This is a genomic window from Planococcus sp. TJ-302 (assembly GCF_058268455.1).
The window spans coordinates 1-56,477 of sequence record NZ_JBZDOI010000006.1 but is presented as its reverse complement, the minus strand read 5'-3'; the positions used below and the strand labels follow the sequence as shown (position 1 = coordinate 56,477).

At 46.4% G+C, this 56,477-nt stretch carries 64 protein-coding genes, 1 rRNA gene, 1 pseudogene and 2 other annotated features; all 66 genes and pseudogenes read right to left on the bottom strand.

Features of this window, described 5'->3' with window-relative positions; all coding sequences use genetic code 11:
* Positions 1–31: 31 nt before the first annotated feature.
* A complete protein-coding gene (infA, locus tag AC4EHB_RS16625) occupies positions 32–250 on the bottom strand; it encodes a translation initiation factor IF-1 (RefSeq protein WP_006828950.1) in 219 nt (72 codons plus the stop codon).
* Between the two features lie 403 nt (positions 251–653).
* The gene (locus AC4EHB_RS16620) at positions 654–1,307 is read right to left on the bottom strand and encodes an adenylate kinase (protein WP_490976690.1); all 654 of its coding nucleotides are present in this window, start codon (positions 1,305–1,307) and stop codon (positions 654–656) included.
* A gap of 60 nt (positions 1,308–1,367) precedes the next feature.
* On the bottom strand, positions 1,368–2,663 hold the full coding sequence (secY, locus tag AC4EHB_RS16615; protein WP_490976689.1) for a preprotein translocase subunit SecY: 1,296 nt from the start codon (positions 2,661–2,663) through the stop codon (positions 1,368–1,370).
* Positions 2,663–3,103 carry a 50S ribosomal protein L15 gene (rplO, locus tag AC4EHB_RS16610; protein WP_490976688.1) on the bottom strand — a complete coding sequence of 147 codons (441 nt, stop codon included), beginning with the start codon at positions 3,101–3,103 and terminating at the stop codon, positions 2,663–2,665. The genes secY and rplO overlap by 1 nt, the downstream gene beginning before the upstream one ends.
* A 34-nt stretch (positions 3,104–3,137) precedes the next feature.
* On the bottom strand, positions 3,138–3,320 hold the full coding sequence (gene rpmD / locus AC4EHB_RS16605; protein ID WP_135500643.1) for a 50S ribosomal protein L30: 183 nt from the start codon (positions 3,318–3,320) through the stop codon (positions 3,138–3,140).
* A 14-nt stretch (positions 3,321–3,334) separates the two neighbouring features.
* Positions 3,335–3,835 (bottom strand): 30S ribosomal protein S5, encoded by a 501-nt coding sequence (gene rpsE / locus AC4EHB_RS16600; RefSeq protein ID WP_135500642.1) that lies wholly within the window; start codon positions 3,833–3,835, stop codon positions 3,335–3,337.
* 20 nt (positions 3,836–3,855) lie between these two features.
* Positions 3,856–4,218: a 50S ribosomal protein L18 gene (rplR, locus tag AC4EHB_RS16595; protein ID WP_490976687.1), complete on the bottom strand. Its 363-nt coding sequence runs from the start codon at positions 4,216–4,218 to the stop codon at positions 3,856–3,858.
* 33 nt (positions 4,219–4,251) lie between these two features.
* The gene (gene rplF / locus AC4EHB_RS16590) at positions 4,252–4,791 is read right to left on the bottom strand and encodes a 50S ribosomal protein L6 (RefSeq protein ID WP_490976686.1); all 540 of its coding nucleotides are present in this window, start codon (positions 4,789–4,791) and stop codon (positions 4,252–4,254) included.
* Between the two features lie 30 nt (positions 4,792–4,821).
* On the bottom strand, positions 4,822–5,220 hold the full coding sequence (gene rpsH, locus AC4EHB_RS16585) for a 30S ribosomal protein S8 (protein WP_006828942.1): 399 nt from the start codon (positions 5,218–5,220) through the stop codon (positions 4,822–4,824).
* A gap of 29 nt (positions 5,221–5,249) precedes the next feature.
* Positions 5,250–5,435, bottom strand: a complete 186-nt coding sequence (rpsN, locus tag AC4EHB_RS16580) for a 30S ribosomal protein S14 (protein WP_006828941.1) — start codon at positions 5,433–5,435, stop codon at positions 5,250–5,252.
* Between the two features lie 19 nt (positions 5,436–5,454).
* Complete coding sequence (gene rplE, locus AC4EHB_RS16575; protein WP_135500640.1) at positions 5,455–5,994, bottom strand: 50S ribosomal protein L5; 540 nt, start codon at positions 5,992–5,994, stop codon at positions 5,455–5,457.
* 27 nt (positions 5,995–6,021) lie between these two features.
* Positions 6,022–6,333 carry a 50S ribosomal protein L24 gene (gene rplX / locus AC4EHB_RS16570; RefSeq protein WP_183736526.1) on the bottom strand — a complete coding sequence of 104 codons (312 nt, stop codon included), beginning with the start codon at positions 6,331–6,333 and terminating at the stop codon, positions 6,022–6,024.
* 35 nt (positions 6,334–6,368) lie between these two features.
* Positions 6,369–6,737, bottom strand: coding sequence for a 50S ribosomal protein L14 (gene rplN, locus AC4EHB_RS16565; protein WP_135500639.1), 369 nt, complete (start codon positions 6,735–6,737; stop codon positions 6,369–6,371).
* Between the two features lie 47 nt (positions 6,738–6,784).
* Positions 6,785–7,048: a 30S ribosomal protein S17 gene (rpsQ, locus tag AC4EHB_RS16560; RefSeq protein WP_490976685.1), complete on the bottom strand. Its 264-nt coding sequence runs from the start codon at positions 7,046–7,048 to the stop codon at positions 6,785–6,787.
* Positions 7,049–7,072: 24 nt separating this feature from the next.
* A complete protein-coding gene (gene rpmC, locus AC4EHB_RS16555; protein ID WP_135500637.1) occupies positions 7,073–7,273 on the bottom strand; it encodes a 50S ribosomal protein L29 in 201 nt (66 codons plus the stop codon).
* Positions 7,263–7,697, bottom strand: coding sequence for a 50S ribosomal protein L16 (gene rplP / locus AC4EHB_RS16550; RefSeq protein ID WP_036803910.1), 435 nt, complete (start codon positions 7,695–7,697; stop codon positions 7,263–7,265). The genes rpmC and rplP overlap by 11 nt, the downstream gene beginning before the upstream one ends.
* 1 nt (position 7,698) lies before the next feature.
* A complete protein-coding gene (gene rpsC, locus AC4EHB_RS16545) occupies positions 7,699–8,355 on the bottom strand; it encodes a 30S ribosomal protein S3 (protein ID WP_135500636.1) in 657 nt (218 codons plus the stop codon).
* A gap of 3 nt (positions 8,356–8,358) precedes the next feature.
* Positions 8,359–8,700 carry a 50S ribosomal protein L22 gene (gene rplV, locus AC4EHB_RS16540; RefSeq protein WP_135500635.1) on the bottom strand — a complete coding sequence of 114 codons (342 nt, stop codon included), beginning with the start codon at positions 8,698–8,700 and terminating at the stop codon, positions 8,359–8,361.
* A gap of 19 nt (positions 8,701–8,719) precedes the next feature.
* Positions 8,720–8,998 carry a 30S ribosomal protein S19 gene (rpsS, locus tag AC4EHB_RS16535; RefSeq protein ID WP_135500634.1) on the bottom strand — a complete coding sequence of 93 codons (279 nt, stop codon included), beginning with the start codon at positions 8,996–8,998 and terminating at the stop codon, positions 8,720–8,722.
* 60 nt (positions 8,999–9,058) lie between these two features.
* Positions 9,059–9,889 (bottom strand): 50S ribosomal protein L2, encoded by an 831-nt coding sequence (gene rplB, locus AC4EHB_RS16530; protein WP_490976684.1) that lies wholly within the window; start codon positions 9,887–9,889, stop codon positions 9,059–9,061.
* 46 nt (positions 9,890–9,935) lie between these two features.
* Complete coding sequence (rplW, locus tag AC4EHB_RS16525; protein WP_135500632.1) at positions 9,936–10,220, bottom strand: 50S ribosomal protein L23; 285 nt, start codon at positions 10,218–10,220, stop codon at positions 9,936–9,938.
* Positions 10,220–10,843, bottom strand: a complete 624-nt coding sequence (gene rplD / locus AC4EHB_RS16520; RefSeq protein WP_490976683.1) for a 50S ribosomal protein L4 — start codon at positions 10,841–10,843, stop codon at positions 10,220–10,222. Before rplD ends, rplW begins: the two co-directional genes overlap by 1 nt.
* A gap of 29 nt (positions 10,844–10,872) precedes the next feature.
* Positions 10,873–11,502, bottom strand: a complete 630-nt coding sequence (rplC, locus tag AC4EHB_RS16515) for a 50S ribosomal protein L3 (RefSeq protein ID WP_490976682.1) — start codon at positions 11,500–11,502, stop codon at positions 10,873–10,875.
* Between the two features lie 49 nt (positions 11,503–11,551).
* Positions 11,552–11,860 (bottom strand): 30S ribosomal protein S10, encoded by a 309-nt coding sequence (rpsJ, locus tag AC4EHB_RS16510; RefSeq protein WP_066790933.1) that lies wholly within the window; start codon positions 11,858–11,860, stop codon positions 11,552–11,554.
* A 253-nt stretch (positions 11,861–12,113) separates the two neighbouring features.
* On the bottom strand, positions 12,114–13,436 hold the full coding sequence (locus tag AC4EHB_RS16505; RefSeq protein WP_490982076.1) for a Na+/H+ antiporter family protein: 1,323 nt from the start codon (positions 13,434–13,436) through the stop codon (positions 12,114–12,116).
* Between the two features lie 166 nt (positions 13,437–13,602).
* On the bottom strand, positions 13,603–14,538 hold the full coding sequence (locus tag AC4EHB_RS16500; RefSeq protein ID WP_490976700.1) for a threonine ammonia-lyase: 936 nt from the start codon (positions 14,536–14,538) through the stop codon (positions 13,603–13,605).
* A gap of 87 nt (positions 14,539–14,625) precedes the next feature.
* Positions 14,626–15,213: a 3-isopropylmalate dehydratase small subunit gene (leuD, locus tag AC4EHB_RS16495; RefSeq protein WP_490976680.1), complete on the bottom strand. Its 588-nt coding sequence runs from the start codon at positions 15,211–15,213 to the stop codon at positions 14,626–14,628.
* A gap of 27 nt (positions 15,214–15,240) precedes the next feature.
* Positions 15,241–16,659, bottom strand: coding sequence for a 3-isopropylmalate dehydratase large subunit (leuC, locus tag AC4EHB_RS16490; protein ID WP_490976679.1), 1,419 nt, complete (start codon positions 16,657–16,659; stop codon positions 15,241–15,243).
* A 19-nt stretch (positions 16,660–16,678) separates the two neighbouring features.
* Positions 16,679–17,779, bottom strand: a complete 1,101-nt coding sequence (gene leuB, locus AC4EHB_RS16485) for a 3-isopropylmalate dehydrogenase (RefSeq protein ID WP_490976678.1) — start codon at positions 17,777–17,779, stop codon at positions 16,679–16,681.
* 32 nt (positions 17,780–17,811) lie between these two features.
* Positions 17,812–19,353, bottom strand: coding sequence for a 2-isopropylmalate synthase (locus tag AC4EHB_RS16480; RefSeq protein WP_490982075.1), 1,542 nt, complete (start codon positions 19,351–19,353; stop codon positions 17,812–17,814).
* Positions 19,340–20,374 carry a ketol-acid reductoisomerase gene (gene ilvC, locus AC4EHB_RS16475; protein WP_490976676.1) on the bottom strand — a complete coding sequence of 345 codons (1,035 nt, stop codon included), beginning with the start codon at positions 20,372–20,374 and terminating at the stop codon, positions 19,340–19,342. Before ilvC ends, AC4EHB_RS16480 begins: the two co-directional genes overlap by 14 nt.
* Before the next feature lie 26 nt (positions 20,375–20,400).
* Complete coding sequence (ilvN, locus tag AC4EHB_RS16470) at positions 20,401–20,913, bottom strand: acetolactate synthase small subunit (RefSeq protein WP_135500622.1); 513 nt, start codon at positions 20,911–20,913, stop codon at positions 20,401–20,403.
* Positions 20,910–22,634 (bottom strand): biosynthetic-type acetolactate synthase large subunit, encoded by a 1,725-nt coding sequence (ilvB, locus tag AC4EHB_RS16465; protein WP_490976675.1) that lies wholly within the window; start codon positions 22,632–22,634, stop codon positions 20,910–20,912. Before ilvB ends, ilvN begins: the two co-directional genes overlap by 4 nt.
* A gap of 346 nt (positions 22,635–22,980) precedes the next feature.
* Positions 22,981–23,880, bottom strand: a complete 900-nt coding sequence (gene ilvE, locus AC4EHB_RS16460) for a branched-chain-amino-acid transaminase (protein WP_490976674.1) — start codon at positions 23,878–23,880, stop codon at positions 22,981–22,983.
* A 323-nt stretch (positions 23,881–24,203) separates the two neighbouring features.
* The gene (tuf, locus tag AC4EHB_RS16455; protein ID WP_490976673.1) at positions 24,204–25,391 is read right to left on the bottom strand and encodes an elongation factor Tu; all 1,188 of its coding nucleotides are present in this window, start codon (positions 25,389–25,391) and stop codon (positions 24,204–24,206) included.
* A gap of 115 nt (positions 25,392–25,506) precedes the next feature.
* Positions 25,507–27,585, bottom strand: a complete 2,079-nt coding sequence (fusA, locus tag AC4EHB_RS16450; protein WP_490976672.1) for an elongation factor G — start codon at positions 27,583–27,585, stop codon at positions 25,507–25,509.
* Positions 27,586–27,636: 51 nt separating this feature from the next.
* Complete coding sequence (gene rpsG, locus AC4EHB_RS16445; protein ID WP_008432480.1) at positions 27,637–28,107, bottom strand: 30S ribosomal protein S7; 471 nt, start codon at positions 28,105–28,107, stop codon at positions 27,637–27,639.
* A 44-nt stretch (positions 28,108–28,151) separates the two neighbouring features.
* Positions 28,152–28,571, bottom strand: coding sequence for a 30S ribosomal protein S12 (gene rpsL, locus AC4EHB_RS16440; protein WP_135500617.1), 420 nt, complete (start codon positions 28,569–28,571; stop codon positions 28,152–28,154).
* A gap of 28 nt (positions 28,572–28,599) precedes the next feature.
* On the bottom strand, positions 28,600–28,905 hold the full coding sequence (locus AC4EHB_RS16435; RefSeq protein WP_490976671.1) for a ribosomal L7Ae/L30e/S12e/Gadd45 family protein: 306 nt from the start codon (positions 28,903–28,905) through the stop codon (positions 28,600–28,602).
* Between the two features lie 146 nt (positions 28,906–29,051).
* Entirely contained in the window at positions 29,052–32,657 is a 3,606-nt protein-coding gene (gene rpoC / locus AC4EHB_RS16430) for a DNA-directed RNA polymerase subunit beta' (RefSeq protein ID WP_490976670.1), read from the bottom strand.
* 107 nt (positions 32,658–32,764) lie between these two features.
* Positions 32,765–36,319 carry a DNA-directed RNA polymerase subunit beta gene (gene rpoB / locus AC4EHB_RS16425; RefSeq protein WP_490976669.1) on the bottom strand — a complete coding sequence of 1,185 codons (3,555 nt, stop codon included), beginning with the start codon at positions 36,317–36,319 and terminating at the stop codon, positions 32,765–32,767.
* A 215-nt stretch (positions 36,320–36,534) separates the two neighbouring features.
* Positions 36,535–37,137, bottom strand: a complete 603-nt coding sequence (locus AC4EHB_RS16420; RefSeq protein WP_490982074.1) for a class I SAM-dependent methyltransferase — start codon at positions 37,135–37,137, stop codon at positions 36,535–36,537.
* Between the two features lie 124 nt (positions 37,138–37,261).
* Complete coding sequence (rplL, locus tag AC4EHB_RS16415) at positions 37,262–37,621, bottom strand: 50S ribosomal protein L7/L12 (protein ID WP_490976667.1); 360 nt, start codon at positions 37,619–37,621, stop codon at positions 37,262–37,264.
* Positions 37,622–37,677: 56 nt separating this feature from the next.
* Positions 37,678–38,178 carry a 50S ribosomal protein L10 gene (gene rplJ / locus AC4EHB_RS16410; RefSeq protein WP_490976666.1) on the bottom strand — a complete coding sequence of 167 codons (501 nt, stop codon included), beginning with the start codon at positions 38,176–38,178 and terminating at the stop codon, positions 37,678–37,680.
* 36 nt (positions 38,179–38,214) lie between these two features.
* Positions 38,215–38,362 (bottom strand) — a sequence feature (ribosomal protein L10 leader region).
* A gap of 42 nt (positions 38,363–38,404) precedes the next feature.
* Positions 38,405–39,100: a 50S ribosomal protein L1 gene (rplA, locus tag AC4EHB_RS16405; protein ID WP_490976665.1), complete on the bottom strand. Its 696-nt coding sequence runs from the start codon at positions 39,098–39,100 to the stop codon at positions 38,405–38,407.
* A 105-nt stretch (positions 39,101–39,205) separates the two neighbouring features.
* Positions 39,206–39,631, bottom strand: a complete 426-nt coding sequence (gene rplK, locus AC4EHB_RS16400) for a 50S ribosomal protein L11 (protein WP_033542812.1) — start codon at positions 39,629–39,631, stop codon at positions 39,206–39,208.
* Between the two features lie 162 nt (positions 39,632–39,793).
* Entirely contained in the window at positions 39,794–40,327 is a 534-nt protein-coding gene (gene nusG / locus AC4EHB_RS16395; RefSeq protein WP_135500609.1) for a transcription termination/antitermination protein NusG, read from the bottom strand.
* Positions 40,328–40,430: 103 nt separating this feature from the next.
* Complete coding sequence (secE, locus tag AC4EHB_RS16390; RefSeq protein WP_135500608.1) at positions 40,431–40,616, bottom strand: preprotein translocase subunit SecE; 186 nt, start codon at positions 40,614–40,616, stop codon at positions 40,431–40,433.
* Between the two features lie 60 nt (positions 40,617–40,676).
* Positions 40,677–40,751: pseudogene (gene rpmG / locus AC4EHB_RS16385) on the bottom strand (50S ribosomal protein L33); the annotation flags it as partial.
* A gap of 140 nt (positions 40,752–40,891) precedes the next feature.
* On the bottom strand, positions 40,892–41,542 hold the full coding sequence (sigH, locus tag AC4EHB_RS16380) for an RNA polymerase sporulation sigma factor SigH (protein ID WP_490982073.1): 651 nt from the start codon (positions 41,540–41,542) through the stop codon (positions 40,892–40,894).
* Between the two features lie 68 nt (positions 41,543–41,610).
* Positions 41,611–42,120: an NYN domain-containing protein gene (locus tag AC4EHB_RS16375; RefSeq protein ID WP_490982072.1), complete on the bottom strand. Its 510-nt coding sequence runs from the start codon at positions 42,118–42,120 to the stop codon at positions 41,611–41,613.
* Between the two features lie 4 nt (positions 42,121–42,124).
* On the bottom strand, positions 42,125–42,877 hold the full coding sequence (gene rlmB / locus AC4EHB_RS16370; RefSeq protein ID WP_490976662.1) for a 23S rRNA (guanosine(2251)-2'-O)-methyltransferase RlmB: 753 nt from the start codon (positions 42,875–42,877) through the stop codon (positions 42,125–42,127).
* Positions 42,874–43,293, bottom strand: coding sequence for a Mini-ribonuclease 3 (locus AC4EHB_RS16365; RefSeq protein WP_490976661.1), 420 nt, complete (start codon positions 43,291–43,293; stop codon positions 42,874–42,876). The genes rlmB and AC4EHB_RS16365 overlap by 4 nt, the downstream gene beginning before the upstream one ends.
* A 4-nt stretch (positions 43,294–43,297) precedes the next feature.
* Positions 43,298–44,698 (bottom strand): cysteine--tRNA ligase, encoded by a 1,401-nt coding sequence (gene cysS / locus AC4EHB_RS16360; protein WP_490982071.1) that lies wholly within the window; start codon positions 44,696–44,698, stop codon positions 43,298–43,300.
* On the bottom strand, positions 44,695–45,357 hold the full coding sequence (cysE, locus tag AC4EHB_RS16355) for a serine O-acetyltransferase (RefSeq protein WP_490976659.1): 663 nt from the start codon (positions 45,355–45,357) through the stop codon (positions 44,695–44,697). Before cysE ends, cysS begins: the two co-directional genes overlap by 4 nt.
* A gap of 56 nt (positions 45,358–45,413) precedes the next feature.
* Positions 45,414–45,626: a binding site (T-box leader), on the bottom strand.
* A gap of 41 nt (positions 45,627–45,667) precedes the next feature.
* A complete protein-coding gene (gene gltX / locus AC4EHB_RS16350) occupies positions 45,668–47,131 on the bottom strand; it encodes a glutamate--tRNA ligase (protein WP_490982070.1) in 1,464 nt (487 codons plus the stop codon).
* A 42-nt stretch (positions 47,132–47,173) separates the two neighbouring features.
* Positions 47,174–47,674: a 2-C-methyl-D-erythritol 2,4-cyclodiphosphate synthase gene (gene ispF, locus AC4EHB_RS16345; RefSeq protein WP_490976657.1), complete on the bottom strand. Its 501-nt coding sequence runs from the start codon at positions 47,672–47,674 to the stop codon at positions 47,174–47,176.
* Complete coding sequence (gene ispD, locus AC4EHB_RS16340; RefSeq protein ID WP_490982069.1) at positions 47,671–48,366, bottom strand: 2-C-methyl-D-erythritol 4-phosphate cytidylyltransferase; 696 nt, start codon at positions 48,364–48,366, stop codon at positions 47,671–47,673. Before ispD ends, ispF begins: the two co-directional genes overlap by 4 nt.
* Before the next feature lie 13 nt (positions 48,367–48,379).
* Positions 48,380–49,480 (bottom strand): PIN/TRAM domain-containing protein, encoded by a 1,101-nt coding sequence (locus AC4EHB_RS16335; RefSeq protein WP_135500597.1) that lies wholly within the window; start codon positions 49,478–49,480, stop codon positions 48,380–48,382.
* Between the two features lie 93 nt (positions 49,481–49,573).
* A complete protein-coding gene (gene radA / locus AC4EHB_RS16330) occupies positions 49,574–50,953 on the bottom strand; it encodes a DNA repair protein RadA (protein ID WP_490976655.1) in 1,380 nt (459 codons plus the stop codon).
* Positions 50,954–51,017: 64 nt separating this feature from the next.
* Complete coding sequence (locus AC4EHB_RS16325; protein WP_490976654.1) at positions 51,018–53,459, bottom strand: ATP-dependent Clp protease ATP-binding subunit; 2,442 nt, start codon at positions 53,457–53,459, stop codon at positions 51,018–51,020.
* Complete coding sequence (gene mcsB / locus AC4EHB_RS16320) at positions 53,456–54,547, bottom strand: protein-arginine kinase McsB (RefSeq protein ID WP_490976653.1); 1,092 nt, start codon at positions 54,545–54,547, stop codon at positions 53,456–53,458. Before mcsB ends, AC4EHB_RS16325 begins: the two co-directional genes overlap by 4 nt.
* The gene (locus tag AC4EHB_RS16315; RefSeq protein WP_490982068.1) at positions 54,537–55,034 is read right to left on the bottom strand and encodes a UvrB/UvrC motif-containing protein; all 498 of its coding nucleotides are present in this window, start codon (positions 55,032–55,034) and stop codon (positions 54,537–54,539) included. The genes mcsB and AC4EHB_RS16315 overlap by 11 nt, the downstream gene beginning before the upstream one ends.
* 47 nt (positions 55,035–55,081) lie before the next feature.
* Positions 55,082–55,552 carry a CtsR family transcriptional regulator gene (locus AC4EHB_RS16310; protein ID WP_490976651.1) on the bottom strand — a complete coding sequence of 157 codons (471 nt, stop codon included), beginning with the start codon at positions 55,550–55,552 and terminating at the stop codon, positions 55,082–55,084.
* A gap of 155 nt (positions 55,553–55,707) precedes the next feature.
* On the bottom strand, positions 55,708–55,953 hold the full coding sequence (locus AC4EHB_RS16305; RefSeq protein ID WP_490982067.1) for a hypothetical protein: 246 nt from the start codon (positions 55,951–55,953) through the stop codon (positions 55,708–55,710).
* A 448-nt stretch (positions 55,954–56,401) separates the two neighbouring features.
* Positions 56,402–56,477: ribosomal RNA gene (gene rrf / locus AC4EHB_RS16300) — 5S ribosomal RNA — on the bottom strand; the annotation flags it as partial.

Genomic DNA, 56,477 nt, shown 5'->3' with positions numbered 1-56,477 from the left:
CAACCTCCTTAGTAGTCCGGAGTGCAAAAGATTATTTAAAACGGTATGTGATACGACCGCGTGTTAAATCGTAAGGAGAAAGTTCCACTGTTACTTTATCCCCCGGCAGAATGCGGATGAAATGCATGCGGATCTTGCCTGATACATGCGCAAGAATCGTATGGCCGTTCTCCAATTCTACTTTAAACATCGCGTTAGGCAAAGTCTCAACGACTGTTCCTTCGATTTCAATTACATCGTCTTTCGCCATCGACCCAGTCTCCCTTCTGTATACAAATCAGGTTCTCATCTTCAAACAGTATTTGCTGATTGAATAATACTACGATATTCATTCACCAGGAATGCATGAGTGACATTCGAAAGACAGTCTCCGAGTTCCACTGCCCGCAAATTGCGGAGAGGGGGTAATCCGGTTAATCCAGCCTGACTCATGTTTCCTCGACCGTCCGGACTGCCTTGGATGAGTTCCAAACCCGTTACACAGATGCTTCCACGAAACCCATTATACTATTTCCCATGCCGAATTGCACTTTGCGACCCTGCACCAGATTTCCTATAAGGAGCCTTGTTTGCTTTTGCAGCTCTCGAAAATTCATATCTCCGTCGCTCCTTAAAGCCACATGGAGGCAACTAACTGCGCCCGGCGCCGAAGATTAGCCTCGGTCGCCCTTTAGAAGAGCATCAATGTCAGCAAATACTTTCTGAATGTCCTGCTGTCCATTTATATTTTTCAGCACACCTTTGTCTTCGTAGAAATCCAGAAGCGGCTGAGTTTGTTTAATGTTGACTTCTAAACGGTTTGTGACGGTTTCAGGGTTATCGTCTTCGCGCATGTAAAGCTCGCCCCCGTCTTTGTCGCACACGCCTTCAACTTTAGGCGGATTGAACACAAGATGGTACGCAGTGCCACACACTTTGCAAATCCGACGGCCTGATAATCGCTTAACAAGTTCGTCTTGTTCAACTTGAATGTTTACGACATGCTCGATTCTTTTGCCAAGATCGGCAAGAAGAGATTCCAGCGCTTCAGCTTGTGGGACTGTACGTGGAAAGCCGTCCAATAGGAAGCCTTCTTCACAATCCGCTGCGCTAAGACGCTCACGGACGATACCGATAGTCACTTCATCGGGAACTAATGCTCCCTTATCCATGAACGATTTTGCTTCCAAGCCTAGTTTCGTTCCGCCTTTAATAGCGGCCCGGAACATATCACCTGTAGAAATATGAGGGATGTCGTACTTCTCAACAATTTTGTCCGCTTGAGTGCCTTTTCCAGCACCAGGTAGACCCATTAATACGATATTCATACGTTTGCCCCCTCAGACAAGTGGAGAAGGAACGATTTGACACGCCCCTAAAACCCCTGATTATTTCATAAAGCCTTTGTAATGACGTTTAACAAGCTGAGATTCCAATTGTTTCATCGTCTCCAGCGCTACCCCTACCACGATCAATAGACTTGTACCACCGATTTGCGCCGATTGCGGCAAGCCCATCAAGTTGGTGAAGAAAATTGGCATTACTGCGATAACGGATAGGAAAATCGCTCCGACGAATGTCAAACGGTATAACACACTTGTTAAATAATCTTGCGTATTTTTACCCGGACGGATTCCCGGAATATAAGCACCTTGCTTTTTCAGATTGTCCGACACGTTTTCAGGATTAACCTGAATGAATGCATAGAAATACGTGAAAGCTACAATCAAAGCGACATAAATAATCATGCCGACAGGGCGAGTGTAGTCAAATGTATTCTGGATTGCATCCGTAACCGCGTTGGCGCCAAAGAAAGAAGCGATGGTTTGCGGCGTAATGATAAACGCTACTGCGAAGATAACCGGGATAACTCCGGCCGCGTTCACTTTCAAAGGTAAATGCGTTTGTTGTGCACCTGTTGTCTGGCCGCGGCCAGCAACGCGTTTTGCATACTGGATCGGAATTTTGCGCAGCGCTTGCTGAACGTAGATAACCAAAACAGTAACAGCAACAACTGCTAATGCAAGCAAGACCAGAAGGGCGATGTTGATCGCAAGCTGAGAACCAGCTCCTTCGATTTGCTGTGCATACAATTGGTTGACAGCTCCAGGTATTGCAGCGACAATCCCAGCGAAGATGATAATCGAAATACCGTTCCCCACACCTTTTGCCGTAATCTGCTCACCAAGCCACAGTAGAAATGCAGTACCGCCAGTTAAAACAATTGCGATTACAGCATAAGTTGCAACCGAATCGTCCAGTATTAAAGATCCACCATAAATCTGGTTGAATCCGTAAGACATACCAATTGCTTGGATAAAGGCAAGAACAATTGTGAAATAGCGAGTGAATTGAGCAAGTTTCCGTCTTCCGACTTCACCTTGTTTCGCCCACTCTGCAAACTTCGGCACAACGTCCATCTGCAATAATTGCACAATGATTGACGCTGTGATGTATGGCATGATTCCCATTGCTAAAATCGAGAAATTAGCTAGGGCGCCTCCACCGAAAGTATTTAAGAATCCGATCAAGCCAGCTTGATCAGTAGCTTGCAATACGCTTGCGTCAACATTCGGTACCGGAATGAAAGTTCCGATACGGAAAATGATGAGCATTAGTAAAGTAAAGATAATTTTATTTCGAATATCAGTCACGCGCATAAAATTTGAGATTGTCTGAAACATTAAAGCACCTCGGTTTGTCCGCCGGCAGCTTCAATCGCTTCTTTTGCTGTTCCAGAGAATTTGTGAGCTTTAACAGTCAATTTCTTCTCTAAGCTACCATTGCCCAGAATCTTGATTCCAGAACGTTCATTGCTGACAAAACCTGATTCCATAAGCAATGCAGGTGTAATTTCTGTGCCCTCGTCGAAACGGTTCAATACATCAAGGTTGACAATAGCGTAGTCTTTACGGTTAATGTTCGTAAATCCACGTTTAGGCAAACGACGGAACAATGGGTTTTGACCACCCTCGAATCCTGGACGAACTCCGCCGCCAGAACGTGCGTTTTGACCTTTATGGCCTTTACCTGCTGTTTTACCAGTACCTGAACCGATACCGCGTCCGACACGCTTTCTTGAACTGCGTGATCCTTCTGCTGGTTTTAATTCATGAAGTTTCATGTGGTTGGCACCTCCTTCTATAGAAAATCAGGGATTAAACTTCTTTGATAGTTACTAAATGAGCGACTTTATCAAGCATTCCGCGAACGGCTGCATTGTCTTGGTGCGCTACTGTCTGGTGCATTTTGCGCAAGCCTAATGACTGGACAGTTTTACGTTGTGATGGCTTAGCGCCGATCACAGATTTTGTGAGGGTAATTTCTAGTTTAGTTGCCATGTAATTTTCCCTCCTTATCCTAATAGCTCTTCTGTAGTTTTGCCGCGAAGTTTTGCAACTTGGTCAGCACTTTTCAGTTGAGTTAAACCGTTGATAGTTGCACGAACCATGTTGATTGGTGTGTTTGAACCTAGAGATTTCGACAAGATGTCTTGTACTCCAGCAAGTTCAAGTACCGCACGGACAGGTCCACCAGCAATAACACCAGTACCCGGAGAAGCCGGTTTGATAAGAATTTGGCCAGCACCAAAGCGACCGATTACTAAGTGTGGAGTTGTACCTTTAACCATTGGTACTTCAATAAGGTTTTTCTTCGCATCTTCAATAGCTTTACGGATAGCATCTGGAACTTCTTGAGCTTTACCAGTACCAAAACCGACATTACCATTTTTGTCGCCTACAACAACTAATGCGGAGAAACGGAAACGACGTCCACCTTTTACAACTTTCGCTACGCGGTTAATCGTAACTACGCGTTCTTCAAGTTCAAGTTTGTTTGGATCAATACGACGCATGAAATGTGTCCCTCCTTCTTTTAAAATTGTAAACCATTTTCACGTGCAGCTTCTGCCAATGCTTTTACACGTCCATGATATAAATAACCACCGCGGTCAAAAACGATCGATTTCAAACCGTTTTCAGTAGCACGTTTTGCGATTGTTTCGCCGACTTTAGCCGCCGCGTCCACGTTGCCAGTTGAGTCGCCTGTGAAATCTTTATCCATAGATGATGCACTTACAAGTGTTACGCCGTTTGTATCGTCGATCAATTGAGCGTAGATATATTTATTCGAACGGAATACGTTTAAACGCGGGCGTGTTGCTGTACCCGTGATTTTTGAACGTACACGAGCATGACGCTTTTTACGAGATGCGTTTTTATCGAGTTTCGTAATCACTGAGGTCACTCCTTTCATCCTGCCTAAGCAGCATTATTTACCTGTTTTACCTTCTTTACGGCGAACTTTCTCACCTTCGTAACGGATACCTTTGCCTTTATACGGCTCTGGCGGACGCACTTGGCGGATGTTAGAAGCAAGAGCTCCAACGCGTTCTTTGTCGATGCCTTTAACGATAACTCGTGTGTTAGCTGGAACTTCAACTGTAAGGCCATCTTCCGGAGTGAATTCAACCGGGTGAGAGTAACCTACGTTAAGAACCAATTTTTGACCTTGCAGCTGAGCACGGTATCCAACCCCTACCAATTCAAGCGTACGCTCGAATCCTTGAGAAGTTCCAAGAACCATGTTAGCAAGCAAAGCACGAGTAGTTCCGTGAATTGTGCGGTGATCTTTCGATTCAGACGGGCGTGACAATGTTACCACGTTGTCTTCAAGAACGATTGCGATATCTTTGTTAAATGTGCGAGTCAACTCGCCTTTAGGTCCTTTAACAGTTACTTCGTTATTGTCGCCAATAGTGACAGTAACGTCAGCAGGAACCTCGATTGGTTTTTTACCTACACGTGACATTTCTTTGCACCTCCATTCGTTTGTTGCTAATTACCAAACGTATGCTATGATTTCTCCGCCGATTTGTTTCGCGCGGGCTTCTTTATCAGTTACCAAACCTTGTGATGTCGATACCAAAGCGATCCCAAGACCGTTCAGCACACGAGGCACCTCATTAGTTTTAGCGTATACACGTAATCCTGGTTTTGAAATGCGTTTCAATCCAGTAATAACGCGTTCGTTATTAGCTCCGTATTTCAAGAAAATCCGGATCATACCTTGTTTATCATCTTCAACATATTCCACGTCACGAACGAAACCTTCACGCTTAAGAATTTCAGCGATGTCTTTTTTCACATTAGAAGCCGGAAGCTCTAATTTCTCGTGACGAACCATGTTTGCATTACGAATGCGTGTCAGCATATCTGCAATCGGATCTGTCATTGTCATTACATTTACCTCCTTCCCAAATTAGGGGATTACCAGCTGGCTTTTTTAACGCCAGGAATTTGTCCCACATATGCAAGTTCACGGAAACAAATACGGCAAAGTTTAAATTTGCGTAATACTGAATGCGGACGTCCGCATCGTTCACAGCGTGTGTACTCTTGTACTTTAAACTTTGGCGTGCGTTTTTGTTTTGCGATCATAGATTTTTTAGCCACGTTTACGCCTCCCTCACGTTTACTTTTGGAACGGCATTCCGAATTGTGTTAATAACTCACGAGCTTCTTCATCAGAGTTCGCAGTTGTTACAATTACGATGTCCATACCGCGTACTTTAGAAACTTTATCATAATCGATTTCAGGGAAGATCAATTGTTCTTTCACACCAAGTGTGTAGTTGCCGCGTCCATCGAAAGATTTTTTCGAAACGCCACGGAAATCACGTACACGTGGAAGTGAGATAGCAATCAATTTATCCAGGAAGTCATACATACGCTCTCCGCGAAGTGTAACTTTACATCCGATTGGCATACCTTCACGAAGACGGAAGCCAGCGATAGATTTCTTAGCTTTAGTAATTACTGGTTTTTGACCAGAAATGGTTTGTAATTCTTCAACAGCAGTGTCAAGGGACTTAGTGTTTTGAACAGCTTCGCCCACACCCATGTTGATAACGATCTTATCTACTTGAGGTACTTGCATTACTGATTTATATTCAAACTTGCTCACTAGAGCAGGAGTGACTTCATTCACATATTTTTCTTTTAGGCGGTTCATGTGTGTACCTCCCTTCATTCAGGAATTTTATTTATCTAATTTTTCACCGGATTTTTTTGCAACACGAACTTTTTTACCATCTTCTACCTTGTATCCTACACGAGTCGGCTCGCCGGATTTAGGGTCGATTAACATTACGTTAGAAACGTGAATCGCTGCTTCTTGGCTGACAATCCCACCTTGTGGGCTTGCCTGGTTCGGTTTTGTATGCTTTTTGATGATGTTTACACCTTCAACTAGCACACGGTCTTTCTTAGGTAGAGCTGTCAAAACAACACCTGTTTTGCCTTTGTCTTTACCTGAAATCACCTTAACTGTATCACCTTTTTTAACATGCATTCTGTCGCACCTCCTTGGTATGGCACATTGATTTATTAAAGAACTTCAGGAGCAAGTGAAACGATTTTCATGAAGTTGCTGTCGCGTAGTTCGCGGGCAACAGGTCCGAAAATACGTGTTCCACGTGGACCTTTGTCGTCACGAATAATAACACATGCATTTTCATCAAACTTAATGTAAGTACCGTCTTTACGGCGAGCTCCGCTTTTCGTGCGAACGATGACAGCCTTAACGACTTCACCTTTCTTGACAACGCCACCTGGTGTTGCTTTCTTCACGGTACAAACAATTACGTCACCGATGTTTGCAGTCTTGCGACCAGAACCACCAAGTACTTTAATTGTTAGTACTTCACGAGCACCCGAGTTGTCTGCAACTTTTAAACGAGTTTCCTGTTGGATCACTTAGGTTACCTCCCTTCGGAATTTCTTAGGTTCCGAAATTATTTAAATTAGATAATAACCGCTTTTTCTACAACTTCCATCAAACGGAAACGTTTTGTAGCTGACAGCGGACGAGTTTCCATGATGCGAACTACGTCGCCCATTTTCGCTTCGTTTAGCTCATCATGAGCTTTATATTTCTTAGAGTATTTTACACGTTTGCCATAAAATGCGTGCTTCTTTTGAGTTTCAACCATTACTGTAACGGTTTTGTCCATTTTGTCAGACACAACACGGCCTGTGTATACTTTGCGTTGGTTACGCTCAGTCATACTTGCAAACCTCCTCTCGATTTATCAGTTATTGCCACTGAGTACTCTTTCGTGAATCACAGTTTTCATACGGGCAATCGCTTTACGTACTTCGCGGATGCGAGCAGTATTTTCTAATTGACCAGTAGCCAATTGGAAGCGAAGGTTGAAAAGCTCTTCCTTCAGTGATTTCACTTTTTGTTCGATTTCAGCAGTGGTTAAGTCACGGATTTCTTTAGCTTTCATTCGATTCACCACCAATTTCTTCGCGTTTAACGAACTTCGTTTTGATCGGAAGTTTGTGTGATGCAAGGCGCAATGCTTCGCGTGCCACTTCTTCAGATACTCCAGCAAGTTCGAACATTACTTTACCAGTTTTAACAACCGCTACCCAGCCTTCAGGCGAACCTTTACCGGATCCCATACGTACCTCAAGAGGCTTTTTCGTATAAGGTTTATGCGGGAAAATTTTAATCCATACTTTACCGCCACGTTTCATGTAGCGAGTCATGGAAATACGTGCTGCTTCGATTTGGCGGTTAGTGATCCAAGATGATTCTAAAGCCTGGAGACCAAATTCACCGAATGCGATTTCTTTGCCGCCTTTAGCTTCTCCGCGCATCTTGCCTCGGTGCTCTCGACGATATTTAACGCGTTTAGGCATTAACATATTATTTGCCTCCTTCCTCAGATTTCTTCTTAGTTGGAAGGACTTCACCGCGGTAGATCCATACTTTTACGCCAAGTTTGCCGTAAGTTGTATCGGCTTCAGCATGCGCATAATCGATATCCGCGCGTAGCGTATGGAGCGGAACAGTACCTTCACTGTAGTGTTCAGAACGCGCAATGTCAGCGCCGCCTAAACGTCCAGATACTTGAGTTTTGATCCCTTTAGCGCCAGAACGCATAGTGCGCTGGATAGCTTGCTTTTGAGCACGGCGGAAAGATACACGGTTTTCCAATTGGCGTGCAACGCTTTCAGCTACTAATCTCGCATCAAGGTCAGCTCTCTTGATTTCAATGATGTTGATGTGTACACGCTTGCCAGTCATTGTGTTCAGTTGGTTTCGAAGCACTTCTACTTCAGAACCACCTTTACCAATTACCATACCTGGTTTCGCAGTGTGAATTGTTACGTTTACACGGTTTGCAGCGCGTTCAATTTCGATTTTAGAAACTGAAGCTTCTTTCAAACGTGCTTCGACGTATTCACGGATTTTAATATCTTCGTGAAGAAGTGTCGCATAGTCTTTTTCAGCGTACCATTTGGATTCCCAGTCACGAATGATTCCGATACGCATCCCTATTGGATGTATTTTTTGTCCCACGAATTATCCCTCCTTCTTGTCAGATACCACTAGTGTGATGTGGCTTGTACGTTTGTTAATCGCGCTTGCGCGTCCCATTGCACGTGGACGGAAACGTTTCAATGTCGGACCTTCATCAACGAACACTTCACTGATGTACAAGTTGTTTAGATCCATTTCGTAGTTATGTTCAGCGTTAGCAGCTGCAGATTTCAACAACTTCTCAACAACAATAGATGATGCTTTCGGAGTGTGATTCAAAATTGCAACGGCTTCGCCGATTTGCTTGCCTCGGATTAAATCTACAACTAAACGGACTTTACGAGGAGCAATACGTACTGTTCTAGCAACAGCTTTTGCTTGCATGGGGAAATCCTCCTCTCAATTAACGTCTTGTTTTCTTGTCGTCTGCACCATGACTAGCGTATTTGCGTGTTGGAGCAAATTCTCCTAGTTTATGGCCAACCATGTCTTCAGTCACGTATACAGGGATGTGTTTACGTCCGTCGTATACTGCAATTGTTAGTCCGATGAATGTCGGGAAAATTGTAGAACGGCGAGACCAAGTTTTAATCACTTGTTTTTTCTCAGAATCCTTTTGTGCGTCAACTTTTTTCAAAAGATGATCATCAGCAAAAGGTCCTTTCTTCAAGCTGCGGCCCATTTGAGGTCCTCCCTTCGTGATCGCACCACGGTTCTTTCATTGAACCGTAGCGGAATCAAATTATTTTTTACGGCGACGCACGATGAACTTGTCTGACTTGTTCGTTTTCTTGCGCGTTTTGTATCCAAGAGTTGGTTTGCCCCATGGAGACATTGGTGATTTACGTCCGATTGGCGAACGTCCTTCACCACCACCGTGTGGGTGATCGTTAGGGTTCATTACAGATCCGCGGACTGTCGGGCGTTTGCCTAACCAGCGGTTACGTCCTGCTTTACCAATGTTGATCAATTCGTGTTGCTCGTTTCCTACAGCGCCAATAGTAGCGCGGCAAGTAGCAAGGATCATGCGAACTTCGCCTGATTGCAAACGAACTGTTACGTATTTGCCTTCTTTACCCAATACCTGAGCTGAAGTTCCTGCAGAGCGTACAAGTTGTCCGCCGCCGCCTGGCTTCAATTCAATGTTGTGGATTGTAGAACCCATTGGGATGTTTGATAACGGCAGTGCGTTACCTGCTTTGATATCAGCTTCTATGCCTGACATGATTTGAGTTCCAACTGTGAGTCCTTTAGGAGCCAAGATGTAACGTTTTTCTCCATCAGCGTAGTTGATCAATGCGATGTTTGCAGAACGGTTAGGATCGTACTCGATTGTAGCAACGCGTCCTGGAATGCCATCTTTGTTACGCTTGAAATCGATGACGCGGTATTGGCGTTTATGTCCACCACCGTGATGGCGTACAGTTATTTTACCTTGGTTATTACGGCCGCCTTTACGTCTAACTGGTTGTAGAAGCGATTTTTCAGGCTTGTTCGTTGTGATTTCAGCGAAATCCGAACTCGTCATATTACGACGACCGTTAGTGGTAGGTTTATATTTTCTAATCCCCACGTTGTTTCCCTCCTTCGTTAGTAGTTCTTTAAGAACTTATATGAAATTAAATATCGAACAATTCGATGTCTTTGCTGTCAGCAGTCAATTTAACGATCGCTTTGCGGCGTTTGTTAGTGTATCCTGCGTGTTTGCCCATGCGTTTGAATTTCCCTTTGTAGTTCATGATGTTGACTTTCTCAACTTGAACTCCGAAGATTTCCTGAACTGCATGTTTAACTTGTGTTTTGTTTGCGCGAGTGTCCACTTCAAAAGTGTACTTCTTATCTGCCATTACTTCAGAAGAACGCTCAGTAATGACCGGACGCTTTAAAATATCACGTGCTTCCATTAACTAAGCACCTCCTCAATTTTCTCGATCGCTGCTTTAGTCATAACAATTTTGTCATGTCCAAGCAGGTCTAATACGTTGATGCCGGTTGCCGACACCACTGTCATGCCTTTGATGTTGCGCGCAGACAATGCTACGTTCTCATCAAGGTCAGCAGTTACGAACAAAGCTTTTTTACCGATTGAAAGGTCGCCCATCAATTGTGTAAATGACTTTGTTTTTGGTGCGTCAAATGACAATCCTTCAAGTACCATCAATTTTTCTCCGACCACTGTCGATGAAAGAGCAGAGCGAAGAGCTAAACGACGTACTTTCTTAGGCAATTTATAGCTGTAGCTGCGTGGTGTTGGTCCGAAGACAACTCCGCCGCCGCGCCATTGTGGTGAACGGATCGAACCTTGACGGGCACGTCCTGTTCCTTTTTGACGCCATGGTTTTCTACCACCGCCCGCTACTTCAGAACGGTTTTTTACTTTATGGTTACCTTGGCGAAGTGAAGCGCGCTGCATCACAACTGCGTCAAATAACACTGATTCATTTGGTACAATACCGAATACATAGTCGTTCAATTCGATGTCGCCAACTTGTGAACCTGTTTGATTTAATAAAGCTACTTTAGGCATTCGTGTTTCCTCCTTCCTCAAAAAAATGATTAGTTAGCTTTGATAGCTGTTTTTACGCGAAGCATCGCTTTGCGTGAACCAGGAACATTACCTTTGATTAGAAGCAAGTTGCGTTCCACATCAACCTTGACGATTTCAAGGTTTTGGATCGTAATTGTCGTTCCACCCATTTGACCAGGTAATTTCTTCTGTTTGAAAACGCGGTTAGGGGCAACCGGGCCCATCGAACCTGGACGACGGTGGTAACGTGATCCGTGGGACATTGGTCCGCGGGATTGTCCGTGGCGTTTAATAACACCTTGGAAACCTTTACCTTTTGTTGTTCCAGTGACATCTACGATATCGCCTTCTGCGAATACATCTACTTTGACTTCTTGACCAATCTCGTAATCAGCTAAGTTTACATTGCGAAGTTCGCGAATGAAGCGCTTAGGAGCAGTGTTCGCTTTTGCTACGTGTCCTTTAGAAGGTTTGTTAGAAAGCTTTTCGCGCTTGTCTTCAAAACCTAATTGGATTGCTTCGTAGCCGTCAACCTCAACTGTTTTCTTTTGAAGCACTACGTTTGGAGCCGCCTCAACTACAGTTACAGGGATTAAATCACCGTTCTCAGCAAAAACTTGCGTCATACCGATTTTTCTACCTAAGATTCCTTTGGTCATGTTGTCACACCTCCTGCAATTTTTGTGTTTTTTCTATTTCGTTCACCGATTAAAGTTTAATTTCAATGTCAACGCCTGACGGTAAATCAAGTTTCATCAACGCATCGACAGTTTGTGGTGTCGGGTTAACGATATCGATTAGACGTTTGTGTGTGCGCATTTCAAATTGCTCACGAGAATCTTTGTACTTATGGACAGCACGCAAGATTGTGTAGATCGACTTTTCCGTCGGCAATGGTATCGGACCCGATACGCTAGCGCCTGAACGTTTAGCTGTTTCTACAATTTTCTCAGCAGACTGATCTAGGATTCTATGATCATATGCTTTTAAACGGATACGAATTTTTTGTTTTGCCATTATTTTCCCTCCCTTTCGCCTATTTTGGATAGACATTCTCCACGAAAATTTTCCAATCACTCGCCATGGCAAAGCGGCCGGGTGTATCGGTAACCTCTCGCTTCATCGCAGTCAAAGACCAACATTCACCATTATACAAAAGAAAAAAGAATTCCGCAAGGCTTTCCACGAAATTCTTTCTGATTCGCTTTTTTTATTATAACAGGATTTTTCCTTTATACAACCTATACGATAATAGTCCGAACATTCGCCTTTAAGCAAGCAGCATAATGGCAATCCAGCCAAACACAACGAGCGGAATATTGTAATGGACGAACGTTGGCACGCATGTATCCCAGATGTGGTTATGCTGTCCGTCGACGTTCAGTCCGGCTGTTGGGCCGAGCGTCGAATCGGATGCTGGAGACCCGGCGTCGCCGAGCGCCCCAGCCGTGCCGATCAGTGCGATGATCGCCAGCGTCGAGAAGCCGAACTCCATGCTGAGCGGCACGAAGATGGCAGCGATGATCGGAATGGTAGCGAATGATGAGCCGATGCCCATTGTGACGACGAGACCGATGATGAGCATCGCGAGGGCGGCAGCCCCTTTATTGCCATTGAATAAATCAGAGGCGCTTGCCACCAGCGGCTCAATGGCGCCAGTCGCTTGGATGACGGAAGCAAAACCATTCGCCGAGATCATGACAAAGCCGATAAAGGCCATCATGCGCATGCCGGCTGTCAGCACATCGTCAGCGTCGCGCCATTTCATGGCTCCGAAGATATACAGCACAAGAATACCGGCCAGCGCACCGATAATCATCGACTCGGTCTCGATCTGTCCGTAAAGCGCGGCAGCCAAAGCCAAAATCGTTACGATGATATCTTTCTTCGATGCTTTTTTCGTACGAGTTTCTTCTATAGTATTATAATCGGTGTGATAATCACGCGGCTTGCGGTAAGCGATGAACACGGCGATGATCAAGCCGAGTGCCATGCCGGCAACCGGAATCGCCATCGCTTTCGGAATATCCGCCATATCGATCGGCAATCCCGCAAGCTCCATCTGCGTTGCAACAATTTCATGGAAAATCAGCCCGAAGCCATATGGCAGCAAAATATATGGCGCAGTCAAACCGAAAGTAAGTACGGTAGCAATCAAACGGCGATCGATGCGCAGCTCATTCAGGATGTGCAGAATCGGCGGCACCAATAATGGGATAAAGGCGATGTGAATCGGGATGAGGTTTTGTGAAAAGATAGCCATCACCAGCAGCGCAAAGATGATCAATGCTTTCGCTAGATTTTCCCGCGTCGCTTCTCCTTCTTTATTGACGAGCTTCAAGACGCCTGCCACCAGCAATTCCGGAATTCCTGTGCGCGAAATCGCGACTGCGAATCCGCCAAGCATGGCGTAGCTGAGCGCGATGGTCGCCCCCGCTCCGAGTCCATCGGTGTAAGCGGTGATCGTTTCTGCAAATGACAAGTTTCCAGCGAGCCCTCCCGCCAATGCCCCGATCAGCAACGCGAACACGACGTTGACGCGGAGGAGGCTCAAGACAAGCATAATAATTACGGCAATCACTACTGCATTCATTTATGGATTCTCCTTTAGTTTGCTAAAGCGTTAAAGCACTTTATTAAATTAACAAATCTCTAAAAGGATGTCAACAGCTCTGCGCGCATTGGCTTGATACTGAAAATTCCGCTTTTTTTGCAGCCCAACAAAAAACCCTTTGCTGGATAGCAAAGGGCTTCTACTATTAATAAGAACTTGCCGTACCGATATCAGTAGCAGTTTTTCTGCATTCTTCGAGTTTCCCGATGTCGAAATTGCCGCCGCTGACAATGACGCCTGTGCGCGCCGAATCAAATGGCAGATGCCGGTTGAGCACTGCAGCCACCGCCGCTGCTCCCGCTCCTTCGACAAGCATCTTTTCACGTTCAAGCATAAATAGGATAGCCGAGGCGATTTCCTGTTCACTGACAGTGATGACGTCATCTACATAAGCCTGGATGATTTTCGTCGTCAATTTTCCCGGCTCTTTTACTTTGATGCCTTCCGCCATGGTCGGCAGAAATGGCACCGCCGTATTATTGGTGCCATGGAAAATTGAGGCGATAGCGGAAGCTGCCCGTGCCTGGACGCCGATGACCCGGATTTCCGGCCGCATCAGCTTTGCGGCGATAGCTGTCCCTGCCAGCAGGCCTCCGCCGCCTGCTGGCACGACGATTGTATCCAGGTCGGGGCATTGCTGCATCATCTCCATCGCAACAGTCGCCTGCCCTTCAATGATCGCCAAATCGTCAAACGGATGGACAAACGCCGCAAGGGTCGCCAATTGCTCCCTCTTCGCTTCTGCGTATGCTTCTTCGAAGTTTTTGCCGACAATTTTGACTTGGGCACCGTATTGTCGTGTCGCCATCACTTTCGTTTCCGGAGTGCCTTCAGGCATGAACACCGTCACCTGCACTCCCTTTTCGCGTCCTGCCAGCGCCACACCTTGCGCGTGGTTGCCGGCCGAAGCGGCGATGATTCCCCGCGCGCATTCCAATTCCGTCATCTGGCTGATTTTATTGAACGCGCCGCGGACTTTGAACGAACCTGTTTTCTGCAAGTTCTCCAGCTTCAATGAAACTTCGCTGCCTGTGATGGCATTCAGCGTACTGGATTGCTTGCACGGCGTACGATGGACAATCGGCGCCAGCCTCTCGAATGCATTAAATAAGCCTACTGTGCTGTACGAATTCCCAAGCAGATCATCTCCTCTTGTAATAGTAGAATGTTACACGCCTTGTTTTGCTTCATATGCCGTAATATGCGATTCAAATTGGAATGTCAGCGCAATCTCGTCCCAGCCTTTGAGCAGCATCTCTTTCCAATACGGATCAATCGTGAAAGAATAGCGGCTGCCATCCTGGCCTACTACGGTCTGTGCCTCTAAATCGACTTCCAGCCGGTAGGGTTCGCGCTTGCCTTTTTGAATCAGCTCGTCCACTTCCGCATGCGCCAAACGGATTGGCAAAATGCCGTTTTTGACACAATTATTATAGAAGATATCCGCAAAGCTCGGCGCGATGACGACGTTGAACCCGTAATCTTGAATCGCCCATGGGGCATGCTCGCGTGAGGAGCCGCAGCCGAAGTTTTCTTGTGCGACCAGAATTTCGGAGCCTTTGAAACGCGGATCGTTCAGGACGAAGCCCTCTTCCGGTGCACCATCCGGACGGAATCGCCAGTGGTAGAATAAATACTTGCCGAACCCGGTGCGTTCAATGCGCTTCAGAAACTCTTTCGAAATGATTTGGTCGGTGTCGACATTTTTGCGTTCTAAAGGGGTTACGACGCTATTGATGTGGTTGATGGGCTTCATTGCTAGCAGCCTCCTTTTCCATTGATGTTAGGCACTCGGTACAGGTTCTTTCATATAATTCCGGACATCTGTCAAATGCCCTTCAATTGCAGCAGCAGCAGCCATCACTGGGCTGACGAGGTGAGTCATTGAACCCGCTCCTTGGCGCCCTTCAAAATTCCGGTTGGAAGTGGAGGCGCAGCGTTCTCCTGCCGGAACAGAATCTTCGTTCATCGCCAGGCACATACTGCATCCCGTTTCGCGCCATTCAAAGCCGGCTGCCAGGAAGATTTTATCAAGCCCTTCCTCTTCTGCAGCACGCTTCACTGTTTCCGACCCCGGCACGACAATCGCCGTCACCGATGGATGAACTGTACGGCCTTCTACAATGGCGCTAGCTGCCCGCAAATCACCTAAGCGTGCATTCGTGCAGGAACCGATAAAGACGTGTTGGATAGGAATCGACGACAATGCAGCCCCTTCTTCGAGGTGCATATAGTCCAAAGCCTGTTTCAGCGCGTCCCGGTCTTCCTGTTCTTCGTAATCCGCAGCAAACGGCACATGACCTGAAATTCCTGAACCCATCGAAGGATTGGTGCCCCAAGTGACGAACGGCGAGATTTCATCGGCGTGGATGGAAAGCGACACATCGTATTGCGCCTCTTCATCTGTCGCCAACTCCAGCCATTTCGCAGCCGCTTCTTCAAACGCCTCGTCTTGCGGCACGTGGCGGCGGCCTCTCAAGTATTCAATCGTCGTGTCGTCCGGGCTGATCAGTCCAGCGCGCGCTCCCGCTTCAATCGACATATTGCAGATCGTCATGCGCTCTTCCATCGACAATTTGCGGATGGCATCGCCCGTGTACTCGACGATATGCCCCGTTCCCATGTCGATGCCGAATTTTGCAATGATGGCTAAGATGACATCCTTTGAAGAAACGCCGAATCCGAGTTCACCGTCGATGCGGATTTCCATCGTTTTAGGCTTTGATTGCCATAAAGTCTGTGTTGATAACACGTGTTCAACTTCACTTGTGCCGATGCCGAACGCCAATGCACCGAAAGCGCCGTGTGTCGACGTATGGCTATCGCCGCAAACAATCGTCTTGCCCGGCTGGGTCAGCCCAAGCTCCGGTCCGATGACGTGGACGATGCCTTGATCGGGATGGTTGATGCCCGCCAGCGGCACACCGAATTCATCGCAGTTTTGCTGTAAAGTGGCAATCTGCTTGCGCGAAATCGGATCGGTGATTTGATCGCGGTTGCGCGTCGGCACATTGTGGTCCATCGTCGCAAAGCATAAATCCGGCCTGCGTACTTTGCGGCCATTCAGCCGCAGCCCTTCGAACGCCTGCGGTGAAGTGACTTCATGCAATAAATGAAGGTCGATATATAAAAGGTCCGGCTTTCCCGCCTCTTCATAGACGATATGCTGTTCCCAAATCTTTTCAATAATCGTTTTTGCCATCGTGCGCACGCTCCTTTGCTTAAACGTAAGAATACATGATGTGTTCAGATACAAATTCCCGTTCTACTTCTTCGATGACTTTCGTCACAAAAGCTTCCGTGGAAACGGTCCGTTTGCCGGCTGTCGTCAAATCCCCTGTGCAATAACCATCTTCCAGCACGCCCATTACCGCTTCTTCAATTGCCGAAGCTTCTGAATGGAGGCCGAACGAATGGCGGAGCATCATGGCGACTGACAAGATCGCTGCTGACGGGTTGGCTTTATTCTGCCCAGCGATATCTGGAGCTGATCCGTGTACCGGTTCGTATAAGCCGAAGCCGTCTGTGCGGACGCTCGCTGATGGCAGCATGCCAAGCGATCCTGTGATGACCGACGCTTCATCGCTTAAGATGTCGCCGAACATATTCTCTGTCACAACCACGTCAAAGCGGCGCGGATCAGTGATCAATTTCATCGCGGCCGAATCGACCAGCATATGCTCGACTTCGACGTCCGGATAAGCTGCTTTCCGCTCTTCCACAACTTCACGCCATAATTTGCTCGTTTCAAGGACGTTCGCTTTATCGACCGAAGTCACTTTGCCTCTGCGCCCACGGGCGATTTCGAATGCTTGGTCGACAATCCGCTCGATTTCCCGGCGCGTATACACCAATGTATCAACAGCCGATTTTTCAGAGCGGCGTTTCGGTTCAGCGAAGTAAAGACCGCCTGTCAATTCGCGGACGATGACCATGTCCACATCTTTCGCGACCTCTTCTTTTAATGGAGAAGACCCAAGCAATGCCGGCACCGCTTTAACGGGGCGGATGTTAGCGAATAAATCAAAATGCTTGCGGATGTTCAGCAAGCCTTTTTCCGGACGCAGATGAGCTGGATGGCTATCCCATTTCACTCCACCGACTGCCCCTAGAAGAATAGCATCGCTCGCTTCACATATAGCCACCGTTTCTTCCGGCAGCGGATTATTATGCGCGTCCACTGCACTTCCGCCAATCAATGCTTGCTTCAAGTGGAACGTATGGCCATAGCGCATTGCAATGGATTGCAGCACTTTCACCGCCGCCTCTGTCACTTCTGGTCCGATTCCGTCTCCTGGCAATACCGCTATTGTTTTCTCCATGAAAATTCCTCCTCTTTCAATCGTGTTGTGGGTCACCCTGCTGCGACACTGAGTTTTTGCCCCGCCTTTACCAATTGGCGGTTCACTGCGTTCAAATACGCTTTCGCCGTCGCTTCCAGTACATCCTGCGCTACGTCACGCCCGGTCACTGTTTCGCCGTTATACGTCATGTTGATGACTGCTTCACCTAATGCATCGCGGCCTTTGCCGATCGACGTCACCCGGTAATCCAGAATGTGGACTTTACCTGCCACCAGCCGTTCCAAGCTATTGAATATCGCTTCTACCGAACCGGCGCCTGTTGCCGAATCCCGTATCAGTTCGCCATCCGGCTTATACGCGGAAGCTGTAGCAGTCGGAATGTTCGCTGTGCCGTAATGCACTTGCACACTTTCCAGTTCATAGACCGGAACTTCTTTATCGTTTATTTGCTGATCAGTCAGCAAGACGAACAAATCGTCTTCGACAATTTCTTTTTTGCTGTCGGCCAGTTTCTTGAATTCCACAAAAGCTTTGTTCAATTTTTCATCGCTTAATTCAAAGCCCATCTTGATAGCACGGTCTTTGAAAGCGTGTCTGCCGGAATGTTTGCCAAGCACCAATTGCGTCGATGCATCGCCGATCAATTCTGGCGTAATAATTTCGTAGGTCAATGGGTTTTTCAGCATGCCGTCCTGGTGGATGCCGGATTCATGCGCAAAGGCATTCTTACCGACCACCGCTTTATTAGGCTGAATCAAGCTGCCCGTCAATTGGCTGACCAATTGGCTTGTGCGCTTGATTTCCTTCAACTGGATGCCGGTCTCAATCTCGTAAATTTGTTTGCGGATATGAAGGGCAACTGCAATTTCTTCCAACGCCACGTTGCCTGCGCGCTCACCGATGCCGTTGATCGTCCCTTCCACCTGAGTCGCTCCATTTTCGATTGCTGCCAGCGTATTCGCTGTCGCCATCCCCAAGTCATTATGGCAATGCGCCGATAATTTGACGTTTTCGATACCGATGACATTTTCCGTCACGTATTTGAACATGGCGCCGTATTCAGCTGGCGTGGCGTATCCGACTGTATCCGGCAGGTTGATCGTGGTCGCTCCCGCTTCGATGACTTTGCGGATGATGCGGACCAAAAATTCCGGGTCGGACCTTGAAGCATCTTCCGCCGACCATTGGACCAGCGGGAAGAATTTTTTCGCGTATTTTACAGATGCAATAGCCGTTTCCATCACTTGTTCCGGCGTTTTCATCAATTTATGTTCCATATGGATTGGAGAAGTCGCTATGAAAATATGGACATGCGGCTGTTCGCCGCCTTTCAGCGCTTCCCAAGCTCTTGAAATGTCGCTTTCAACCGAACGCGCCAGTCCTGTAACAATGGAATTTTTCACCGTGCCCGCAATGCGCTGCACAGCGTCGAAATCTCCCGGAGAGGCTGCTGGGAATCCTGACTCAATGATCGTCGCGCCAAAACGTTCAAGTTGGCGGGCGATTTCGATTTTCTCAGCGGTATTCAAGTTGATGCCTGCCGATTGTTCACCGTCTCTTAGCGTCGTATCAAAGATGTCAATTTTGCGCACTGGCGACCACCTCTTTTTCCTTTGTTTTTTTCCCTTCATTGACAAATGGCATCATGGCGCGCAATTCGCGTCCTACTTGTTCAATTTGGTGATTTTCTTCCGATTTTTCAATTGCTGTGAATTCCGGACGGTTTAATTGGTTCTCAAGCAACCAGCCTTTGGCGAACTTGCCAGTCTGGATATCCGTTAATACATCTTTCATGCGGGCTTTTGTATCTGCATCAACGATACGCGGTCCAGATACGAAGTCTCCCCATTGCGCTGTATCGGAGATTGAATAACGCATACCCGATAATCCGCCTTCATACATCAAGTCGACAATCAGCTTTAATTCGTGCATACATTCGAAGTACGCCACTTCTGGCTGATATCCCGCTTCCACCAATGTTTCAAATCCAGCTTTCACCAGCGACGTCACGCCGCCGCATAACACGGCCTGCTCTCCGAACAAATCCGTTTCCGTCTCTTCCTTGAATGTTGTCTCAAGAACACCCGCACGCGTTGCACCGATGCCTTTCGCGTAAGCCAACGCCGTTTCCTGCGCTTGCCCCGATACATCTTGATGGATCGCGATCAATGCGGGAACGCCAGCACCTGATTCGTATGTGCGGCGCACAAGATGGCCGGGCCCTTTTGGTGCTACCAGGAACACATCCACGTCTTTCGGAGCGACGATTTGGTTGAAATGAACATTAAAGCCGTGTGCGAAAACCAGTGACTTTCCAGCTTTCAATGCCGGTTTGATTTCGTCGTTATAAACTTGTGTCTGGCGCTCATCCGGCACCAATACCATGATGACATCTGCCGCTTCCGCCGCTTCTGCTACAGTAGCTACTTTCATGCCATCCTCCTGCGCTTGGTCGAATGATTTTCCGGGTCTTACTCCGACAACAACCTCGAATCCTGAATCCTTTAAGTTCTGCGCGTGTGCATGCCCTTGTGATCCGTATCCGATCACCGCAATTGTCCGTCCTTTTAATACCTGTTCGTTAACATCTTGGTTATAATACATTTTCGCCATTTTTAAATTCCTCCTCGGTTTTTGTTTTACAGAATCGATAATTGAGCTGCGGGCGTTTTTTGGGTTTCTCTAACAAAAGCGGAAACACCTGTCCGCGTCACTTCTTTAATGCCGTAAGGCCTCATCAGATCGATAAAAGCCTCGATTTTCTCCGGGTCGCCTGCCACTTGGAACGTGGTGACGTTTTTGCTCATATCCACTACCGTCGCCCGGAAAGGTTCGACAATTGCGTAAAGCTCGTTTCTGACAGCCGGTGGAGAAACCACTTTGACAATTGCCAGTTCCCTCATGACCATCGCCTTGTCGGTGATGTCGTTGACTTTGATCACATCAATCTGTTTTTGGAGCTGCTTCAGCAATTGCTCCAGCTTGCCGGCATCCTCAACATTGACCACAAACGTCATTTTCGACATTCCCGGCTGTTCCGTATGGCCCACCGAAATGCTTTCAATATTAAACTGCCGTTTCATCAATAAACCCGTCACGCGGTTTAAAACGCCGCTTTGGTTGATTACTGTTGTGGTTATAACCCGCTTCATTCGCTCTTCACCCCGATCATTTCATTGAGCCCCTTGCCTGGTGCTACCATCGGATACACGTTTTCCATCTGCACGGTCCGGCAATCGATCAAACACGGCTCATCAGATTCAAATGCCTCTTTGAAAACCGCTTCAGCCTGTTCCAACGTTTCCACTTTATATCCTGCGATGTCATACGCTTCAGCCATCTTCACAAAATCAGGCTGCACGTGGATCAGCGATTGGGAATAGCGTTCTTCGTAAAATGTTTCCTGCCATTGCCTGACCATCCCAAGGCTCCGGTTATTCATGATGACGACTTTTACCGGAAGACGCAGTTCCTGCAGCAGCGACAGTTCCTGCAATGTCATCTGGAAGCCGGCATCTCCGACAATCGAAATTACTTTTTCATCGGGCCGTGCGAGCTGTGCCCCGATCGCTGCCGGAAAGCCGAAGCCCATTGTCCCTAAGCCGCCTGAAGTCACCCAATTATGCGGATGATTGAATTTATAATATTGCGCTGCCCACATTTGATGCTGTCCTACGTCGGTGGTGACGATCGCATCTCCACCAGTCAGCCGGTGAATCAATTCAATGGCTTGCTGGGGAAGGATGCCCCGTTCTTTATCCGCCTTATACTGCAATGGATATTCGGTTTTATTTGACGCTAGGCTTGCCAGCCACTCGGCTGTATCCGGCGACTCGAAGTCTTGGTTTAACAGCGCCCGCAGCGCCTCTCCTGCATCCGCGACAATCGGTATGGCAGTCGGAACATTTTTGCCGATTTCAGCAGGGTCAATATCGATATGGATAACTTTTGCATTCGGTGCGAAATGTGCCAGATTGCCGGTCAGCCGGTCATCAAATCGTGCTCCGATATTCAGCAGCACATCACATTCACAAATCGCCATGTTCGCCGTATACGTTCCGTGCATCCCGGCCATTCCAAGGAATAGGTTATGGTTGCCATCAATGGTTCCAAGACCAAGCAACGTGTTGGTGATCGGCACATTATGCCGTTCCACAAATTCTCTTAGTTCCGGTGCCGCTTTTGCAGCAAGGACTCCGGCTCCCGCAAGGATCAGCGGCTTTCTTGAATTGCTTATCGCCAATGCCGCTTTTTGGATCTGCAAGTAATTCGGCTGCGTTGTCGGCTGGTAGCCTGGGAGATTAACTTCTTCGTCTATATAGTTCATCAACAGTCCATTTGAAATGTCTTTCGGTATATCCACCACTACGGGGCCAGGCCGGCCAGTTGAAGCAATATAGAATGCTTCTTTGATGATCCGTGGAAAATCTTCAACACTTTTCACTTGGTAATTGTGTTTCGTAATCGGCTGCGTGATGCCGATGATGTCGGCTTCCTGAAAAGCATCCGTCCCGATGACCGTACTGGCAACCTGTCCGGTGAAAACTACCAATGGAAGCGAATCGAGCATGGCATCAGCGATTCCAGTCACAAGATTTGTCGCTCCCGGTCCGGAGGTCGCTAGGACCACGCCAGTTTTCCCTGACACCCTTGCATATCCTTCAGCGGCGTGTATAGCTCCTTGTTCATGCCGAGCGAGCACGTGACGGATGGGGTTTCTGTGCAATGCATCATAGATTGGCAATACGGCCCCTCCTGGGTAACCGAAGATCACTTCGACACCCTGCTCTTTCAACGATTGAATCAGGATCTCAGCACCGCTGCCTTTCAGTTTCTGTTCAACCACTTCTCTTACTTCCACATTTACTCCCAATCTGTCCGCCTCCTTTTGGATTATGTCTTCGGTGAAATAAAAAAAAGCATTTTCATCCCTATGCAAAGAAACATGTTCTTTGCATAGGGATGAAAATGCTTCATGGTACCACCCTAGTTCACTGCACAACTGCAGCCTCATGGATAAGCTTTGCTTATCCGTTGATAACGATGCCCACTGCTTAGCTGGACACCGGGAATACCTATTTGGCCGAAGCCGTTCAGCACTCCACTCAGAGGGGATGTCGTAAAACGATAGTATTGCCGGCTTCCACCAATACCGGCTCTCTGTGAATACCTATTCCGTTTACTTTAACCTCGTCATTGAATTGTTTTATAAATTTTTGTCATACCGCATTTAATTGATCAGCATATACTTTGACTCCGTCTTCCTGCACAAGCTGCCTGAATGAACAAAGCAAATCGTTTGTAACCGGACCCGGTACACCTTCTCCGATCACCCGTCCATCTACTTTCACTACTGCGATGACTTCCGCTGCTGTTCCGGTCAGGAATACTTCGTCGGCTACATAAACATCATGTCTGGTGAAAACAGCTTCTTGCATGTCATACCCTTTTTCATTCGCAACTTCCATGATGGCATTTCGCGTTATGCCTTCTAAGGCACCTACATAGCCCGGAGGCGTAAGCAGTTTGTTCTTGCGGACGATAAAGATGTTATCAGCGGAGCCTTCCGCCACATAACCTTGATCGTTCAGCATAAGGGCTTCCGGTACACCCGCCAGGTTGGCTTCTATTTTAACCAAGATATTATTCATGTAATTGAGTGACTTCACTTTTGGGCTTAAGACGTCTGAACGGCTGCGCCGTGTAGCTACCGATACTATTTCAATTCCTGTCTCATACAACGCTTTTGGGAATAACGATAAAGCTTCCGCAATGACAATCACGCTCGGCCTTGGACAGCTTAGAGGATCCAGTCCTAAGTTTCCGGCTCCTCTGGAAACGACCAGTCGGATATAGGCATCTCTTAATTCGTTGCGGCGCAATGTTTCTGTCACAATATTTGTCAACTCTTCAAAAGTATGAGGAATTTCGAGCATAACCGATTTAGCTGAATCGTAAAGACGTTCTAAATGCTCCTCTAATCGAAATACGTTTCCGTTGTATGAACGAATCCCTTCGAATACACCGTCTCCGTATAAAAACCCATGATCGTAAACCGAAACTTTAGCATCTTCTTTTTTTACAAACTCACCATTCAAATAAATCATCTGTTCGCCCATGCCGCCCACTTCTTTCTTCAAAATATTTTATTGATTGTTCGCTGTATTTGCTTTCTTTTAGTAAATTGTTGTTATCATATCGCCTATCCTAGCGGGTGTCAATCAAGATTTTGATAGTTTTTAGTTTATTTAGAATATTAATAATTTATGTATCCGTTTTCATTGTTGTCGTACCAAGGGTTTTACAGATTTAAAAAAATCTAAAAAATATTTTGAATGCAATATATTACATACCTCATACAACGGGGAAACAGACAGAAAATCTGCCCATAAAAAAATCCCCTGCTCATTAAAATGAGCAGGGGATTTACGCTTAGCGAAAATTATTTAGTGATAGTTGCAACTACGCCAGCGCCTACAGTACGTCCACCCTCACGGATAGAGAACTTAGTTCCTTCTTCAAGTGCGATAGGAGAGATTAGAGAAACGATCATTTCGATGTTGTCTCCAGGCATAACCATTTCAACGCCTTCAGGAAGGTTACAAACGCCAGTTACGTCAGTTGTACGGAAGTAGAACTGTGGGCGGTAGTTTGTGAAGAATGGCGTGTGACGGCCACCCTCTTCTTTTGAAAGAACATAAACTTCTGCTTTGAACTCAGTGTGTGGAGTGATTGTGCCTGGTTTAGCCAATACTTGTCCACGTTGTACGTCGTCACGAGAAACCCCGCGAAGAAGTGCACCGATGTTGTCGCCAGCTTCAGCATAGTCAAGCAATTTACGGAACATTTCTACACCTGTTACAGTTGTAGATTTTGGTTCTTCAGTAAGACCGATGATATCAACGTTGTCACCGATTTTGATTTGTCCGCGTTCAACGCGTCCAGTAGCAACCGTACCACGGCCAGTGATTGAGAATACATCCTCAACAGGCATCATGAATGGCTTGTCAGTATCACGTGGTGGTGTTGGGATATAGCTATCAACTGCATCCATCAATTCAACGATTTTTTCTTCCCATTCTGGCTCGCCTTCAAGAGCTTTAAGAGCAGAACCTTTGATGACAGGAATGTCATCGCCAGGGAAGTCATATTCTGATAGAAGGTCGCGGACTTCCATTTCAACTAGTTCAAGAAGTTCTTCGTCATCTACCATATCGCATTTGTTCATGAATACAACTAGGTAAGGAACACCAACTTGGCGTGAAAGAAGGATGTGCTCACGAGTTTGTGGCATTGGGCCGTCAGCAGCAGATACTACTAGGATCCCGCCGTCCATTTGAGCAGCACCAGTGATCATGTTTTTAACATAATCGGCGTGTCCAGGGCAATCAACGTGTGCGTAATGGCGAGCATCAGTTTCATACTCAACGTGTGAAGTATTGATTGTGATACCGCGTTCTTTTTCTTCAGGTGCGTTGTCGATTTGAGCGTAAGAACGAGCTTCCCCGCCTGATTTTTTAGCTAGAACTGTAGCGATTGCAGCAGTCAAAGTTGTTTTACCATGATCGACGTGACCAATTGTACCAATATTCGCGTGTGTTTTAGAACGATCAAATTTAGCTTTACCCATTAGAAAAATCCTCCTCAAAATGTAAGTTATTCGGTAGTTTGAAGTGCCGGAATAATAGGGCCCTATTATTCCTGACATACAAACTATTTATACTTTATTAAAGATCAAAATTCAATTATTGACCTTTATTTTTTTTGATAATTTCTTCAGAAATTGATTTCGGAACTTCTTCATAGTGATCGAAGTGCATTGAGAACACACCACGGCCTTGCGTGTTAGAACGCAATGAAGTTGCATATCCGAACATTTGAGCAAGAGGTACCATTGAACGGACCACTTGCGCGTTTCCGCGAGCGTCCATACCTTCTACGCGGCCGCGGCGTGACGTAATGTCACCCATGATATCCCCAAGGTATTCCTCAGGAATAACAACCTCGACGCGCATGATTGGCTCAAGAAGAACCGGGTTGACTTTAGAGATAGCATTTTTAAGAGCCATAGATGCAGCAACTTTAAATGCCATTTCATTCGAGTCGACGTCATGGTAAGAACCATCGTACAATTTAGCTTTGATATCGATCAATGGATATCCGGCGATAACACCGTTGTCTAGAGAGTCGCGCAGACCCGCTTCAACAGCTGGGATGTATTCACGTGGAACAACACCACCAACGACAGCATTTTCAAATTCAAAACCTGCTCCTTCTTCGTTTGGAGAGAATTCAATCCAAACGTGTCCGAATTGTCCGCGTCCACCAGATTGGCGGACGAACTTGCCTTCAACTTTAGCAGTATTGCGGAATGTCTCACGGTATGAAACCTGAGGTGCACCCACGTTAGCTTCTACGTTGAATTCACGGCGCATGCGGTCAACAAGGATATCAAGGTGAAGTTCACCCATACCAGCGATGATCGTTTGGCCAGTTTCCTGGTCAGTATGCGCACGGAAAGTTGGATCCTCTTCTTGCAATTTAGCAAGGGCTTGACCCATTTTGTCTTGATCCGCTTTTGATTTCGGTTCAACTGACAATGAGATAACTGGTTCCGGGAAGACCATGCGCTCAAGGATTACTTGGGCTTTCTCGTCACACAATGTATCACCTGTCGATGTATCTTTCAAACCGATCGCAGCAGCGATATCTCCACAAAATACTTCAGCGATCTCTTCACGGGAGTTGGCGTGCATTTGCAGGATACGTCCTACGCGCTCACGCTTGCCTTTAGAAGAGTTCTGTACATAAGAACCAGATTTAAGAGTTCCAGAATACACACGGAAGAAAGTCAATTTCCCTACGTATGGATCTGTCATTACTTTAAACGCTAGTGCAGAGAATGGCTCGTCTTCGCTAGGTTTGCGCAATACCTCTTCGTCTGAATCCGGAAGAACGCCAGTCATTGGCGGTACGTCCAATGGAGATGGTAGGTAGTCAATTACTGCATCAAGCATCAATTGAACCCCTTTGTTTTTAAATGCAGTTCCGCAAACCACAGGATAGAACTCAACATCCAACGTTCCTTTACGGATTCCCGCTTTAAGTTCGTCAACAGTGATTTCTTCGCCGCTAAGGTATTTTTCCATCAAGTCTTCATCAAGCTCAGCAACAGCTTCCACTAATTTAGTGTGCCATTCTTCGGCAAGCTCTTTGTATTCTTCCGGAATTTCACCTTCAGTGATTTCAGTTCCCAAATCGTTCGCGTAGAAACTAGCTTTCATTTCAACCAAATCAATGATTGCAGAGAAGTCATCTTCAGCGCCGATTGGCAATTGGATCGGGTGAGCGTTTGCCTGTAAGCGGTCATGCAATGTGCCTACAGAATATAAGAAGTCAGCACCGATTTTATCCATTTTGTTAATGAATACGATACGAGGAACTCCGTATGTTGTAGCTTGGCGCCAAACCGTTTCAGTCTGTGGCTCAACACCTGATTGAGCGTCAAGAACTGTAACAGCTCCATCAAGAACTCGCAATGAACGTTCAACTTCAACTGTGAAATCTACGTGTCCAGGAGTATCGATGATGTTAACACGGTGGTTTTTCCATGAAGCTGTTGTAGCAGCAGAAGTGATTGTGATGCCACGTTCTTGCTCTTGCTCCATCCAGTCCATTTGAGAAGCGCCTTCATGCGTTTCCCCAATTTTGTGTATTTTACCAGTGTAATATAAAATACGCTCCGTAGTAGTCGTTTTACCAGCATCTATGTGTGCCATGATCCCGATATTACGTGTTTTGTCTAAGGAGAACTCTCTAGCCATGTTGTCTTTCTCCTTCCGTTTCGGATTAAGATGTAAACATCTCGAAAGAAATTACCAGCGATAATGAGCAAACGCTTTGTTTGCTTCCGCCATTTTGTGGATATCTTCACGTTTTTTAACAGCTGCTCCAGTGTTGTTGGCAGCGTCTAAAATTTCATTAGCCAAACGCTCTTCCATTGTTTTCTCTCCACGAAGACGTGAATAGTTTACAAGGTAGCGAAGACCTAAAGTTGTACGGCGCTCTGGACGAACTTCAACTGGTACTTGGTAGTTTGCTCCACCGACACGGCGTGCGCGAACTTCAAGAACCGGCATAACGTTAGTCAATGCTTGTTCGTATACTTCAATCGGATCTTTACCGCTGCGTTCTTTAACTAGTTCGAACGCTCCGTATAGAATCTTTTGTGAAGTACCTCTTTTTCCGTCAACCATCATTTTATTAATTAAGCGTGTCACCAATTTCGAATTATAAATTGGATCTGGCAACACGTCACGTTTAGCTACAGGACCTTTACGAGGCATGTATGTTCCTCCTTTCAACGAAATCACTTCGTTATTTTAACTTTTTATTTTTTTACTTTTGGTCGTTTTGTTCCGTATTTAGAACGTCCTTGCATACGGCCGTTAACTCCAGCAGTATCAAGTGCTCCACGTACGATATGGTAACGCACACCAGGTAAATCTTTTACGCGTCCGCCGCGAAGAAGAACTACACTGTGCTCTTGAAGGTTGTGGCCTTCGCCGCCGATATATGCATTGACCTCAATTTGGTTTGTCAACCGTACACGCGCATATTTACGTAATGCGGAGTTAGGTTTTTTCGGTGTCATAGTACCAACACGAGTACAAACTCCACGTTTTTGAGGTGAGCTTACGTTAGTCTGAGACTTTTTAAAGCTGTTATACCCTTTGTTCAACGCTGGTGAGCCTGATTTCGTGCTTTTCGGTTTACGGGGATTGTTAACTAATTGGTTAATTGTAGGCATCGATTTTTTCCTCCTCTCAAAAGGTGTTCTAATACCACATATCCAGGTGGTTCATTTTTTGGGTAAAAACAAAGTCTTTGTGTTTTCTACACAAAAACTGGTATCCAGTAATCGCCACAGCAGCTGCATCGGCATGAATGCCATATACTTTGCCAAGCTTTAATCGTGAATCTGCAAATTCGATCGAAATGCCTTTGTCTTTTGCTGGCTCAATAATCTGTCCGGCCATTCGATCAACCGCGTCTGTTGCCACTATTGCTTCTTGGACAATGCCGCTTTTTAATGCTTTTACTGTTTGCTTTATACCGATGATTGCTTTGCATGCCTGGTTCACTTTGTTATTGAATATTAAATATCCTCAAAGTTCCAGAGCGCTAAACCATCAACCCTCAACATGTTATCATTCATAGGTTCTAGTGTCAACAGTCTTCTTAAAAAAATCCCGGAGAGTATTCAAGCACTCTCCGGAATCAGATTAAATTATGATTCGCTTCCGACAATCTCTTGCTGAGCCTTTTTTTCAGCTTGCGCAATCCTGATTTGGCGGTAGCGCTGCATCCCTGTTCCAGCTGGAACAAGTTTGCCGATAATGACGTTCTCTTTCAGTCCAAGCAGCTCATCGCGCTTCCCTTTGATCGCCGCATCCGTTAAGACGCGAGTCGTTTCCTGGAATGACGCAGCTGATAGGAATGATTCTGTTTCAAGAGAAGCTTTTGTGATACCCAGAATAACTGGGCGGCTTGTAGCAGGCAAATTGCCTTCAAGCACTGCTTTTACGTTGGCTTCAGTGAATTGGTGAATATCCAAAAGTGATCCTGGCAGCAATTCAGTGTCTCCAGCTTCAATCACACGGACTTTACGGAACATTTGGCGAACCATAACTTCCACGTGCTTATCGCCGATTTCAACGCCTTGCATGCGATATACTTTTTGAACTTCTTTCAACAAATAAACTTGGACAGATTGAACGTCTTTTACTTGCAGTAATTGTTTCGGATCAATTGAACCATCCGTCAATACTTCGCCGCGGCGGATGACGTCATCCACGTGCACTTTAAGGCGGGCATTATAAGGTGCCAAGTATTTACGTGTCTCAACGTCACCTTGAATCGTGATTTCCTTCTGGCCTTCACGGATTTCATCCACTTCGGTAACTGTACCGTTGATTTCAGAAATGACCGCTTGCCCTTTCGGATTCCGCGATTCGAAAATTTCCTGGATACGCGGAAGACCTTGTGTAATATCGTCTCCAGCTACCCCGCCTGTATGGAATGTACGCATCGTAAGCTGAGTTCCTGGTTCTCCGATTGACTGAGCCGCAATGATACCAACTGCTTCGCCCACTTCAACTTCGTCGCCAGTCGCCAAGTTCGTTCCGTAGCATTTCTTACAAACGCCGTGTTTCGTATTACATGTAAACGCTGAGCGGATTGTCACTTCTTTGATTCCAGCTTCAACAATCAAGCGCGTCAAATCTTGTGTAATCAATTCGTCCTTCGCTACAATAACTTCTTTTGTTTCCGGGTGGCGGATGGTTTTCTTCGCGTGACGGCCCAAAATACGCTCGTCCAGCTCTTCAATCACTTCCGACCCTTCCATCAATGCTCCCACCAATAGGCCTCGGTCAGTTCCGCAGTCGTTTTCGCGGACAATTGCATCTTGTGCAACGTCTACCAAACGGCGCGTCAGGTAACCTGAGTCAGCTGTTTTCAGTGCAGTATCGGCAAGGCCTTTACGTGCACCGTGTGTAGAGATGAAGTATTCAAGTACCGTCAAACCTTCACGGAATGAAGACTTGATCGGCAACTCGATGATGCGTCCAGCCGGGTTGGCCATCAATCCGCGCATACCCGCAAGCTGGGTAAAGTTGGATGCGTTACCCCGGGCACCGGAGTCGCTCATCATATAAATCGGGTTGAGCTTATCAAGAGATGCCATCAGTTTTTCCTGAATAACATCTTTCGCGCTGCTCCAATACGAGATGACGCGTGAATAGCGCTCTTCTTCCGTGATCAGACCACGACGGAATTGCTTCATCACTTTATCTACATTCGCCTGTGCTTCAACCAGGATTTCGCCTTTATCAGGAAGTACTACGATATCTGCAACGCCGACCGTAATACCAGCTTGAGTCGAATATTTGAACCCAAGACTCTTCATGCGGTCGAGCATTCTTGAAGTTTCAGTAATGTGGAAGCGTTTGAAGACTTCTGCAATGATTTCTCCAAGAATTTTCTTTTTAAACGGCGTTACTAGCTCAGCTTCCGCGATGTAAGTGCGGATGTCTGTCGTAGTCGACACGAAATATTTCGCCGGTGTTTCCACCTGCAAATTGAAGTCAGTCGGTTCGTTAATATAAGGGAACGATTTTGGAAGGATTTCATTGAAAATGATCTTACCGACACTTGTCAATAAAAGCATTTTGTTTTGTTCTTCCGTAAACGTCGGGTTGTTCAACGACCCGGCAAGAATCGCAATTCTAGTGTGAAGATGCACATGGCCAGTCTGATAAGCGACAAGCGCTTCTTCCGGACCTGAGAATGTAGCTCCTTCACCAGTAGCTCCTTTACGTTCCAGTGTTAAGTAATAGTTTCCTAAAACCATATCCTGGGATGGAGTTACAACCGGTTTGCCGTCTTTCGGGTTCAAAATGTTCTGAGCAGCAAGCATTAGAAGGCGCGCTTCCGCTTGTGCTTCAGAAGATAACGGTACGTGGACGGCCATTTGGTCGCCATCGAAATCGGCATTGTATGCTGTACATACAAGCGGATGCAGACGGATTGCTTTGCCTTCGACCAAAGTCGGTTCGAATGCTTGGATACCAAGTCTGTGAAGAGTTGGTGCCCGGTTCAATAGAACCGGATGCTCCTTGATCACGTCTTCGAGTACATCCCAAACTTCTGAATGCAATCGTTCGATTTTACGTTTCGCGCTCTTGATGTTATGTGCCAATCCGCGTTCAACAAGTTCTTTCATAACGAAAGGCTTGAAAAGTTCGATTGCCATTCCTTTAGGCAGTCCACATTGGTACATTTTCAAGTTCGGTCCTACAACGATAACGGAACGGCCTGAATAGTCAACACGTTTACCAAGAAGGTTTTGACGGAACCGCCCTTGCTTCCCTTTAAGCATATGAGAAAGGGATTTCAATGGACGGTTACCCGGTCCAGTGACCGGACGGCCACGGCGCCCATTATCGATCAACGCATCAACAGCTTCTTGAAGCATACGTTTTTCGTTTTGGACAATGATGCTAGGAGCGCCAAGGTCCAATAAGCGTTTAAGGCGGTTGTTCCGGTTGATCACTCGACGATATAGATCGTTTAAATCAGAAGTCGCAAAGCGGCCTCCGTCTAATTGGACCATCGGGCGCAGTTCTGGCGGAATTACCGGAAGAACATCTAGAATCATCCAATCAGGGTTATTGCCTGAGTTGCGGAATGATTCAACCACTTCAAGGCGTTTAATCGCACGTGTGCGGCGCTGCCCTTGAGCAGTTTTCAATTCTTCTTTTAACGAGTCGGTTTCGCGCTCAAGGTCGATTTCCTGAAGAAGTCGTTTGATTGCTTCCGCTCCCATTGCAGCCTGGAATTTTTTCCCGAACTTATCGCGATAAGCGCGGTACTCTTTTTCAGACAAAAGCTGTTTCTTCTCAAGCGGTGTATCAGCAGGGTCGATCACTACGTAAGAAGCAAAATAGATGACTTCTTCGAGTGAGCGTGGAGACATATCAAGGATAAGTCCCATACGGCTCGGAATCCCTTTGAAATACCAAATATGTGATACAGGAGCAGCAAGTTCGATATGCCCCATGCGTTCACGGCGGACTTTTGAACGTGTGACTTCAACGCCGCAACGATCGCAGACTACGCCTTTATAACGGACGCGCTTGTATTTCCCGCAATGGCATTCCCAGTCTTTTGTAGGACCGAAAATACGTTCACAGAACAAACCGTCTTTCTCTGGTTTTAATGTACGGTAGTTAATTGTTTCTGGCTTTTTGACTTCTCCATAAGACCATGAGCGAATTTTATCGGGTGAAGCTAATCCGATTTTCATATACTCAAAATTGTTAACATCTATCAAGGAGCCTACCTCCCTTTTGTCTCGAGTTTCTGAACGGCTCTTCCTCGTTTGCGACCAAGTGATTGGAAGCCGGCCGGCCAGTTAAGCCGATCCGCTTCCAAAATGTATCAATCAACTGTTCCAACAGAAGCTTCTTTATCTGCGATTGGCAAGATGTTCAATGAATCCGCTGGCTGAAGATCTTCTTCTTCATCCAAATCGCGTAATTCGATTTCCTCGTCGTCAATCGTTAACATCTTAACATCCATACCTAAACTTTGAAGCTCTTTGATCAAAACTTTGAACGATTCAGGAACACTTGGTTCTGGCACGCTTTCGCCTTTGACAATTGCTTCATATGTTTTCACGCGTCCGACAACATCATCCGATTTCACAGTCAGGATTTCCTGAAGTGTATGGGCTGCCCCATAAGCTTCAAGAGCCCATACTTCCATCTCACCGAAGCGCTGTCCACCGAACTGGGCTTTACCGCCCAATGGCTGTTGCGTAACGAGCGAGTAAGGTCCTGTTGAACGGGCGTGCAATTTATCGTCGACCATGTGGGCAAGTTTGATCATGTACATAATCCCTACAGACACACGGTTGTCGAATGCTTCACCTGAACGGCCATCATAAAGGATGGTTTTTCCGTCGCGCGGCATGCCAGCTTCTTCCATTGTTTCCCATACATCTGCTTCATTGGCGCCGTCAAATACAGACGATGCCATATGAATTCCAAGCGAGCGTGAAGCCATACCTAAGTGAAGCTCCAAAACTTGCCCAATGTTCATACGTGATGGTACACCAAGAGGATTAAGCATGATATCTACAGGTGTTCCGTCTGGCATAAATGGCATATCTTCCTCAGGAAGAATACGTGAGATAACACCTTTGTTCCCGTGGCGTCCGGCCATTTTATCGCCGACTGAAATTTTACGTTTCTGAACGATATAAGCACGCACCAATTGGTTTACACCAGGTGGCAGCTCATCACCATCTTCGCGGTTGAAAATTTTCACATCAAGTACGATTCCGCCTGCTCCGTGTGGAACACGAAGAGAAGTATCGCGTACTTCACGCGCTTTTTCCCCGAAGATTGCATGCAATAAACGTTCTTCAGCTGTCAATTCAGTTACTCCTTTTGGAGTTACTTTGCCGACTAAGATGTCGCCGTCTTTCACTTCGGCCCCTACACGGATAATTCCGCGGTCGTCCAAGTTGCGCAATGCATCTTCGCCGACGTTCGGGATGTCACGTGTGATTTCTTCTGGCCCAAGTTTCGTATCACGAGAATCTGACTCGTACTCTTCAATATGGACAGAAGTATAGACGTCATCTTTCACAAGTCGTTCGCTCATGATGATCGCATCTTCATAGTTAAAGCCATCCCAAGTCATGAATGCAACTAGGACGTTGCGTCCAAGCGCCATTTCACCGCGTTCCATTGAAGGTCCATCAGCTAAGATATCGCGAGGCGAAACCCGGTCCCCGACTTTTACAATCGGTCGCTGGTTATAGCTTGTCCCTTGGTTGGAACGGACAAATTTCTGCAATTTATAAGCAGTAAGGTCGCCCTTCACTTCTTTGCCATCTATTTCTTCAATACGGCGCACTTTAATTTCGCGTGCTTCAACGGATTCTACAATCCCTTCAAACTTGGCGATAACTGCTGCACCTGAATCCCTTGCAGCCAAATGCTCCATGCCCGTGCCGACGAAAGGCGCTTCAGGGTTTAATAGAGGAACTGCTTGACGCTGCATGTTCGCTCCCATCAATGCTCGGTTGGAGTCATCGTTTTCAAGGAACGGGATACAAGCTGTTGCTACCGAAACAACCTGCTTCGGCGAAACATCCATATAATCGATGCGTTCACGTTTAAGCAATGTGTTTTCACCGCGGAAACGGGCCACCACTTCATCTTCTACAAAAGAACCGTCATCATTTAATCGCGAATTAGCCTGAGCTACTACGTAATTATCTTCTTCATCGGCAGTCAAATAGTCGATTTGAGGTGTTACAATGCCTGTTTCTGGATCTACACGGCGGTAAGGCGTTTCGATAAAGCCGAATTTATTCACTTTAGCGAATGTTGATAATGTATTGATCAAACCGATATTTGGCCCCTCAGGCGTTTCAATCGGACACATGCGTCCATAATGAGAGTAATGGACGTCACGTACTTCGAATCCAGCGCGCTCACGCGTCAAACCACCGGGTCCTAATGCAGAAAGTCGGCGTTTATGCGTCAATTCGCCCAATGGATTTGTTTGATCCATGAACTGGGAAAGCTGAGAGCTTCCGAAGAATTCTTTGATGGAAGCAATTACCGGGCGGATATTAATCAATTGCTGCGGCACGATCGCTTGCGTGTCGTTGATCGACATACGCTCACGCACAACGCGTTCCATACGGGATAAACCGATGCGGAATTGGTTTTGCAGCAACTCCCCTACTGAACGGAGACGTCGGTTTCCAAGATGATCGATATCATCCGTGTTTCCAACTCCGTAAAGTAGGTTAAAGAAGTAACTAATAGAAGAAATGATATCGGCTGGCGTTACATGCTTGATCTTGTCTTCAATGTAAGCGTTGCTGATAACATTGATTTCTTTTTGAGTTTCATCATTCGGCGCGTAGATCTTCACAGATTGCAATGTAACATCGCCTTCTAGGACTCCGCCATTTTGGGTAACTGAATGGAAATTAACTCCAGCTTCCAAGTAAGGGATCAAGCGATCTAGGACACGGCGATCGATTAGCGTGCCTGCTTCAACCAGGATTTCACCCGTTTCCGGATCAACCAGCGTCTCAGCAATAGTCTGATTAAAGAGACGGTTTTTGATGTGAAGCTTTTTGTTCATTTTGTAGCGGCCGACATTTGCAAGGTCATAGCGTTTTGGGTCGAAGAAGCGTGAGTAAAGTAAGCTCTTAGCGCTTTCGACTGTTGGCGGCTCTCCAGGGCGGAGGCGCTCGTAAATTTCAAGAAGCGCTTTTTCAGTGCTTTCTGTATTGTCTTTTTCAAGCGTGTTTTGCAGGTATTCGTTGTCCCCAAGCAATTCGATGATCTCCTGGTCGGATCCGAAGCCCAATGCTCTTAAAAGTACAGTAACTGGCAATTTACGCGTGCGGTCGATTCTGACATAGACTACGTCTTTTGCGTCAGTTTCATATTCAAGCCATGCGCCGCGGTTAGGAATAACCGTTGCTCCAAAGCCTCTTTTACCGTTTTTGTCTGTTTTGTCGTGGAAGTAAACACTTGGTGAACGCACTAATTGAGAAACGATGACGCGCTCTGCGCCATTGATGACAAAAGTACCAGTTTCCGTCATTAATGGGAAATCGCCCATAAAGACATCTTGTTCTTTTACTTCGTCTGTTTCTTTGTTGTGGAGACGCACTTTTACGCGAAGTGGAGCCGCATATGTGACGTCGCGTTCTTTCGATTCAGAAACTGGATACTTTGGTTCTGCGAGACTGTAATCTACAAACTCGAGTGAAAGATTTCCAGTGAAATCTTCAATCGGCGAGATATCTCGGAACATTTCGCGCAGCCCTTCTTCGAGGAACCACTCATAAGACGCTGATTGAATTTCAATCAGGTTAGGAAGATCGAGCACTTCTTTAATTCTCGAAAAACTTCTACGTTGACGATGTTGCCCGTACTGAACTAGTTGACCTGCCAACTTATTCACCCCTCAATAAAACGATTATAGGTCTTTGCGATTTTCACCGGATGGTGTATGATATCGAAAAGACAAAAAGAAAACGAGGCTAAACAATAGCTCATTTTCGGTATACCCGTGATTTGCTCTGTCGCCATGCCAAGCCCCAAAAAGGGCAAACGACCTCAAAATAATAATTTTGCATTTCATTATAATAACACAAGGGATTTGTCAAGTCAAACTTTTCTGGCTTCGAAAATAAAGTAACCCTTCTTCTTGTCAGCCTGCCGGCAATTGCCGAAAAGTCCCTCTAATTTCTCCTGCGTCGAAGGCGCACCCTGCTTTTTCTGGATAACCACCCACAGGGATCCACCACTTTCCAGCTTCTCAAATGCTTCTTCGTAAAAACGGAATATCGTATCTTTTCCCGCACGTATCGGCGGGTTGGTCAAGATCGCCGAAAAGCCTTCCGCCTCAACAGCAGCCAGTCCGTCACTTTCATAAATCCGAACATTGGCCACTCCATTTTTCTCTGTATTCTTTTTAGCCAATTCAATGGCGCGTGCATTCACGTCTACCATATGAACTTCTTTGTGGGGAATTGTTTTGGCGATGGCCATTCCGATCGGCCCGTATCCGCAGCCGACATCGAGAATTGGCCCGTTCAAGTCCGAATCTTTAAATGCTTCGATCAGCAGCCGCGAGCCAAAATCGACCTCACCCTTACTGAACACACCCGCATCTGTCTGGAAATGAAATTCTTCGCCCCGCAATGTATATGTCCATTCTCGAGGATTGCTTTTTGTTTGAGGATTTTTGGAATAATAATGCTGTGACACAAGGAGTCCTCCTTACATTTATCAACTCAGCACAATGCCGCACCGGAATTTCCGGTTTTAAAAAGAAGAAAAAGCCCGTCGGTGAATACTGACGAGCTTCTTTCTTATTCAAAAGGTGTTGAAATTATTTAACTTCTACTGAAGCGCCAACTTCTTCAAGTTTGCCTTTTACTTCTTCAGCTTCTTCTTTAGTAACGCCTTCTTTGATTGCTTTAGGAGCTTCGTCAACTAGTGCTTTAGCTTCTTTCAAGCCTAGGCCAGTAACTTCGCGTACTGCTTTGATAACTTTGATTTTTTGATCGCCAGCAGCAGCTAGGATTACATCAAATTCAGTTTGTTCTTCTTCAGCAGCACCGCCAGCAGCAGCTGCAGCAACAGGAGCAGCAGCAGTTACGCCGAACTCTTCTTCGATTGCTTTTACAAGGTCGTTAAGTTGTAGAACTGTCATTTCTTTGATTGATTCTAAGATTTGTTCTTGTGTCATTATAGTTTCCTCCTATGGAAAGTTGATTTTTTTGTCGTGCTTATCCGGCTAACTTATTAAGCGCCTTGTTCTTCTTTTTGGTCTGCAACTGCTTTTGTAATAGCAGCAAAGTTGCGGACTGGAGCTTGAAGTACGCTGAGTAGCATAGAAAGTAGACCTTCGCGTGATGGAAGTTCTGCTAATGCTTTTACATCGTCAGCAGATGCAACAGTGCCTTCGATGATACCCGCTTTAATTTCAAGCGCTTCGTTCTTTTTAGCGAAATCGTTGATGATTCTCGCTGGAGCTACTACATCTTCGTTAGAAAATGCAATTGCGTTTGGTCCTGTCAAGTGTTCGTTGATCGCTTCAAGACCGTGCATTTCTGTCGCACGGCGAGTCATTGAGTTTTTGTAAACTTTAAACTCAACGCCTGCTTCACGAAGCTGTTTACGAAGTTCTGTTACTTGTGCAACATTCAAACCGCGGTAATCAACAACTACAACAGAAGCTGCAGCATTGAATTTATCAGCGATTGTCTGCACGACAACTTTTTTCGTTTCAACTGCTTTGCTCATTTTGGCACCTCCTATAGATTTTTCAATTCGTACCGTCAGCCCATAAGAAAAGCCTCTGGTCTATACAGACACAGAGGCATAATATCAGCATCAAAAAGATGTCAACTGAATTCATCATGTCCTCGGCAGGGATAAATTAAGCGGCTGGCGCCCCTGCTGTCTGCGGTACAAATATGCATTTCACAACTTCGCAATTATAGCAACGCGGAAATGGTTTGTCAAACTCTTATTTTCCTACAGTAGAAGTATCCACTTTAATAGCAGGTCCCATTGTAGTTGTTACGTTTAGGGATTTGATGTATACGCCTTTAGCAGCCGATGGCTTAGCTTTAAGGACAACATCGTAGATCGCTTCCAAGTTTTCAGCAAGTTTGCCGTCTTCGAAAGAAACTTTCCCGATTGGCGCATGGATGATACCCGTTTTATCTGCACGGTATTCCACTTTACCAGCTTTGATTTCTTGAACAGCTTTTGTTACATCAAATGTAACTGTGCCTGTTTTCGGGTTTGGCATTAAGCCTTTTGGCCCTAAAACGCGCCCAAGTTTACCAACTTCACCCATCATGTCAGGAGTTGCTACGATAACATCGAAGTCAAACCATCCTTGTTGGATTTTCTGGATATATTCAGCATCGCCGACGAAATCTGCGCCAGCTGCTTCAGCTTCTTTAAGTTTTTCGCCTTTAGCGAAAACCAATACGCTTTGAGTTTTACCAGTACCATTCGGAAGCACTACTGCTCCACGGATTTGCTGGTCGTTCTTGCGCGTGTCGATTCCAAGACGGAAAGCCACTTCTACTGTTGCATCGAAGTTTACTGTGCTTGCTTTTTTAGCAAGTTCGATCGCTTCTTTAGCTTCGTAAAGTTTTGTACGGTCGATCAATTTTGCTGCATCTTGCAGCCTTTTGCCTGTTTTAGCCATTTTAAACGTCCTCCTTGTTGTGGTCTAACGGTTTAAACCTCCCACGATTAAAGGCTGCGCGGTTCATATTGAACTCACGCAACCCATCCAAAAACAACTGCTGTATTAGTCTTCGATTGTAATGCCCATGCTGCGAGCAGTACCTTCAACCATCAACATTGCAGCTTCAACTGAAGCAGCATTTAGATCTGGCATTTTAGTTTCTGCGATTTCGCGAACTTTGTCGCGTTTTACAGTCGCTACTTTATTGCGGTTCGGTTCGCCTGAACCTGATTCAATACCGGCTGCTACTTTAAGTAGAACAGCTGCGGGTGGAGTTTTCGTAATGAATGTAAATGAACGATCTTCAAATACTGAAATCTCAACTGGAATGATCAGTCCTGCTTGATCTGCCGTACGCGCGTTGAACTCTTTACAGAAGCCCATGATGTTAACACCTGCTTGACCCAATGCTGGACCAACCGGTGGCGCTGGATTAGCTTTTGCTGCAGGGATCTGCAATTTTACAACTTTAATAACTTTTTTAGCCACGAAACACACCTCCTTAAGTCCGTGATGTGGTAATAGGGTTTCCCCTCCCACTCAATATCTCTGTCAACTATGTTGATAGAATTAATTAGCTTGTACAAATTGTCTGATGACAGTCTGACCTATGAAATAATACCACTTCCCTAAGAGAATAGCAAGGGGTATTTAAATTTTATGGGCCTGCTCGAAATCAAGTTCCATTTTTGTTTCACGGCCAAAGATATCGATCGACACTTTGACTTTGCCTTTTGTTTCGTCGATTTCTTCGACTTTCCCTTGGAAGTTCGCAAATGGCCCTTCCATGACTTCAACGGTATCGCCCACTGCAAAGTCGATATCCACTTTGCGCGCAGCCATGCCCATCTGTTTCAGGATGAAATCGACTTCCTCATCTAAAAGCGGCGTCGGTTTCGCACCACCGCCCGATGAACCGATAAAGCCGGTTACGCCCGGCGTGTTGCGCACAACATACCAAGACTCATCCGTCATGATCAATTCAACCAGCACGTAACCCGGGAAGGTTTTGCGCATGACCGTACGTTTTTTGCCATCTTTGAAATCTGTTTCCTGTTCTTCCGGGATGATGACGCGGAAGATCTTGTCTTGCATGCCCATCGTTTCGACACGCTTCTCCAAATTCGCTTTCACCTTGTTCTCGTATCCGGAATACGTATGGACCACATACCAATTTTTCTCCATATTCGTTCGGACTAAACGTCCGTCCCTCCTTTTTTCACCAAATGAAAAAACCCGTTCTCAACTGCTGACGGGCTATTTTTGACATGTTATTGTTGTTGATCCTTTAAAGTGCCAAGAACCAGCGGAATAATTCCGAGATGCCTGAATCAATCAATGCGAAGAAAAGCGCCATGAAGATGACCGTTGAAAGAACCACTATCGTATAGCGTGTTAGTTCTTTGCGTTTAGGCCAGCTAACTTTTCTCATTTCCGAAACGACGTTCTTAAAGAAACTGCCAATGTTGCCCATTGTTTAAAAAACCTCCGAAAATTTAAAATCACTCTATATCGTTCGGCATTCACTTAATATTCATATCGTTTGTTTATGCACGGTATGCCCATTGCAATGAGCACAGGATTTATTAAGTTCCAAACGTGTGCTAGGTTCCGAACGCGCCGGAACCGTATAATTGCAGGATGCACATTTCGAGCAGCTTAAACGATTTTTTTAGCCATATTTCTTCACCCTATTCGAGTTTTCAGCTTTTTCCAGATTAGCATCTAAAAAGTAACCTGTCAACAGCGTCAGGACGTCTGCGTCTCATCCAGCTGAAGATGCCGCTCCAATTTGCGCTTGACGCGCTGCAGCGCATTGTCGATGGATTTAACGTGGCGTTCTAATTTTTCTGAAATTTCCTGATAGGATTGTCCGTCGAGATACAGCGCCAGCACTTCCCGTTCGAGATTGCTGAGCACTTCCCCCATTTTTGCTTCCATGTACATGAACTCTTCGTTGTTAATCATCAATTCTTCAGGATCATCCACGCCGTTGCCTGTCAGCACATCCATCAAAGTGCGGTCTGATTCCTCATCGTAGATCGGTTTATCCAATGAAACATAGGAATTCAGCGGAATATGTTTTTGGCGGGTCGCCGTTTTGATCGCCGTGATGATCTGGCGGATGATGCACAATTCGGCAAACGCACGGAACGACGATAATTTATCGCTGCGGAAATCACGAATCGCCTTGTATAAACCGATCATCCCTTCCTGGATGATGTCTTCCTTATCGGCGCCGATCAAAAAGTAAGAACGCGCTTTCATGCGGACAAAATGCCGATATTTCGTAATTAAATAATCCAAGGCCTCAGTATTTCCGCTGTGGACTAAGCTGACAAGTTCCTCATCTGACATTTCTGTGAATCGTTGGGCTTGAACTTGCTCATGATTTACCACGGCTATCCCTCCGGTTGCGAGCCTCGATATCCTCAGTATACAGGAAGCAAAAATTGAGCGTCAACCTATCATTTCTGTCCCCTGCGCCATTTTTCGAAAATTTCAGCTATTTCATCAGACAGCAGGATCTTTGAGAAAGCGCGCTGCTCCTGGATTTCTTTTACTTTTTTTGTAATATCTCGCTGTATTTCTTCTGTTTCAATTTCCAGCTCCCGAGCCGAAATTCTTAGCGCGCCTTTGCCGAAAATCACCCGTTGCTCGGTCATATCTGATGTCGCGACGTAAATCTGGTCACGTCGGTTGCCAAGACTGTCCGCCAGCTTTTCGATTCGTTCATCGGCCGTCTCGCTTTCCCGGGTAAAAATCACTTCTATATCATGGCGCCGGTCTTTTGCTTCGATGCCAGGCACCAGGTGGGCATCAAAAACGATGATGACCCGCCATCCCTTATAGCTCTGATATTCCGCCATGCGCTCAATCAGCCGATCTCTGGCATCCGCCAACTTGTCTTTTTTCAGTTTCTGAAGTTCTGGCCAATCCCCAATGATGTTATACCCATCCACCAGTAGAATGTCCATTGCCTCAACCTAGTGGATTGCGCTTTCTGTAGACTTCGTACATCAGAAGGCTAGCAGCGACAGACGCATTGAGCGACGTGACATGCCCGACCATCGGCAGCTGGTAAAGGAAATCGCATTTATCGCGCAGCAGGCGGCTCATGCCTTTGCCTTCGCTGCCGATGACGACGGCAAGCGGCAATTTAGCGTCCATTGTCCGATAATCAGCAGATTCCTTCGCATCTGTACCGGCAATCCACAGGCCACGCTTTTTCAATTCATCAACGGTTTGCGATAAATTATTGACCCTCACCACTGGCACATGCTCGATCGCACCGGTTGAGGATTTTGCAACAACCGCCGTCAACCCGACTGCCCGGCGTCTCGGAATAATCAACCCGTGGACACCGATAGCATCCGCGGTGCGCATGATCGACCCCAAATTATGCGGATCTTCAAGTTCATCGAGAATGAGAAAGAACGGATCTTCAGAGCGGCTTACCGCCGCTTCGAACAAGTCATCCAGCTCTGCATAATTATAGGCCGCTACTGCTGCCGCGATTCCTTGGTGGTTGGAATCGGTCAGGCTGTCGATTTTTTTCTTCGGCACGAATTGCACCAAGACTTTTTTCTCTTTAGCCAGTTCCAAAATTTCCATGATGCCTTTTTTCTGAACGCCTTCAGCAATCCAGATTTTATTGACATCGCGGTCGGCGCGCAACGCTTCCAGTACAGGATTTTTGCCGCCGATGATTTCTGGCGTTAGTTCTTCGCTCATTTGACCACTCCTCTCAACTCTTCAACAATCTCGATGGCGTAGCGAATGACCTCGCCTGTCCGCTCCTGCCGTTCTTTCAAATACAGCCAGCCCAGAACCGCTTCGAACGCGGTACTGAAATTATAGGTCTGGACGTCGGTATTTTTGGGCACGGAGCCTGATTTGGCGTTGCGGCCGCGCCGCATGACCGCCAATTCTTCTTCCGTTAAAAAACCTTCTTCCGTCAACCGTTTCAGCACCATTGCCTGAGCTTTTGCCGAGACGAACGTCGTCGCCTGGCGGTGAAGCGTATTCGGTTTAACGCGCCCCGAGCGCAGCAAATGTTCGCGCACTGCCTGCTCATAGACAGCGTCCCCCATATAGGCGAGCGCAAGCCCGTTCAGCTGGTCGACATCTTGGTTCCGTAACACATTCATGCTGTCAACCCCGCTTCCAACGCGTGCCTTGCGCTGTATCTTCCAAAATGATGCTTTTCTCTTTGAACAAATCGCGGATTTCATCGGCACGGGCAAAATTGCGATTCTTGCGCGCTTCGATCCGTTCCGCAAGCAGCGCTTCGACTTCTTCGTCCAATAATTCTTCCTGCTCGTTGAACGGCAGCCCAAGAACACCCGCTAATTCGTCGAACATCGCGATAAATGCCGAAAGCACTTGCGTTGATGTCTGCTTTTCCAGTAAATACGTATTCGACAGCTTCGACAACTCAAAAAGCTTTGAAATGGCATTTGCTGTATTAAAATCGTCATCCATCGTTTCAAGGAACTCCGCTTTGATGCCGTCCATTTTTGACAGCCAAATGTCCGAATGGTCCCCGAGGTCGGCGGACGCTTGCAAGCGATGCTTTAAATTGGCGTATGCCGTGCGCAGGCGGTCCAATGCTGCAATGGCATCTTCCACTAATTGCTGCGAATAGTTGATCGGATGTCGGTAATGCACGGACAGCATGAAGAATCGCAGCACTTGGGGATTGAGCTCTTTCAGGATGTCATTGACCAAAACGTAATTATTCAGTGATTTGGACATTTTTTCATTGTCGATATTGATATAGCCATTGTGCATCCAGTAGCGTGCAAACGGTTTGCCTGTCAGCGCTTCCGACTGTGCGATTTCGTTTTCGTGGTGCGGGAACGTCAAATCCTGTCCGCCGGCGTGGATGTCGATTGTGTCGCCGAGGTGCTCGCGCGCCATCACTGAGCATTCGATGTGCCAGCCTGGACGTCCCTGGCCCCATGGGCTTTCCCAAGAAATTTCGCCAGGCTTGGCCGTTTTCCACAGCACAAAGTCCAAAGCATCTTCTTTTTTGTCGCCCGTTTCGATGCGTGCACCGATTTTCAGCTCGTCGACCGATTGATGCGACAATTTGCCGTAGCCTTCGAATTTGCGGGTGCGGTAATAAACATCGCCTTGCGACTCATAGGCATAGCCTTTTTCGATCAGCACTTTAATGAAATCGACAATCTGCGGCATATGGCCCGTTACACGGGGATGGACATCTGCTTCGCTGCAGCCCAACGCTTTCGTATCTTCAAAATAGGCACCGATGAACCGCTCAGCCACTTCCGGCACTTCTACGCCAAGTTCCTTGGCCGCCTTGATTAGCTTGTCATCGACATCCGTGAAATTAGACACATACGTTACGTCATAGCCGCGGTATTCCAAGTAGCGGCGTACGGTATCATAGACGATGACCGGACGGGCGTTGCCAATGTGGATGTAATTATAGACGGTCGGCCCGCACACATACATCTTTACTTTTCCCGCTTCTAACGGAATAAACGCCTCTTTTTGGCGTGACAATGAATTAAAAATTTGGATCGTCATTGGAGTTCCCCTGCTTTCTTTTGAGCATTTTTCAGTTGTTCCACTTCGCGCTGCAGCGCAGCAATCTTCATTTCCATGCTGTCGCATTTGTCCATGACCGGATCCGGCATGTTCTGGTGGTTCAAGTCCGGCTTCACTTTGACGCCGTCTTGCATGACCACTTTGCCTGGAATTCCGACAACGGTCGAATTCGGCGGAACATTCTTCAAAACCACCGAACCGGCACCCACTTTGGAATTAGCGCCGATGACAATCGAACCGAGCACTTTCGCGCCGGTCGCGACCAGCACGCCGTCTTCTAATGTCGGATGGCGTTTGCCGCGTTCTTTTCCAGTCCCGCCAAGTGTGACGCCTTGGTACAGCGTCACGTCATTGCCGATAATGCATGTCTCGCCGATCACTACGCCCATGCCGTGGTCAATGAAGACCCGGCGGCCGATGACCGCGCCCGGGTGAATTTCGATGCCCGTGAAAAAACGGCTGATCTGAGAGATGGCCCGTGCGATGAAAAATAATTTATTTTTGAAAAAGAAATGAGCCAGCCGGTGCAACCAAATAGCATGGAGGCCTGCATACGTCAGAATGACTTCCGGGTAGCTGCGGGCGGCCGGATCTTGTTCAAAAATAACATCAATGTCTTCTTTCAATAACTTCCACATCTTCTTAACTCCTTCCTAACCTAGGGCAAAATAAAAAGCGCCCCTGTCAAATTAATGACAGAGACGCATAATTGCGCGGTTCCACTCTGATTAGAAGGGCTGAGCCTTCTCTCTCGAAGCCTTTAACGCAGGCGGCACGTCTGGTCTACTTGATTCGACTCAGCACTCAGAGAGGCATTTCCGTGCCGCAGAGGCCCAGACCCCTTTCAGCCGGTGGAGGTCTTCTCTACAGAGCGTGCGCACGTACTTCTTCTCGTCAACGTTTTGGTAATAGTAGATTTATTGTACCTCTTTTTTAGCAGAAGTCAATTTACGCGCTTGCGAACTGGGCAACACGGGCAATTGTTTTGTCTTTGCCGAGCAACGAAATGGCATCCGGCAATTCAGGTCCGTGCATTTGGCCCGTCGTGACAATGCGGATCGGCATAAAAAGATTTTTCCCTTTGTGGCCTGTCGCTTTTTGCACTGCTTTGATCGACGCTTTGATATCAGCCGCTTCAAAGCTTTCCAGGTTTTCCAACTGCTCTTTGAAAGAAGCCATCACTTCCGGCACTTGTTCGCCGGCAAGCACCGCTTTTTCATCTTCCTCGAACGTCAGCTCATCAACGAAGAACACTTCGGTCAATTCCGTAATCTCAGCGCCATAGCTCAATTGCTCATGATACAGGGCAATCAGCTTTTCAGCCCATTCGGCTTGTTCCGGTGTCAACTCTTCAGGCAGCTTGCCCGATTTTTGCAGATGCGGAAGCGCCAAGGCGACCACTTCTTCCAGCGTCATTTGCTTGATGTACTGGTTATTCATCCACGTTAACTTCTGTTTATCGAACATCGATGCCGATTTGGAAAGGCGGTTCACATCGAAAATGCGGATCAGCTCTTCTTTCGAGAAGATCTCTTCTTCCCCTTCCGGAGACCAGCCAAGAAGTGAGAAGAAATTGAACAACGCTTCAGGAATAAATCCAAGATCCTTGTATTGGGATATGAACTGGATAATCGATTCATCGCGTTTCGACAGTTTTTTGCGGTCTTCATTGACGATCAATGTCATATGGCCGTAAGTTGGGTAATCCCAGCCGAATGCGTCAAATATCATCATCTGTTTCGGTGTGTTCGACAAATGCTCTTCTCCGCGGAAGACATGTGAGATTTCCATCAAATGGTCATCTACGACAACTGCGAAATTATAGGTCGGGATGCCGTTCGTTTTCACGAGTACCCAGTCACCGACGTCCTTCGACTCGAATGATACCGGCCCGCGGACCAGATCCTCAAACTCATACGTTACGTTAGCTGGCACTTTCATACGCAAAGTATGGGAAAGGCCGGCAGCTTCTTTTTCAGCTACTTGTTCAGCAGTTAAGTTGCGGCATGTCCCAACGTATTGAGGAGCAGCAATGCCTGCAGCTTTTTGGGCTTCGCGTTCTGCTTCTAATTTTTCAGGCGTACAAAAGCATTTATAAGCATTTCCTTGTTCAAGCATTTGGCCAGCGTATTTCTTGTAGATGTCTAGGCGCTCCATCTGTCGGTACGGACCGTATTCGCCGCCGATATCAACCGACTCATCGTATTCGATGCCAAGCCATTTCAAATTGTCTAACTGCGAGGTTATTCCGGTTTCGATATTCCGTGCAATGTCGGTATCCTCGATCCGGACGATAAATTTGCCGTTATTATGGCGTGCATATAAATAATTGAACAACGCTGTGCGTGCTCCTCCGATATGCAAATGGCCAGTCGGGCTCGGAGCGTAGCGTACGCGTACTTCTTGTGTCATGTATATTTCCTCCTCATTTAAATAACAATATCCTTTATTCTATCATTCTGGAACGTCCAGCGAAAGCGGGCGCTGCACCAGTAAAATCACAGCCAGCGCTGCGATGCCTTCTTCACGGCCCGTAAATCCTAGATGCTCCGAAGTCGTCGCTTTAACGTTGACTTGCGACACATCTGCTTCCAGCAAGCGGGCAATCGATTCGCGCATCTGCTCAATATACGGCGCCAATTTCGGTTTCTGTGCGATGACGGTGCAATCGACATTACCCAGTTCATAGCCTTGTTCTTTTACATATTGCCAAATATGCGACAGCAGTTTTTTGGAATCCGCGTCCTTGAATTCAGGGTCCGTATCCGGAAAATGCTTGCCGATATCGCCTCCGCAAATCGCGCCAAGCGCAGCGTCCGTAATCGTGTGCAACAGCACATCCGCATCCGAATGCCCAAGCAACCCTTTAACATGGGGAATTTCAATGCCGCCTAAGATGAACGGCCGCCCTTCTACTAATTGATGTACATCATATCCCTGTCCAATTCGAATCATTTCAATTCCTCCTGTATCCGGCTCTCCAAAATGGCTTTGCCATAAATCAAGTCTTCCGGAGTAGTCATTTTCACATTTTCATAGGTGCTTTCAATAATATGTACCGGATGGCCGATGCGCTCTACGAGCATCGCTTCATCCGTACCGATAAAACCGGCTTCGTTTGCCGATTGTGCCGCCTCAAGCATAAGCTCATAAGTGAACGCTTGCGGCGTCTGAATCATCCACAGCTGTTCCCGGTCTACAGTCTCCGTAATAATCCCATTTGCCGCTTTTTTGATGGTGTCTTTCACCGGGACCGCAGCAATCGCCGCCCCTTTTTGAGCCGCTTCCTGTACCAGACTGGCGATGACGCGAGGCGCAATGAATGGCCGCGCCGCGTCATGCACCAATACAACACCGCAAGGCGGAATCGCTTCAAGACAAGCTCTGACACTGTCTTGACGCTCCATTCCGCCTTGTGCATAGCCTTTTACTTTCGTAATTCCGTAATCCGCAACATAGCGTTCAATTACACTGCGCTCTTCTTCTTTTACCGCAAGCCAAATCGCGTCACATTCCGGATCATTCTGAAAGACTTCGAGCGTGTAAACGAAAATCGGTTTGCCGAAAAGCTCCAGCAACAATTTGTTTTTATCTGCCTTCATCCGTTTTCCACTGCCCGCAGCAGGCAAGACCACTGTATAGTTCATATTGCGACATCCTTTATCCATTCATTGAGGCTTGGCGCCCCTCACGCGGTTTCGCAAAAATCATGCGGCCCGCCGATGTTTGCAGCACACTCGTCACCGTCACATTAATAGCTTGGCCGATATAGCCTTTGCCGTCTTCAATGACAATCATCGTGCCGTCATCTAAATAAGCTACGCCTTGATTTTGTTCTTTGCCGTCTTTGATCACGACAACGTGCATATCTTCACCCGGAATGACAACCGGCTTCACAGCATTCGCCAAATCATTGATGTTCAGCACCGGCACATTGTGCAATTCGCAGACTTTATTCAAATTGAAGTCGTTTGTTACTACTTGCCCGCCCATTTTCTTCGCAGCGCGCATCAATTTCATATCAACTTCAGCGACTTCATCGTAATTTTCTTCGGTAATCACAATCGCACCTTCACGCTCAGCCTGGAGGCGTTTCAAAATGTCCAAGCCGCGGCGGCCGCGTGTCCGTTTTAGCGTATCCGACGAATCCGCGATATGCTGCAATTCCGACAACACGAAATGTGGTACGACAAACGTACCTTCCATAAAACCGGTAGCTGAAATGTCTGCAATCCGGCCATCGATGATGACACTCGTATCAAGCAATTTATAGGACATGTTTTTTACAGGCTCTTCAGGTTCCGCCTTTTTATGGTTCGTCATAATGCGCTGAGGCGTCAGCATGCCGACCATTTCTTCCCGCTTCTTAAATCCGACTTGGAACCCTAAATACCCGAGCACCACAGACAGAATAATTGGAGCTGCCGTAGCGACAATCGGGATATCGATGGTGTTCAAGGCGAATCCGATCAGGAAAGCCACCACCAATCCGATGATAAGCCCTACCGTACCGAACAATAGATCCGGAGTCGGTGCATGGAGCAATTTCTCTTCCATCCACCTCACAAATTTAACAATCGAATCCGCAAACAATAATGACAATAAAAAGAATACAAGGGCGCCGATCAAAGCAAATACGATGGCATTATTAATCCACGGGCTGTCGGGAATGGGAATAAGTTCAAAAACATAGGGCAAAAATATGATTCCGACGGTAGCGCCAATCAGTAAAAATAAAATCTGGATAATTCTCTTTAACATGGACTCCACCTCCTTTTAAATAATTATACACGTTTTGTAATGGAAACGCTGTGTTCGGCTTTACAGTAAAGAAAAAGAGGGCAATGCGCCCTCTTACTGCTGTGGGAATATTTCTTTCAATGCATCGTTGACACTTTCGACGCCGACTACCCGGATTCCTTCAGGATAATCCCAGCCGCCCAGATTCGAAGCCGGAATGATAGCGCGTTTAAAGCCGAGCTTAGCCGCTTCCTGAACACGCTGCTCAATGCGCGATACCCGCCGAACTTCACCCGTCAATCCGACCTCTCCGATGATGCAGTCATAGACGTTCGGCGCAATATCCCGGTAGCTGGAAACAATACTCGCCAGCACAGCCAAATCGATGGCCGGTTCATCCAGTTTGACGCCTCCGGCCACTTTGATATAAGCGTCCTGTGACTGCAGCAGCATACCCACCCGTTTTTCAAGGACCGCCATCAATAACGAAATCCGGTTTTGGTCGATGCCAGTTGCCATCCGTTTCGGATAATTGAAGCTCGACTGCGTTACCAACGCCTGGATTTCTACCAGAATCGGCCGCGTGCCTTCCATCGAAGCGACGACGGTCGACCCTGCCGCTCCGCTCGAGCGTTCCTGAAGGAAGAGTTCCGACGGGTTCAACACTTCCACTAACCCGCTTTGCAGCATTTCAAAAATCGCGATTTCATTTGTCGAGCCGAAGCGGTTTTTGACGCTGCGCAAAATCCGGTACGTATGGTGCCGCTCGCCTTCAAAATAAAGCACCGTATCCACCATGTGCTCCAAAATACGCGGCCCTGCAATTTGCCCTTCTTTTGTAACATGGCCGACCAGGAAAATCGCGATATTTTTGGTTTTAGCAATGCGCATCAATTCGGCGGTACTTTCTCGCACTTGGGTCACACTGCCTGGTGCCGACGTCACTTCCGGATGATACACGGTCTGGATGGAATCGATAATGACAAAATCAGGTGCCACATCTTCAATTGTATGATTAATCAGTTCCAGATTCGTTTCCGCATAAATGAATAATTCCGGCGACGCGGCGTCTAAGCGCTCCGCGCGCAGCTTCGTTTGGCGGATCGATTCTTCTCCCGAAATATACAATACCCGGTTGCCATTATTCGCAAGCATCGCAGACACTTGAAGAAGCAGCGTCGATTTTCCGATCCCCGGATCACCACCAATGAGCACGAGCGAACCCGGCACAATGCCGCCGCCGAGAACCCGGTTCATCTCGCCCATTTTCGTATCCACCCGCGGTTCATCCTGCGTTTCGATTGAGTTGATCGGTGTGGCTTTTTGAGGTACAGAAGCCGAATGCTGGAATGCGCCGCGCGTACCTTTAGGCACTGCCATTTCGACTTCTTCCACCATTTGGTTCCACTCGCCGCAGTTTGGGCATTTGCCCATCCATTTCGCTGATTCATAGCCGCATGATTGACAGATGAATTTCGACTTTTTCTTAGCCATGACTCTCTCCCTTTCCATATAAAAACCGCCCGCCGAAAATCCGGCGAGCGGAATGATTATTCTTTTATTCCTTGATATCCGCCGTTGTGCGAACGATAAATTCGTCATTTTCTACATCGAATACGATATGTTGCCCCGCAATTGCCGTACCTTTCAATAATTCTTCAGACAAGCGGTCTTCAACGTGTTTTTGAAGAGAACGGCGAAGTGGGCGGGCACCATATTCCGGATCATACCCTTCCTTCGCGATTTTTTCAAGCGCAGCGTCTGTCAGTTCCAAATCAATATGCTGTTGTTTCAAACGATCGACCAATTGCTGGGACATCAAGTTGACGATTTTGCGCAAATCTTCCCGTTCAAGAGAATGAAACACAATCATGTCGTCAATACGGTTTAAGAACTCCGGACGGAAAGCTTTTTTCAATTGGCCCAGCATTTTCGCTTTCATGTCCTTGTAATCCGTTTTCCCGTCCTGCAAATTGAATCCTACGTATTTATTGTATTTCAATTCTTCCGCACCAACATTGGATGTCATGATGATCACCGTGTTGCGGAAATCGACGCGTCGGCCTTTCGAATCAGTCAAACGTCCATCTTCGAGAACTTGCAACAGGATGTTGAAGACATCCGGATGCGCTTTTTCAATTTCATCTAGTAATATCACTGAATACGGTTTTCTACGGACTTTCTCCGTCAATTGGCCGCCTTCTTCATACCCGACGTAACCCGGAGGCGAACCGACAAGGCGTGAAGTCGAATGTCTTTCCATATACTCGGACATGTCAATGCGGATCATCGCTTCTTCATCTCCGAACATCGCTTCTGCCAAAGCGCGGGCAAGTTCCGTTTTACCGACACCCGTAGGTCCAAGGAAAATGAACGAACCAATCGGGCGTTTCGGATCTTTCAAACCTGCACGCGCACGGCGGATCGCTTTGGAAATCGAAGTCACGGCTTCTTCTTGTCCGATTACGCGATTGTGGAGAAGATCTTCCAAATTCAATAATTTTTCAGTTTCTGTTTGCGCCAATTTAGAAACTGGAACGCCTGTCCACATAGAGACGACCGCTGCAATATCCTCAACCGTCACTTCAGACTCTTCTTTGCCTTGCTTTTCTTTCCACTCTTTCTTTGTTTTATCCAATTGATCTTTCAGCTTTTGCTCGGCATCGCGCAAAGAAGCAGCTTTTTCGAAAGCCTGGCTTTGGACAGCCGCATTCTTCTCATTGCGGGCAGATTCCAAGCGATCTTCCAACTCTTTCAAATCAGGTGGAGTCGTATACGAACGAAGACGGACTTTAGAACCCGCTTCGTCAATCAAATCAATTGCTTTATCCGGCAAGAAACGGTCAGAAATATACCGGTCGGACATGACCGCTGCCGCTTCAATAGCTTCGTCTGTAATTTTCACGCGGTGATGCGCTTCGTAACGGTCTCGCAACCCTTTAATGATTAGAATGGATTCTGCCACTGTTGGCTCATCCACTTGAATCGGCTGGAACCGGCGCTCAAGGGCAGCATCTTTTTCGATGTATTTTCGGTACTCGTCCAATGTAGTAGCACCGATGCACTGCAATTCTCCGCGTGCCAATGACGGTTTCAGAATGTTCGAAGCATCAATTGCCCCTTCCGCTCCACCTGCACCGATCAATGTATGAAGTTCATCGATAAACAGGATGACATTGCCCGCTTGGCGAATTTCGTCCATCACTTTTTTCAAACGATCTTCAAATTCACCGCGGTATTTCGTACCGGCAACAACAGTCCCCATATCAAGCACCATAACACGTTTGTCGCGCAGCGTTTCCGGTATTTCATTATTGACAATCTGCTGTGCCAATCCTTCGGCAATCGCTGTTTTACCAACACCCGGCTCACCAATCAACACCGGATTATTTTTCGTGCGGCGGCTCAACACTTCGATTACCCGTGTAATTTCCTTGCTGCGCCCAATGACCGGATCCAAACTGCCTTCGCGCGCCACTTGAGTCAAGTCGCGTGCCAGGCCATCAAGAGTCGGTGTATTCGCAGAAGCATTTGGGCTGCTTCCTGTATTTGAAGCCTGTTCGTTGCTTCCCAATAGCTGAAGCACTTGCTGGCGAGCTTTGTTCAAGCTGACGCCTGCATTGCCAAGTACCCGCGCAGCAACTCCTTCACCTTCGCGTATCAAGGCAAGCAGCAAATGCTCGGTCCCAATATAGGAATGGCCAAGCTTGCGTGATTCATCCACCGATAACTCGATGACTTTCTTCGCCCTCGGAGTATAATGGACAATCGGCCCTACATCTTTTTCGCCGACACCGACCAGTTCTTTAATGCCTTCTTCGATTAGTTGTGTATTAACATCAATTGCTTCTAGAGCTTTAGCAGCTATGCCGCCGCCCTCACGAATCAATCCAAGCAAAATATGTTCGGTCCCAATCGATTCGTGTTTCATGCGGATGGCTTCTTCTTGAGCTAGTTGAAGAACTTTTTGTGCGCGTTGTGTAAATCGATTAAACATCATGCAAAATCCTCTCCTTTGTTAGTTACACTATCCTTATTCAAACGCTCGCGGAATAATTTTGCGCGGGCAATATCTCTTTCAGTTGGCTGTAAAGGGCTGCCTGAATACTGCTGCAAAAATGCCGGCTGCATAAAAATCATCAATTCATTTAATATCGACATATCGATATCTTTAATTAATTTTAAATCGATGCCCAATCGGACATTCGATAAGCAAGTCGCCGCTTCCTCTGTAGACAACAATCTTGCATTGGCTAACGTACCGAGAGAGCGATACACCCGGTCTTCCAAAGCGACCGGCGAATTATTCAAAATCGCATCCCTCGCCCTGCGTTCTTGTTGAATGATTTGGTCGGTCATACTTTCCAAGTCTTGCAAAATTTCATATTCTGACTTGCCAAGCGTCATTTGATTGGAAATCTGGTATACATTGCCCAGCGCTTCGCTGCCTTCTCCGTAAATACCTCTCACAGCCATTCCTAAACGTGAGATTGCCGGAACGATCCGCGCGATTTGCTGTGACATTGTCAACGCTGGCAAATGCAGCATGACTGAAGCTCGCATTCCTGTTCCTGTATTAGTCGGGCAACTGGTCAAATAACCATATTTTTCGTGAAACGCATACGATAAATGCTGTTCCAATAGATTATCCAGGTCATTGGCCACCTGATACGTTTCTTTCAAATGGAACCCAGCCCGTAAACTTTGAATCCGCAAATGGTCTTCTTCATTGACCATTATACTGAGCTCTTCATTTTCCGAAAGAAGAACTGCGCCGGAATGGCTTTCCTTCACTAAGTATGGGCTGATCAAATGCTTTTCAATCAACACCTCTCGCTGGAGAGGAAGGATTTCCTGTATATCAATATGGGTGAATTCCAAGTTCAATTTACGTCCTTGGTCTATCAGCACCGATGAAATCGCCTTGTCTACTTTTAATGCTTCGTCTTCTGAAAACGAGTAAGGAAATTTAAAATCGCTTAAGTTACGAGCTAGCCGTATCCGGGTGCTCATTGCGATATCTGCATTTTCACTATCTGTTTCCATCCAACTGCTAGCTTTAGGCTGCAGAAAACGATCAATTTCCATCCGCCTCACCCCCTACAAGTTGGAGAGTAAGAGCCCTTACCTCATCACGCAGTTTTGCCGCTTCTTCAAAATCCTCATCGGCAATAGAAACTTGCATCTGTTTTCGTAATTCTTCTATCTCTTTTTTTATCTTTAAGGTACTGCCGTAAGCAGAAGGTATTTTACCTTCGTGCCTATAATTTCCATTATGAAGTCTCTTGAATATATTATCTAAATGATCTTCAAAAGCTTCGTAGCAAGTAGCACAACCGAATTTTCCGATTTCCATGAATTTAGAGAATGTGAATCCGCAATTCGGGCATACAGCTACTTCCTTTTTGACTGGATTAACAGAGGTTTTTTGGTTTGGAAACCAATTGGGCAATAATTGGTGAATGGCCATAGGATCTTGCTCAAAAGTATAATTTAGATTATGGCTTTCAGCAGCACAGATTGGGCAAAGGTTGCGTTGGATTGTATTGCCATTCACATTTTGTTTGACGATCACAGAAGCCGGCCTTTTCCCGCATTGCTCACAAAACATTTGATCACCTCTCAAATACTCGACTGATATTTCAAAGTAAATAACATAGCGATTAGAATTCTCGCTCTTACCTCATCACGCGTCGGCAACGGCAGAAGCAGCGTCGCGCGATCGCTCGCACTCAGGATTAATTTCGCTTCCCTTTTAGAAATGATATCCTCGTTTAATAGCCTAAAAACAATATCTTCTGCCATGCTTTGAGAGGCACCTTGCTCCAAGCGTTTAATAACATCGGAAAGAACATCGGATTTCGTATGAAGCGTGATGCGCTTAATGCGGATATATCCGCCACCGCCTCTTTTGCTTTCTACGAGATAGCCGCGATCCGCTGTAAATCGAGTATTGATCACGTAATTTATTTGCGAAGGGACACATTGAAATCTTTCGGCGATTTCATTGCGTTTGATTTCAATATAGTCTCTTTCGCTTACTTCTATAATCCCTTTTAAATACCCTTCAATTATGTCCGAAATATTCCGCATCGCCATCACCTCTCAGGTACCTAATTAGTCTTTAATTGACTTTGACTATATTTGACTTAATTATACACTAAGCTTTTTAAGGATTTCAAATTCTACGATTTGAATAATACAATCAAAAAATGTCTCGAGACTAATTATCCCCGAGACATCATAAGTTATTCTTTATCCATAATCCGCTTTACAAAATCCTTAGTGTGGCTGGAAATCGATTTCGTATCTTCTTCGCAATATTTTGTTTTCCATTTAGTGCCTTCCCGCCAAACTTCTACGACATCTCCTTTAGCCACATCGTGTGTGAAATCGGAGATTGGAAAAGTAAATTGATCTTCTTGTTTATTCAACGGAGTGAGCAGCGCAGTTCTTTTATCAATTGTTTCTACTTTATACAAACCTGGTTTCATGCATATCACCTCATTATCAGTTTTCCCAATGCGCGACGTTGTTAATCATTATGGTGCTTATTTTTAAAAATCTTATGATAAATTTCATCATTCAAGCTTTTAAAATTTTGAAAACAATTTGTTTCGATAACTTATGAAAAGGTGGGAAGTTCTTAGAAAATTTTAGAATAGAGGTTTTAATTTTCTTATTTCTATCCCTGTCTTTCAAATCCAGACACAAAAACTCTACCCTTCTGACAATTGTGCTATATATGACAATGAAGGTACATTTTAATTTATTCAATTGAAAAATCTATTAAAATTTCGATTTATTCTTTATGGCATTCATGCCACTATTGCAATAGTGAATAACTTTTGATCAAAAGACCGTTAGGCGCACAGTGATCCGGACAATGTCCAGACGCACAAAAAAACCGCTGCCGGTTAAGGCAACGGTTTTCTTTCTCTAGACCAGCGACGTCCTACTCTCACAGGGGGAAACCCCCAACTACCATCGGCGCAAAAGAGCTTAACTGCCGTGTTCG

What these genes read in the sequence shown, in the direction of transcription:
- infA (WP_006828950.1), bottom strand. Translation starts at nt 250, where the DNA reads ATGGCGAAAGACGATGTAATTGAAATCGAAGGAACAGTCGTTGAGACT.
- AC4EHB_RS16620 (WP_490976690.1), bottom strand. Translation starts at nt 1,307, where the DNA reads ATGAATATCGTATTAATGGGTCTACCTGGTGCTGGAAAAGGCACTCAA.
- secY (WP_490976689.1), bottom strand. Translation starts at nt 2,663, where the DNA reads ATGTTTCAGACAATCTCAAATTTTATGCGCGTGACTGATATTCGAAAT.
- rplO (WP_490976688.1), bottom strand. Translation starts at nt 3,103, where the DNA reads ATGAAACTTCATGAATTAAAACCAGCAGAAGGATCACGCAGTTCAAGA.
- rpmD (WP_135500643.1), bottom strand. Translation starts at nt 3,320, where the DNA reads ATGGCAACTAAACTAGAAATTACCCTCACAAAATCTGTGATCGGCGCT.
- rpsE (WP_135500642.1), bottom strand. Translation starts at nt 3,835, where the DNA reads ATGCGTCGTATTGATCCAAACAAACTTGAACTTGAAGAACGCGTAGTT.
- rplF (WP_490976686.1), bottom strand. Translation starts at nt 4,791, where the DNA reads ATGTCACGTGTAGGTAAAAAACCAATCGAGGTTCCTGCTGACGTTACT.
- rpsH (WP_006828942.1), bottom strand. Translation starts at nt 5,220, where the DNA reads ATGACAATGACAGATCCGATTGCAGATATGCTGACACGCATTCGTAAT.
- rplE (WP_135500640.1), bottom strand. Translation starts at nt 5,994, where the DNA reads ATGAACCGCCTAAAAGAAAAATATGTGAATGAAGTCACTCCTGCTCTA.
- rplX (WP_183736526.1), bottom strand. Translation starts at nt 6,333, where the DNA reads ATGCATGTTAAAAAAGGTGATACAGTTAAGGTGATTTCAGGTAAAGAC.
- rpsQ (WP_490976685.1), bottom strand. Translation starts at nt 7,048, where the DNA reads ATGACTGAGCGTAACCAACGCAAAGTATACACAGGCCGTGTTGTGTCT.
- rpmC (WP_135500637.1), bottom strand. Translation starts at nt 7,273, where the DNA reads ATGAAAGCTAAAGAAATCCGTGACTTAACCACTGCTGAAATCGAACAA.
- rplP (WP_036803910.1), bottom strand. Translation starts at nt 7,697, where the DNA reads ATGTTAATGCCTAAACGCGTTAAATATCGTCGAGAGCACCGAGGCAAG.
- rplV (WP_135500635.1), bottom strand. Translation starts at nt 8,700, where the DNA reads ATGCAAGCAAAAGCTGTTGCTAGAACAGTACGTATTGCTCCTCGTAAA.
- rpsS (WP_135500634.1), bottom strand. Translation starts at nt 8,998, where the DNA reads ATGGGCCGCAGCTTGAAGAAAGGACCTTTTGCTGATGATCATCTTTTG.
- rplW (WP_135500632.1), bottom strand. Translation starts at nt 10,220, where the DNA reads ATGGAAGCACGTGATATTTTAAAGCGTCCGGTCATTACTGAGCGTTCT.
- rplD (WP_490976683.1), bottom strand. Translation starts at nt 10,843, where the DNA reads ATGCCTAAAGTAGCTTTATTAAATCAAACAGGTTCACAAGTTGGCGAC.
- rplC (WP_490976682.1), bottom strand. Translation starts at nt 11,502, where the DNA reads ATGACCAAAGGAATCTTAGGTAGAAAAATCGGTATGACGCAAGTTTTT.
- rpsJ (WP_066790933.1), bottom strand. Translation starts at nt 11,860, where the DNA reads ATGGCAAAACAAAAAATTCGTATCCGTTTAAAAGCATATGATCATAGA.
- AC4EHB_RS16505 (WP_490982076.1), bottom strand. Translation starts at nt 13,436, where the DNA reads ATGAATGCAGTAGTGATTGCCGTAATTATTATGCTTGTCTTGAGCCTC.
- leuD (WP_490976680.1), bottom strand. Translation starts at nt 15,213, where the DNA reads ATGAAGCCCATCAACCACATCAATAGCGTCGTAACCCCTTTAGAACGC.
- leuC (WP_490976679.1), bottom strand. Translation starts at nt 16,659, where the DNA reads ATGGCAAAAACGATTATTGAAAAGATTTGGGAACAGCATATCGTCTAT.
- leuB (WP_490976678.1), bottom strand. Translation starts at nt 17,779, where the DNA reads ATGGAGAAAACAATAGCGGTATTGCCAGGAGACGGAATCGGACCAGAA.
- ilvC (WP_490976676.1), bottom strand. Translation starts at nt 20,374, where the DNA reads ATGGCGAAAATGTATTATAACCAAGATGTTAACGAACAGGTATTAAAA.
- ilvN (WP_135500622.1), bottom strand. Translation starts at nt 20,913, where the DNA reads ATGAAGCGGGTTATAACCACAACAGTAATCAACCAAAGCGGCGTTTTA.
- ilvE (WP_490976674.1), bottom strand. Translation starts at nt 23,880, where the DNA reads ATGGGCGAACAGATGATTTATTTGAATGGTGAGTTTGTAAAAAAAGAA.
- tuf (WP_490976673.1), bottom strand. Translation starts at nt 25,391, where the DNA reads ATGGGTAAAGCTAAATTTGATCGTTCTAAAACACACGCGAATATTGGT.
- fusA (WP_490976672.1), bottom strand. Translation starts at nt 27,585, where the DNA reads ATGGCTAGAGAGTTCTCCTTAGACAAAACACGTAATATCGGGATCATG.
- rpsG (WP_008432480.1), bottom strand. Translation starts at nt 28,107, where the DNA reads ATGCCTCGTAAAGGTCCTGTAGCTAAACGTGACGTGTTGCCAGATCCA.
- rpsL (WP_135500617.1), bottom strand. Translation starts at nt 28,571, where the DNA reads ATGCCTACAATTAACCAATTAGTTAACAATCCCCGTAAACCGAAAAGC.
- rplL (WP_490976667.1), bottom strand. Translation starts at nt 37,621, where the DNA reads ATGACACAAGAACAAATCTTAGAATCAATCAAAGAAATGACAGTTCTA.
- rplJ (WP_490976666.1), bottom strand. Translation starts at nt 38,178, where the DNA reads ATGAGCAAAGCAGTTGAAACGAAAAAAGTTGTCGTGCAGACAATCGCT.
- rplA (WP_490976665.1), bottom strand. Translation starts at nt 39,100, where the DNA reads ATGGCTAAAACAGGCAAAAGGCTGCAAGATGCAGCAAAATTGATCGAC.
- nusG (WP_135500609.1), bottom strand. Translation starts at nt 40,327, where the DNA reads ATGGAGAAAAATTGGTATGTGGTCCATACGTATTCCGGATACGAGAAC.
- secE (WP_135500608.1), bottom strand. Translation starts at nt 40,616, where the DNA reads ATGGGCAACATTGGCAGTTTCTTTAAGAACGTCGTTTCGGAAATGAGA.
- AC4EHB_RS16375 (WP_490982072.1), bottom strand. Translation starts at nt 42,120, where the DNA reads ATGGACATTCTACTGGTGGATGGGTATAACATCATTGGGGATTGGCCA.
- rlmB (WP_490976662.1), bottom strand. Translation starts at nt 42,877, where the DNA reads ATGAGCGAAGAACTAACGCCAGAAATCATCGGCGGCAAAAATCCTGTA.
- AC4EHB_RS16365 (WP_490976661.1), bottom strand. Translation starts at nt 43,293, where the DNA reads ATGAATGTGTTACGGAACCAAGATGTCGACCAGCTGAACGGGCTTGCG.
- cysS (WP_490982071.1), bottom strand. Translation starts at nt 44,698, where the DNA reads ATGACGATCCAAATTTTTAATTCATTGTCACGCCAAAAAGAGGCGTTT.
- cysE (WP_490976659.1), bottom strand. Translation starts at nt 45,357, where the DNA reads ATGTGGAAGTTATTGAAAGAAGACATTGATGTTATTTTTGAACAAGAT.
- gltX (WP_490982070.1), bottom strand. Translation starts at nt 47,131, where the DNA reads ATGACACAAGAAGTACGCGTACGCTACGCTCCGAGCCCGACTGGCCAT.
- ispF (WP_490976657.1), bottom strand. Translation starts at nt 47,674, where the DNA reads ATGATTCGAATTGGACAGGGATATGATGTACATCAATTAGTAGAAGGG.
- ispD (WP_490982069.1), bottom strand. Translation starts at nt 48,366, where the DNA reads ATGAACTATACAGTGGTCTTGCCTGCTGCGGGCAGTGGAAAACGGATG.
- AC4EHB_RS16335 (WP_135500597.1), bottom strand. Translation starts at nt 49,480, where the DNA reads ATGTTAAAGAGAATTATCCAGATTTTATTTTTACTGATTGGCGCTACC.
- radA (WP_490976655.1), bottom strand. Translation starts at nt 50,953, where the DNA reads ATGGCTAAGAAAAAGTCGAAATTCATCTGTCAATCATGCGGCTATGAA.
- AC4EHB_RS16325 (WP_490976654.1), bottom strand. Translation starts at nt 53,459, where the DNA reads ATGATGTTTAATCGATTTACACAACGCGCACAAAAAGTTCTTCAACTA.
- mcsB (WP_490976653.1), bottom strand. Translation starts at nt 54,547, where the DNA reads ATGGAAATTGATCGTTTTCTGCAGCCTAAAGCTAGCAGTTGGATGGAA.
- AC4EHB_RS16310 (WP_490976651.1), bottom strand. Translation starts at nt 55,552, where the DNA reads ATGCGGAATATTTCGGACATAATTGAAGGGTATTTAAAAGGGATTATA.
- AC4EHB_RS16305 (WP_490982067.1), bottom strand. Translation starts at nt 55,953, where the DNA reads ATGAAACCAGGTTTGTATAAAGTAGAAACAATTGATAAAAGAACTGCG.